This is a genomic window from Janthinobacterium glycogeni, assembly GCF_051380725.1.
Classification (GTDB): Bacteria; Pseudomonadota; Gammaproteobacteria; order Burkholderiales; family Burkholderiaceae_D; genus Janthinobacterium.
Genome location: NZ_JBNYXP010000001.1, coordinates 1136839 through 1194509 on the forward strand (window position 1 = coordinate 1136839; position 57671 = coordinate 1194509).

The window sequence follows — 57671 nt, forward strand, 5'->3', positions numbered from 1 at the left end:
TTCAGGCGCGCCTGTTCCTGCTCCTTGCCCGTGGCCCAGGCGATGAACTTGCCAGCCGCCTGGCGCGTGCATTCATCCCTGGCGCCCGTGGCGGAGATGGCCAGGCCGTGGCCATACGCGGCCGACGGCAGCGGCGATGGCGGGCGCACATAGCCGACCTTGTCGACCACCGAAGACTTTTTCGGATCTTCCATCCAGTCGGCGAACGGCGTCGATTCGATCATGAAGGCCACCTTGCCCGACCTGAATGCTTCGAGCGCATTGCTCCAGTCATAGGTGGCGCCGCCCGGCGGCGAATACTTGAACAGCTCGCGGTACAGGGTGGTGGCTTTCACGGCCTGCGGCGAATTGAAGGCCGGCACGCCATTGTTTTCCCACTTGCCGCCGGCGGCCAGCATGAACGGCGCCCAGCGCCACACATTCATGCCCGAGCCGCGCTGGCCCCGCGCCGCCCAGCCATACACGTTCGGCGGACTGTTGAGTTTTTTCACGGCGGCGACCAGTTCGTCGAGCGTCTTCGGCACGGCGATGCCGGCCTTTTCCAGCAGGTCGCGGCGGTAGAACAGGAAGTCGCTGCCGCCGATCAGGGGCGCGAAATACGCCACGCCCTTGTACGAGGCGACAGCGCGGCGGCCCGGCAGGAAGTCGTCGTAGTCGGCGTCCTTCGGCAGATATTTAAGCAGGGGGACGACCCAGCCGGCTGTGGCGAATTCGGCCACGTTGGCTTCGTCGATGTAATAGATCTGGTAGGAGCCGGCCTTGGTGGAGGCGTCGAGGCGGGCCTTGGAGCGGCGGTCGTTTTCGCCGAAATAGCTGATTTGTACCTTGGTGCCGTTTTTCTTTTCATACTCGGCCAGGGTCTTTTCCATCACGGTCAGGCCCAGGCTTTTTTGCGCCAGCACCTTGAGGACGGGCACCGAGCAGCTTTGCGCCGATGCCGCCGGCATCGATGCACAGGCGGCGGACATGACGCCGCCCCATGCAATAGCAGTAACGATTTTCATCACGAGTCTCCAATTTTTATAGTCCGGCGGTTTTCCACCGGTATGCCAACTATAAAAACAAAGACCGCGCGCCACCACTACAAAAACGGCCAGATTTTAAATACTATTTTGCAGTCTTTCGATCCGCATTGCCGATTCAATCCAGGCGAAAATCGCGGCGGTAGACATTCGTATCCTTGCCATCCGGCTGGCGGCGCGTAAAGCGCTCGAAGCGCAGCCCCAGCTTGTTGAGCAGATTGATCGAGGCCTGGTTTTGCAGCGAGGTGATGCCGTACAGGGTGGGCAGGCGCAGTACCTGCTGCGCATGCCGCACGATGGCGGCCGTCGCTTCCCAGGCATAGCCCTGGCCCCAGTAGGCGGGACGCATGGCGTAGCCGATATCGGGGCCGGGCAGGCTGTCGCGCCGCACCAGGCCGGCCATGCCCACCGGCGCGCCATCGCTGCGGCGTTCGACGATGTACAGCGAATAGCCATGCTCGCGGAACTGCGCCATCGGTCCCGATTCCAGCGCGGCGCGGGCCGCCTCCAGGGTGTGGATATTGCGCTGGCCGATGTTGGCGATCCACGACGGGTCGTTGACCAGCTCCATGTAGAAGGCCGCATCGTCCAGCGTGGCGGTGCGCAGACGCAGACGCGGCGTCTCGATGACGGTGACGGCGCCGCTCATGCCGGCCACTGCATCGGGTCGGTCAGCAGCTGGTACATCACGTAGGCGTCGACATAGCCGAGCTGCGCGTGGCGGTAGGCCAGCGGCAGGGTGGCAACCACCGCGAAGCCCAGTTTTTTCCACAGCGTGACGGCGGCCAGGTTGGTGCTGACGACAAAGTTGAACTGCATCGCCAGGTAGCCCGCGCGGCGCGCCTCTTCCATGCAGTGCACGCCCATCAGGCGGCCCACGCCCACGCCCTGCGCTGCGGGATCGACCATGAACGAGGCATTGGCCACGTGCGATCCATGGCCCGGCTGGTTCGCCACCAGCTTGTACATGCCCAGCAGGCGCTCGCTGCCCATCACGGCGACGAAGCTTTGCACGCCGGGACCGAACCAGTAGGCGTGGCACTCTTCGCGCGTGGTCTCGGCGGGGAAGGTATAGGTGTCGCCGCCGGCGACCAGGGTCTGGAAGATCGGCCACATGGCGTCGAAATCGGCTTCATTGGCCGGGCGGATATCAATTTCTTTCAAGGCGGTGCTCCCGATAACAAGTGATGGCCGATTGTATCAGCGCCCCAGGCGAAAGTTCACGCTGTCGGGCCGCCCCGGCAGATGCAGGCGCGATTGCGCGCGCGGCGCCTCGCTGACGACTTTCCCGCGGCGCAGCACCAGGCGCCGCGCCGCGCGCAGGCGCAGCGCTTCCACCGTGGAGCCGCAATCGAGGATCAGCAAGTCCGCATGGCAGCCGGGCGCGATGCCGTAGCCGTCCAGGCCCAGGATGCGCGCCGGCGTCTCGGTGACGGCCAGGAAGCAGTCGTGCATCGCCTGCTGGCCCGTCATCTGCGCCACGTGCAAACCCATGTGCGCCACTTCCAGCATGTCGCCCGAGCCGAGGCTGTACCACGGGTCCATCACGCAGTCGTGGCCAAAGGCGACGGGAATGCCGGCGGCCAGCATCTCGGGCACGCGCGTCATGCCGCGCCGCTTCGGATATGTATCGTGGCGCGCCTGCAGGGTGATGTTGATGAGAGGGTTGGCAATGGCCGCCACGCCCGCCTCGCGGATCAGGGGCAGCAGTTTGCTCACATAATAATTGTCCATCGAGTGCATGGAGGTCAGGTGCGAGCCCGTCACCCTGCCCTGCATGCCGAGGCGCTGGGCGTGGAAGGCCAGGGTTTCGATATGGCGCGACAGCGGGTCGTCCGATTCGTCGCAATGCATGTCGACCATCAGGCCACGCTCGCAGGCGAATTCGCACAGCAGGCGCACGGATTCCGCGCCGTCGGCCATGGTGCGCTCGAAATGCGGGATGCCGCCCACCACGTCGACGCCCATGGCGATCGCGCGCTTTAAATTATCGAAGGCGCCGGGACTGCGCAGGATGCCGTCCTGCGGAAAGGCCACCAGTTGCAAGTCCAGGTAAGGCGCGACCTGCCGCTTGACGTCGAGCAGCGCTTCGACGGCCAGCAGGCGCGGGTCGCAGATATCCACGTGCGAGCGGATCGCCAGCAGGCCGCGCGCCACGGCCCAGTCGCAATACTGCAGGGCGCGTTCGACCAGCGCGTCCTGCGTCAGTTGCGGTTTCAGCTCGCCCCACAGGGCGATGCCTTCGAGCAGGGTGCCGGAGGCGTTTACGCGCGGCAAGCCGTAGCTGAGCGTGGCGTCCATGTGGAAGTGGGCGTCGACGAAGGGCGGCGTGACGAGGTCGCCGGCGGCGTCGATCTCTTGCGCGCCCGTCACGGGCAAGGCGGGGCCGACGGCGGCGATGCGGCCGCCCTCGATGGCGATATCGATGGCGCGGCGCCCGTCGGGCAGGCTGGCATTGCGGATGACTAGGTCCATGCGGACACTCCTTCGGTTGACTACGGTATCGGGTGCTTCCAGTGCATTCTCATCTTCTTTGCTCAAGGATGCTGCAGTGCACGAATATTGTCACTGGCAAAAGCGTAGCCATAGATTTCATGACAACGCTTTGCGCGTGCGCAAACTTTCCGCAAATGTTTCCAGGCCCGTGAATACGCCAAGTGCGCGCCAGGCACGCAGCGCAAGCCCTTGAGAAAATAACTTTCAACTAACTCGAATCACCGCTAGAATATTCATATTGCGTTGCATCATAAAAAGTCTATGATCAGCTATTTAGCACGCTACCCACTTTACAAAACGCGGCCAACTCTGGTTTTCGGGATTTTGCAGAGCGTTTTGCCAGCATTTTAATCCGTACAAAGGAGTAAATATGTTTCCGCTTCCTGAACAATTTTCCAGCGCCGCCAAATCGCAACTGGAAAACCAGCTACAAATCTTCAGCCTTCTGACCAGCAAAGTCTTTGAAAGCGCCGAGAAAATCATCGCCCTGAACCTGAACGCCGGCAAGGCCGCCCTGTCGCACACGGCGGAAACGGCGCAGCAGCTGCTGGTCACGCAGGACCCGCGCGACTTCTTCAGCTACAGCACCAGCCAGGCGCAGCCGAATATCGAAAGCGTGCTGGCCTACAGCCGCCAGCTGTTCGGCATCGCCTCGAGCACCCAGGCAGAATTGCTGGCCTCGGCCAAGGCGCGCCTCGATGCGGCCGCGCCAGTCGCCGCCCCTGCTCCTGTCGCGGCCAAGCCCGCGCTGGCTGCCCCTGTCGCTGCGCCAGCGCCGGCAGCGGCACCTGCACCCGTCGTCGCCAAGCCGGCCGAAGTGGTCAAGCCTGCCGCCAAGGCGGCACCCGCCCCTGTCGCCGCCCCCGCAGCCAAGCCGCTAGCAGCGCCCGCCAAGGTTGCCGACAAGCCCGCCGACAAGCCCGCCGTGAAAGCGGCCGAAGCCAAACCGGCAGCCAAACTGGAAGCCAAGCCAGAGGCCAAGCCAGAAGCGGCCAAGCCCGCACCGGCGCCCGCCGCCGCGCCAGCGAAAGCCGCCGCACCAGCGCCAGCACCGGCCACACCGGCCGCGAAACCATTTCCTTCGAGCAAACCGGCCGCCAAGCCGGCCAGCGCCGCCGGCAAGACCGTGGCCAAGGCGGCCGTGAAGCACGCCCCTGCGCCAGCCGCCAAGCCGGCAGCCAAGGCCGCCCCCAAAGGCGTGCCATCGAAACAGCTCGACATGCTGGGCGGCGGCAAAGGCGGCGGCCGCAAGTAAGCCTCGCGCACCGCACCGACGCAGCAAAACAACGGGCTACGGCCCGTTTTTTGCGTGCCCGTCCACAGCGCGCTTTTCCGCCTTGTTGTATCCTACGCGTACTTTCCGTCCGCGTGCCCGTCCTTCCGCCCCGCGACACCCCATTACTCAAAACAAAAGGTAACCATGAGTTTATCGAGGCTCATCGCCGGCTTCGTGCGTCAGCATTGGCCGGCGTATGCCGCCGCCGCCGTCATGCTGACCGGCGTGGCAACACTGACCGTCTGGATTCCGCGCCGCGTGGGCGCCATCATCGACGCGCTGGCCGCGCACCGCATGACGGCTGCCGAACTGTGGCTTGAGCTGCTGACCCTGCTCGCCGTCGGCGTCGTCATCTACTTCCTGCGCGTGGGCTGGCGCATCACCTTGTTCAAGGCCGCCTACCAGCTGGGCGTGATGCTGCGCACGCGCTTCTACACGCGCATGTCGCAGCAGGGCGCGTCGTTCTACCAGAACCAGCGCACGGGCGACCTGATGGCGCTGGCGACGAACGACATCGACGCTATCGAAATGGCCGCCGGCGAAGCCATGCTGGCCGGCTTCGACGGCACCTTGACCTTGCTGATGGTGCTCGGCATCATGCTGCTGGGCGTGGACTGGCGCCTGGCCTGCATCGCCCTCTTGCCCTTCCCGCTGATGGGACTGGCCTTCTGGCGCATCTCCAGCCATATCCACACGGCGTCGACGGATTCCTTGCAACGCTTTTCCGCGCTGAACGACCATGTGCAGGAATCGCTGTCGGGCGTGCGCACCCTGCGCGCGCTGGGCCTGGAAGAGCGCAGCAGCGCCCAGTTCTCCACCCTGGCCGGCCACGCGGCCAACGCCAGCCTGACGGCGCAGCGCTGGGAAGCGGCGTACGAACCGGCCGTCGGCCTGACCCTGACGGCGGCCACGGCGCTGACCCTGGGCCTGGGCGGCTACCTCGTGTGGCAAGACCAGCTGACCATCGGCGCACTGACGAGCTTTTCCATGTACCTGGGCCAGCTGATCTGGCCCATGTTCGCCGCCGGCTGGGTACTGTCATTGATCGAACGGGGCCGCGCCGCCTGGCAACGCTTGCAGCCGATGCTCGACGCGCCGCTGGCCATCGACGACCATGGCAGCATCGCCACGCTGACGCCCGGCCCCCTGCAATTGCAGGACGTCGGCTTTGCGTATGCGGGCCAGACGGCGCCGGCGCTGTCTGGCATTTCGCTGCGCCTGCAGCCGGGCCAGACCCTGGGCCTGGTCGGCCCCACGGGCAGCGGCAAGTCGACCCTGCTGCGCGTGCTGCTGCGCCAGGTCACGCCGCAATCGGGCACGGCCACGTGGAATGGACACGCGCTGGACGCATATACGTTACACGCGCTGCGCGCGGCCATCAGCTGGGTGCCGCAGGAGTCATTTTTATTCTCCGCCACCATCGCCGACAATATCGCGCTGGCCCGCCCCGGCGCCACGCGCGAGGAAGTGGAGCGGGCGGCGCAGCTGGCCGACATCCACGCAGACATTTTGCAGTTCCCCGAAGGCTATGCCACCCACGTGGGCGAAAAGGGCATCACCCTGTCCGGCGGCCAGCGCCAGCGCGTGGCGATTGCCCGGGCTCTCTTGGCCGACAACGGCTTGCTGCTGCTCGACGATGCGCTGTCGGCCGTCGACACGGGCACGGAAACGCGCATCCTGCAGCACCTGGAGGAATTGCGCCGCAAACGCCCCGAGCGCTGCGCCATCATCGCCAGCCACCGCCTGAGCGCCGTCGTCAACGCGGACCTGATCCTCGTGCTGCGCGACGGCCACGTCACGGAAACGGGCAACCACGACGCGCTGATGCAGCGCGACGGCTGGTATGCCAGCCAGTGGCGCTATCAACAACTGGAGGCCAGCCTCGATGCCATCTAAGACCGACCACGCCACCACCGCCACGCCATCCGTGCGCCGCCAGGCCGCGCAAGCGATCGGCCTGCTGCGCCGCGCCGCCGCACCCGACCTGCGCCATTTGTACTGGGCCACGTTCTGGCTGATCCTCGCCGCCGCCCTCGAAGTGACGGGACCGATCCTGGGCAAGGCCCTGATCGACCAGCACCTGCTGCCGCGCCACCTGGACTGGACGCGCATGGCACTGCTGCTGGGCGGTTGCCTGCTGACGGGCTGGGTCGCTTCCGGCCTGCGCTATTTGCAGCTGGTGCGCCTGTCCGGCCTGGCCATGCGCTCGGTGCAGCGCCTGCGCGAAACCGTCTACCAGCACGTGCTGCGCCTGCCCATGTCCTTCTTTGACCGCGCCATCACGGGGCAACTGGTCAGCCGCGTCACCAACGACACGGAAGCGGTGAAATCGCTGTACGTGCAGGTGCTGTTCGTCATCCTCGACAGCTCCATCGTCCTGGTCGGCACCATGGCCGCCATGGCCTTCCTCGACTGGCGATTGATGCTGATCGTGCTGGCCCTGCTGCCGGCCGTGCTGGCGATCGTCTTCCTGTACCAGCGCTGGAGCGCGCCGGCCGTCACGCGCGCGCGCGCCCTGCGCAGCGAAATCAACGGCCAGATCGCCGAATCGATCGGCGGCATGAGCGTGCTGCAGGCGAATAACGCGGAGCAGCGCTTCGGCGCGCGCTTCACGGGCATCAACCAGGACCACTACACGGCGCGCATGCAGGAATTGCGCGCCAACGCCTGGCTGCTGCGCCCCGCGCTCGACATGCTCAACATCGTGCTGCTGGCCGTCGTCATCTTCAGCTTCGGCCGCCGTGAAATGGGCGCCGTGGAAGTGGGCGTGCTGTATGCGTTCATCAGCTACATCGCGCGCGTGATCGAACCGCTGATCCAGATCACGATGCAATTTAGCCAGCTGCAGCAATCGGTGGTGGCCACGGCGCGCGTCTCGGCCCTGCTGGACGAAGCGCAGGCGCTGGAACACGCACAGGGAAGGGAGACTTCGGCCCTGCGGCAGGCGGCAGCGCACGGCGGCCAGGCCGCCGTCGCCATCTCGCACCTGACCTTCGCCTACGCGGAAAACCAGCCCGTGCTGCACGACCTGTCGCTGACCATTCCGCAGGGCGCCTTCTTCGGCATCGTCGGCCACACGGGCAGCGGCAAGTCGACCCTGCTCTCCTTGCTGCTGCGCTTCTACCCCGTCACGCAGGGCAGCATCGCCATCAATGGCGTCGCCCTCGACAGCATCGACAACGAGCGCTTCCGCGCCGACGTGGGCCTGGTGCCGCAAGACCCCTTCCTGCTGGCCGCCTCGGCGCGCGAAAACATCGACATGGGCCGCGGCTACACGCAGCAGCAGATCGAGACGGCGGCGCGCGCCGCGCATGCGCACGACTTCATCGCGGCGCTGGAACACGGCTACGACACGCCGCTGGGCGAAGGCGGCTCGCGCCTGTCGTCGGGGCAGAAGCAGCTGATCGCGATTGCCCGCGCGCTGGCCGGCCAGCCGCGCATTTTGCTGCTGGACGAAGCGACGTCGCGCATCGACAGCCAGACAGAGCAGATCGTGCAGACGGCCCTCAACGAGCTGCGCGGCAAGGTCACCATCATCGCCATCGCCCACCGCCTGTCGACCATCCGCGAAGCCGACCGTATCATCGTGCTCAATCACGGCCGCATCACGGAAGCGGGACCGCACGAGGAACTGATGCAGATCGAAGGCGGCCTGTACCAGCGCCTCTACCTGCTGCAGCAACTGGCAACTTGATAGCCATGGGGCGCCGTTGCATGGCGCCACCTTTTTTCTGTACGGCATTAAAATTGCCGTACAGACCGGAGTATATTCATCTGGCGGGCAGCGCCAACAGCCCCAACCACACTTCCGGGGGATACCATGCGCAGCAAACTGTCGATCAGGAATATCTTTGCCGCCATTTTTCTACTTAGCCTGGCGCTCTCCATCGTCAGCCTGCTGGCCCTGTTCCGCGTGGCCACCAAACAGGCCGAAGCGAACCAGGTCACTGAAACGCGCTTCCAATCCTATCTGCTGGCCGATGAATTGCGGCAAAGCTCGGACGACCTGACCCGGCTGGCCCGCACCTACGTCGTCACGGGCGACGCCAGCTACGAGCAGCAATACATGGACATCCTCGACATCCGCAACGGCAAGAAGCCGCGCCCCGACCATTACGAGCGCATCTACTGGGACTTCGTGGCGGCGGGCATGCCCGTGCCGGCATCGACGGGCCCCAGCGTGCCACTGGCCGAGCTGATGCGCAAAGCCGGCTTCAGCGAGCAGGAATTTGCCAAACTGCAAGAGGCCCAGGCCAATTCCGACGGCCTGGTGAAGACCGAGGTGATCGCCATGAACGCCGTCAAGGGCTTGTTCGACGACGGCAGCGGTAACTTTACCAGGAAGGGTCCGCCCGACCTGGAAATGGCCCGCGCCATCATGCATGATGTTCAATACCACCGCAACAAGGGCAAGATCATGCAGCCGGTGAATGAATTTCTCACGCTGCTCGACCAGCGCACGAGCGCGGCCGTGCAGACGGCGACGGGCGGCACCATGGCGGCCTATTCCGTCACCGTCGGCGTGCTGCTGGTATCGGTCATGGTCTCGCTGCTGTGCCTGTTCCTCGTGTACCGCCACATCAAGCGCAGCCTGGACCAGGCGATCGCCACGGCGCAATTGATCGCCGGCGGCGACCTGAGCATCGATGCCGTCATCGAACGAGCCGATGAAATCGGCGTGCTGCTGCATGCGATGAACACCATCAACGCCAACCTGACGGGGCTGATCGGCGACATCCGCAGCGGCACCGGCGAAATGTCGGTGGCCACGCACGAAATCGCGCTGGGCAATGCGGACCTGTCCGCGCGCACGGAAGCGCAAGCCAGTTCCCTCGAAGAGACGGCCAGTTCGATGGAAACGCTGACGGCGACGGTGCGGCAAAACGCCAGCAACGCCGGCGAGGCGAACCAGCTGGCGGCGACCGCCTCGGCCGTCGCCGTGCAGGGCGGCGCCGTCGTCGCCCAGGTGGTCAGCACGATGGGCGCGATCAAGGAAAGTTCGAGCCAGATCGCCGACATCATCGGCGTCATCGACGGCATCGCCTTCCAGACCAACATCCTGGCCTTGAACGCGGCCGTCGAGGCGGCGCGGGCAGGCGAACAGGGGCGCGGCTTCGCCGTCGTCGCCGGCGAGGTGCGCAGCCTGGCACACCGCAGCGCTGCCGCCGCCCAGGAGATCAAGACCTTGATCGGCGCCTCCGTGGAACGGGTCGACGCCGGCAGCAAGCTCGTCGACGAGGCGGGGCGCACCATGGCGCTGGTGGTGGAATCGATCCAGAAGGTGGCCGCCATCATGAGTGAAATCACCAGCGCCAGCCACGAGCAAAGCGCGGGAATCAGCGAGGTCAACCAGGCGGTCACGCAGATGGACAACATCACGCAACAGAACGCCGCCCTGGTCGAGCAGGCGGCCGCCGCTGCCGAAAGCCTGCAGGAACAGGCGCAAGCCCTGATCGCGGCCGTCGCCATCTTCCGCCTGAAGGGCAGCGGGCCGGCCCCGGCCGCCCTGCCCCTGCGCTGACGCTCAGGCAAAGTGTGCACTTTCGCAAATTTCAGCGCACTGCATGATATTTCTGGATTGCAACAGAATATAATCTGTTACAGACAGGTGGTCATTGCGGGAGCGGGACGTTGGCAGGCAGACAGAGACGGGCATCATGGCGAAAGGCGCATTGGCTGCTGGTATTGGCCTGCTTGCTGCCGCCTGCCGCACGCGCCCAGGTCGGCGATCTTGAGCAGTATCTCGCCGCCGTGCGCGACGATGGCCGCTACGTGCCCGCGCGCGCGCTGCAGCGCCTGCAGGAAGTCGAAACGCAGGCGCGCAGCGCTCCCCTGCCCGTGCGCGCGGAATTCCTTACCCAACTGAGCAACGCCCGCATGCGCCTGGGGCAGAACGATATCGCCATGCAGCTGGCCGAGGAGCTGATCGCCTACGCCCGCATGAACAAGAGCGATGTGGCGCTGGCGAAAGGCATGCTCAACAAGGCCTACATCACGTTTGCCAGGAACGAAGGCCGCGCTTCGCATCTGCTGGCCTTCGAAGCGGAAAAGATCGCCAACCGCACGGATGACCTGCCCGTGCGCGTGCAAGCGACCATCAGCGCGGGCCAGTCGTGGGCCGAGGAAGGCAATTTCCCGTTTGCACTGGCCAAACTGCAGGCGGCCGTCGACCTGGCGCGCCAGAGCAAGTCCCCCTCCAGCCTGGCCGCCGCCCTGAATGCCCTCACCCTGCTGTACACGCAGATGCGCGAATACGACAAGGGCTTCGAGGTGCTCGACGAGTTGCTGACAGTCTCCGCGAGACTGGCGTCACCGGGGCGCATGGCGCAGGCAAAGAATACGGAATACGGGCTGGCGCTCGACGCGAAGCAGCCGCAGCGGGGCCAGCGCGCCCTGCTGGCGGCCCTGGCGCTGGAACGCCAGCTGGGCGCGCGCGGCATGGTCGCCGTGACCCTCGTCAACCTGTCGGACAGCTACCTGAAGGAAGGCGATTACGCACGCGCCTTGCGCTATGCAAATGAAGCGATCGCGGCGGCGCGCCTCGTCAACGATGAACAGGTGGAAGCGACGGCGCGGCTCAATATCGGCCAGGCGCTGATCGGCCAGGGACGGCTGCAGGAAGGCAAGCAAAGCGTGGCCACGGGCCTGGCCTACTATGAACGCACGGCCAACCAGCCGGAAATGCAGGCCGTGCTGCTGGAATACGGCATGGCGCTGGAAAAGGCCGGCGACATGCGCGGCGCCGTCGCCGCATACCACCGCGAGCGCGGCATTTCCAACCAGCTGTTCGAGAAGCAGCGGCAAAAGGCCGTGTATGAGCTGCAAGAAAAGTATGAGGCGGAAAAGAAACAGCGCCAGATCGAGCTGCTGAGCCGCGAAAATCAGCTCAAGAGCACCGAAATCGACAACCGCCGCCTGCAGCAGCGCGTGTGGTGGCTGCTGGCGCTGGTACTGGCCATGGCGTCCGCCATCGTCGGCTTGCTGTACCGCAAGGTGCGCCATGCGAACGTGCAGCTGAAGGTGAAAAACCAGGAACTCAAGCGCCAGAGTTCGCGCGACCCGCTGACGGCCCTGTACAACCGCCGCCATTTCCAGGAATTCATGCGCAGCCATGCGGGCAAGCCGCAGCCGGCCTATGCCGGCGGCGACGTCGTCGGCGCGCTGTTCCTGCTCGATGTCGACCATTTCAAGCACATCAACGACCGCTACGGCCATGCGGCGGGCGACCTGGTACTGACGACGATCGCCGAAACCCTGCACGACGTGTTGCGCGAAACGGACATGATCGTGCGCTGGGGCGGCGAGGAATTCCTTGCCTTCCTGCCGGCCGTCGCGCGCGACGGGCTCGACGAGATCGCGCGGCGCATCCTCAACGGCATGGCGGCGCAAAGCATCGACTACCAGGGACAGACCATCGAAGTGCAGGTGTCCGTGGGCTTTGCGCCCTATCCGCTGGCGCCGCTGGGACGGCCGCTCACGTGGGAACGCAGCGTCAACCTGATCGACATGGCGCTGTACTTGGCCAAGGCGCACGGACGCAACCGGGCGTATGGCTTGCGCGGTTTTCATCATGTGGAAAGAACGACCCTGGAAGCGGTGGAGCAAGACCTGGAACGCGCGTGGCGCGACGGCTTTGTCGATTTGAGCGTGGTGCTGGGGGGGACGGACGAGGCGGACAGGACGGAGACGGCTGGAACGGCGACGTTGACGCCAGACGGCCAAGCGAGCGATGGCGTCGCCGCAGCTGCCGTCACCTGACGGCAGCTGCGGGAACCGGACCGGCGTCAGCAGGTCCTGGCGCGGTGACTACGATGATTACTTGTGCGCGGCGTCCTGCATCTTTTCACCGGCTTTTTCCACTTTCTTGCCGACGGCATCGGCCGCTTCGCTCATTTTCTTGTCGGCGTCAGCGGCGACCTGGTCCATTTTGGCGCCCGTCTCGGAAGCGGCCTGGCTCACGGCGGCGTCAGCTTTGGTCGCTGCGGCCTTGATGTCGGCTTCAGCCTTGGCAGCGGCCGCATCGATCTTCTGGCCAGCTTGTTCCGCAGGACCTGCGGCAACATCGCTCTTCTTCTGGCAGGCAGCCAGTGCCACAACCATCATGCCGGCGGCGCACACGGTCATCCAATTTTTGCTTACTTTCATGGTATTCCCTTTCATTGTTATCAAAAGACACAGATCAGTTCGCAATATACACCTGCCTAAAATTTTCTAGCGTGCGCTAACGCACATAAAAACAGGCTTTTGTAGCGTAGTTGTAAGCAATGGTATCTTGATATTTTTGGCTCTGTCATCGGCAAGTAGGGGACATGCGGGAATCTTCCGTTGGCGGTGCTGTCTGACTCTGCATACCCACCACACAGGGAGCAGATCATGCAGCCAGCCAAATGGATCCGCTTTATCGCCCAGTTTACTCGCCTGAACCGGCGCCAGCGGCAGACAGGCATGGCCCTGCTGCGTGGCAACGCGCCACACGACGCGACCGTCGGGCTACTGGAGGGCGTGGCGCAGCCGCGCCTGGCCTGTCCCGCCTGCCACTCGCCCCACCTGCACCGGCATGGCCATGCGCGCGGCCTGCAGCACTACCGCTGCGTGCCTTGCGGGCGCACCTTCAATGCGCTCACCGGCACGCCGCTGGCTCGCCTGCGCCATAAATCGTTGTGACTCGATTATGCCGACTGCCTGCTCGACTCCCGGTCGGTACGCCAGGTGTATCCGCTCACCAGAAACCTTATTGAAAGCAACGCTGGGGGCATTCCCACATCTGACGGTGACATAGCCTATTTTTTCAATGTCTCGCTCAATGTGCGGCAGGGGCCGGCCGATAGCCATCCGTTAAGGTGCGCAGGAAGGCGATCACATCGGCGATCTCCGCCGCGTTCAGGGCGGGCGCCTGGCCCGGCTGGCGGTCGAACGGCGCGTCCACGTTCACGTTCGCTTCCATTCCCGGCGGCATATCGTTGTATTTTCGCACCTTGCCGTTCTTATCCTTTGGATACCATTTTTGCGGCGCCGTGTCGCGCTGCACGTAAAAACGCAGCACTTGTTCCAGGCTGGTAAAGCTGCCGTTGTGGAAAAACACCTTGCGCAGGGCCACATTGCGCAGGGACGGCGTCTTGAAGCTGCCGCAATATTCCTTGTGTTCCATCAAGTCGGTGCGGTCCGGGCCGCACAAGCCCATGTCGAAGAACGCCGGGTCCGCATTGGCCGGCAGTCTGCCATTGCGCGGCACGCCGATATTGATCAAGCCGTAATCGGTAAATTGGGGAAAGGCGCCGCCGGCACTGACCTGGCTGATATGGCAGGACGCGCAATTGCCCTTGCGCTCATCATTGAACAGGGCCAGGCCGCGCGCTTCCTGCGGACTCAAGCTGGCTTGCTTGCGCAGCACGGCGTCGTACTTGCTCGTGTACGGATAGAAATCTAGCGGGCTTTCCTGGAACACTTCCAGCGACATCAGCGCCCAGCGCAAGGCCTGACCCGGCTGCTCGAAGATATCGGCGCCATACGTCTGACGGAACTGTGCCGCCAGGGGGCCGGCCCGCAGCCTGGCGACGACGGCATCCCCGTCGCGGTTGCCCATCTCGCGCTTGGAGAGCAAGGGCGCCAGCGCCTGCTCGTGGCCCGACCTGGCGCGGCCATCCCAGTTGCGCCCGCCCGTGGGGCCCGCATCGACGCTGTCGTCGCCATCGTCGTCATGAAAATGTTCGGTGAAGGCAGGCGCCGTCTGCAGGTAGCGCAGCGAGGGCGCCGCGCGCGTGCCCGCATCCTTCAGTTCCGGGCCGCCCAGCTGCACCGCCAGCGCGTTGGGCGGACCGTACTCGTGTTCGGGACTGTGGCAGCTGGCGCATGACATCTTCCCCGACACGGACAGGCTGGGCTCGAAAAACATGGCGCGGCCCATGGCCGTCATCTGGGCCACGGAAGGCTGGCGTTGCAGGGTGGGCGCATAGGCGCCCGCCAGATAGGCGGGCTTGGCCGCGGCTTCTTTTTGCGCTGCCGGATGGCAGGCGGCCAGCAGGCAGGCGGCTACACAGGCAAGCAGCAGGGAGGGCATCGGTTTCATCATGGGCTGGCAGCGTAGCAACGGCATGTGACCGCTACGTGACAAGCCCCTGCAAAACGTAATGTATCAAGTCCGTACATTACGTCATGTAACAGGCGCTGACATGTCACGCAGCTGACATATTGCCTGCCTAGCATGCGACGTTTTCCACCCAGAAGGCATGAACATGAACTCGCACGCAAAAACCTCTTTACGGCCCCTGCCGTTGTTACTGTCGCTGGGCCTGGCCGCCTGCGGCAGCGACTATGCGATCACGCCCAGCACCACGGGCCAGGTGATCGGCAGCTACTATGAAAACGCCCAGGTATGCCTGGAAAGCGCCACCGCCAAACTGACATGCGACAGCGGCTCCGCCACCGTGCGCACTGCCGCCGACGGCAGCTACACGCTCGACGGCCAGGGCGCCGTGCTGGTAACCGTCGGCACGGACGCCATCCGCCATGAAGCCATCGGCGACGCCGGCAGCAAGGTGACGCAAAAACTGCTGCTGCGCGCTCCCGCCGGCCACAGCGCGTTTGTGAGCGCCCTGTCGACGGAACTGGCGCAAGTCATGGATGGCAACGGCGGCGACTTTGCGGCCGCCAGCGGCAAGCTGGCCGCGCGACTGGGCGTGTCGGAAGCGGGCCTGGCGTCCGACTTCAACAAGGCCAGCGGCGACGAGCTGGCGAAACTGAAGGCGGAAAACGCCAGCGTGACGGCCTTGATCGCCAGCGCCAGCGCGCAAGCGGCGCCGGCCGACGCGCTGGCCGCCCTGAACGGCGCCCTGGCGCTGAACAATATCCAGACCATCGTCGTCATCTATGCGGAAAACCGCGGTTTCGACAATCTGTACGGCCTCTTCCCGGGCGCGAACGGCGTGCCGGGCGTGAACCCCACATCGACTTCCGCCTACGTGCCGCAGAAAGACTATGACGGCAGCACCCTGCCCGTGCTGCCGCCCACCTGGGGCGGCATGACGGCGGCCGGCCAGAGCACCGTCATCACGCAGGCGCAATCGGCCAACCTGCCGAACAAGCCGTTCCAGATCGACGATGCCGGCAGCCCCCTGTACCTGCCGCAATCGGTGATCACGCGCGACCTCGTGCACCGCTTCTACAACAACCAGATGCAGATCAACGGCGGCGCCAACGACAAGTTCGCCGCCTATTCCGACGCGGGCGGCCTGTCCATGGGCTATTACGACGGCAGCAAGATGCAGCTGTGGGACATCGCCAAACAATATGCGCTGGCCGACAACCTGTTCATCGGCGCCTTCGGCGGCTCCTTCCTCACGCACCAGTACCTGATCTGCGCCTGCGCGCCCACCTATCCGAACGCCGACACCTCGGTGGCCAAGGGCTCGATCGCGAAGATCGACGTCGACGCCAACGGCAACTTCGTGCGCCTGACGCCGTCCGCCACGGCGCCGACCACGGTCCTGAACGGCGCGCCCGCCTACGCCAACGACGGCGCGCTGACGCCGGCCGACAGCACCGGCATGTTCTACGCCGTCAACACCATGCAGCCGCCGTTCCAGCCCAGCAGCAACGCCCCGGCATCGGCCGACAGCAGCAAGCTGTATGCGGACACGGGCAAGGCCAACACCCTGCCGCCGCAGACGCAGACGAACATCGGCGACCTGTTATCAGGCAAGAACATCGACTGGGCCTGGTATGCGGGCGCCTGGAAGGACACGACGGCCCTGGCCACGGCCAGCGCGCGCGCCGGCAGCTTCCCGAATCCGCCCAACTTCCAGTTCCACCACCAGCCCTTCAATTACTTTGCGAATATGGACCCGGTGAAAGCGCCCGCCTACCGCGCCGCCCACCTGCGCGACTTCGACAGCCAGTTCCTGGCCGACGCGGGCGCCGGCAAGCTGCCGCCCGTGACCTTCTACAAGCCGCAGGGCAATTTGAACCAGCACGCGGGCTACGCCAGCGTGGCCGACGGCGACGCGCACATTGCCAGCGTCATCGCCCAGCTGAAAAAGAGTCCGCAATGGAAAAACATGCTGGTCATCGTTACCTACGATGAAAACGGCGGCTTCTATGACCACGCCGCGCCGCCGAAGGGCGACCGCTGGGGCCCGGGCACGCGCGTGCCGGCCATCCTCGTCTCGCCGTACGTGAAAAAGGGTTTGGTTGATCATACGCAATACGACTCGGCTTCGATCCTGCGCGCCATCACGCACCGCTTTGGCCTGCCCGTGCTCGACGGCTTGAGCACGCGCGACAAGGCGCTGGTGGCCAATGGCGGCAGGCCGATGGGCGACTTCAGCGCGGCGCTGGCGCTGGTGCCGCAAGAGTAAGGCTGAGTAGCTGCGCCCGCCCCGCGTGGCCGCGGCGGGCGTTTTAGTTGTTGGCGCTACTGGCCGGGGGAGGCATCGAGCAGCGAGCGTTCCAGCAATTGCGACAAGGCCGTGCGCAGCGCCTGCGTGCGCGCCGCCAGTTCCGGCCGCTTGTAGCGCTCGGCGGCGATCAGGCTGTTTTCCAGGCAGACCCGGTCCCCCTTGGCCAGGCAGGCGTCGGCCAGGTCGAGCTGGGCGCTGGCTTGCGCCACTTTCACTTTGGCGTCGAGTTCCAGCGTGTCGGGATCGTCGCCCCAGCGCTTCACATAGGCGGCCAGGCGCGTGGCGGCCAGCTCCGGCTTGCCCGCATCGAGCGCCTGCTGGACGCCGCCTTGCAGCGCCGTCCACGCCTGCGCCCGCTGCTGTTGCCTGTCGCACGCGGCGGCGGACTTGCTGATGTTCGCTTGCAAGCGTTTGATCTGCGCGGCGGGCGCCTTGGCGCTTTTCAGCACGGCCAGCGCGCTGCGCGCCCCATCCAGGTCGCACTGCGCCGCCAATGCAGTGGCGATCTCGACCTGTTCCGCCACGCTGGCCGGCTTGTCGGCCGGCTTGTTATAAAACCAGATACCGGTCAGCACCACGGCCGCCGCAATCCACGTGCGCAAGCGCACGGGCGGGCGCGGCGGCGGCACCGAACCCTTGCTGGCCGGTTTCGCGGGCGGCGCCTTGATTGGCGCGGTGGCCGCTGGCGCGACGGGATTGGGGACGGAAGCGGGGGCGGGAGCGGCGGCAGGCTGGGGCGCGGGCGGCGGCGCAGGAACGGGCGGCGCGACCGGCACCGGCGGCGGCATGCGCGGCACCGGGGGCGGCGCCACTACCTTCTCCAGAACCGGCGCTTGCGCCGCCTGGCGCGCGCCGCAAAACGGGCAATGCGCCACGCGCAGCGGCAAGGTCCGGCCGCAGGCGGCGTTGATGCAAACGTCATTCACTGTTTCAAGCACATTCCAACCTTTTCCTGAAGTCATTCCACTGCGTTTTGCCGCAATAGTACCTTACGCGGGCAAGACAACGGTGCACCGGCCCCGTCTTCCCGTGCATTGATACCAATCAAAAAGCCTACACCGCCGGGGCCTAAGCTACAAGCACAGGCCAAGGACAAGGAGAACGCCATGCCAGCCCACCTGATCATCGAAGACGGCCAGCCCTGGTGGGACAGCGCCGATATCTGGGTCGTGCCCGGTAATGATCCGAATGGCCCGCCCGGCGCGCCCATCGCCGGCACCAGCAATTACCTGTGGGGCCGCGTGCATAACACGGGCAACAGCGCCTCGACCGGCGTGCGCGTGGACTTTTACTGGGCCGATCCTTCCGGCCAGATCGCCGTCGGCGCCGCCACGCAGATCGGTTCCGCGTTTGCCGACCTGCCGCCCGGCGCCACGCAGGAAGTGCTGTGCCTGGTGCCATGGGTTCCCGTCATCGTCAATGGCGGCCACGAATGCCTGCTGGCCGTGGCCCACGGGCCTGGCGACGTCAACCCGCTGCCCGACCCGCTGCCCAACGGTTTTCCCTTCCAGCCCAAGCAGCACGAGCAGATCGCCCAGCGCAACGTCAACGTGGTGCTGGCGGCGCGGCGCGCGCAATTGCTGGCCATCGCGGTGGCGGCCCTGCCCCGTGAAACGAAAAAAGTGGAACTGCAGATCGAGTATGGCGGCGAGCTGCCGGAGCACCTGCTGGCCACCCTGGGCCTCGAGCGCTGGCAGCCAGCCAGGGACGCTCGCCTGATAGCGGGCCTGGCGCGCACGCCCCACTGCAATGGCGACGCGCCCGGCGAGCAAAAGCTGGCGCTGGACGTGCCGCGCGGCCAGGCGCAGGCCGTGTATCTGAGCGTGCGCGCCGAAGCCTTGCCGCCACGCCAGTATGCGCTGCTGCGCGTGCTGGAAAGCCAGGAAGGCAAGCTACTGGGCGGCGTCACGTATGTCGTCACCGATCTGGAGAAAGAGCAAGCAGAGCAAGCGCAAGAACAGCAAAGCCCCGAGGAGCAAGCATCATGAGCGACACCCCCCTGCAGGTGCTGACGCGGCCGTTCGCGATCGAGCCCGTCACCAATATCATGCTGCCCGATGGCATCTTCGACAATGCCATCTATGGCTTGCGCATCGCCGCCCACGTCACCAATATGTCCGGCAGCGCCCTGAACAATGTCACCGTGTACCTGGAAAGCGTGGGCGACCCCGGCATCGTGCCCGTGGCGCGCACCTTTTTCTTTGCCAGCATTCCCGCCGGCGCGGCCATGCTGGTGATGTGGGATGCCGACTTCCAGCATGCGGCGCCCGGCAAGCGCCTCGTCAGCTTTGTCGCCAAGGCCGACGGCTACACGCCGCACCGTTCGATCCAGCACATCTTCGTCTCGCAGACGCGCTTCGACAGCGCCACCAACACCTACACGTGCACGGTCGAGGAAGGCACCCTGGAACTGTCCAAGCCGCAAGGCCACCTGCCGGGCAAGCGCTGGGGCAGCACGGGCACGGACGGGAAGGAGTGCCGCTGCCCGCCCGGCCTGGGCCCGATCGTGCCGACCGGCATGACCCTCGTCTGGACGCCGAATCCCGCCTACGCGGGCACGCATGTGGATCTGCCGTTTTCCGACCCGTGGTGGAAGGTTCTCGCCATCATCATCGCCATCATCGCCGCCCTGGTCGCCATCATTTCTGCCGCGCTCGGTTCCGGCAAGGCCAGCTTCAGTGTGGGCGGTCCGTTCGAGGAAACCGATCCCAGCGTCGACTGCTGCTCGCTGGAAGGGGCCGGCTCGGGCCAGCCCGAATTCACGGTGGCGGGCGTGGCCTCGGCCATCGCTTCGGGCGCCATCGCCGTCGCCTGCTCCGATATCGCCGACCCGTTCTGGCGTGGCCAGGAAGCAACACCACCGGCCGCCGGCGAACTGACGCTGGCCGAAAGAGTGGTGGCGCAATGGGTGTTGCCGGAAGCACCGAACGCGGGCTTGCCGTACACGGCCGACATCAGCTGGGAATATCAGCGATTCACCACGGGCGCCACCTACCAGCATGCCGTCACCGAAACGCAGGTCAACATCCATGTGGCGGGGCCCGTGGAAACGGATACGCCCACCGTCGTGCAAGCGTACGAACCGTTGTGGCTGCGCGCCAGTTTCAAGCGCGACAATGGCAATGTGTTCCGCGGCACGGAACTGTACGCGTTCGTGCTGTTCCAGGCGCCGCAGGGCCTGTATTTCGTGGAATCGCTGACCGATAACGGCCTGGGCTTCGACCCGGGCGCCAATGACGGCGTGTACGCGGGCAGCCTGGACTTGAAGCGGGCTTACCGCACCCTGCTGCGATATGATCAAACGGTCTACGGCACCTGGCGGGTCTTCGTCTTCGCCCAGGACGTCAACCTGACCAAGCCCGGCACGCCGCCCAACATCGCCGCCCAGCACATCGGCGGCATGTTCGTCGCCAGCGCCATCGAAATCACCTTCGACGACACCCTGCCCTGCCCGCTCAAGGCGCAGGCGAATATCGTCGTGGTGTGATGGGGATCGTGAGCGAGGTCAGGCGTAGGTCGCGTAGGTCGGATTAGCGGGGCCGCCGAGGCGGGGCAAAGCCGCGCGTAATCCGACAACATCGTTGGCTCCCGTATGCACACCAGGAGCGGCTGAGAAAATGCTCAGGGCTAGGCGCCGCCCCGAAGACAGTACTTCAGTACGGCGAGGGGCAGGCAACAACGCCCTGGGCGTTTTATCAACCGCTCTTATACCTTGACGCTTTCAGATTTTGCAATAACCGTGCGCGGAATAATATCCGTCGCCGGGCAAGACTCCATCGCATCCGAATACGCGAGCCAGCGCTGCAGGCTTTCCATGCGGCGGATGGTGATGCCCTTGCCATTGATATAGCCGATCTGCTCGAAATTGGCGGGACTGGTGGTCAGCTTCGACACGGTGGGCGCATTGTCGACCAGGCGGTCGTAGGCCTTGCGCGCCTTGTGCTCCCACTTGGCCAGCGCTGGGTCGTCAAAGCGGTTGCTCTCAAAATACACGGTAATGGTGCGGTCGTGGTTGGCAAAACCGACGATGGCCGCCCCTTTGCGTATGGTCAACAGGACATCTTCCTTGACGCCCGTGACGGGAACGAACACGGCAGCACGGCCATCCGTATCCGGCCGCTCCATGGGAATATCTTGTCCAATTATGCTCATCACATCACACTCTTAGTCTTCGCCTGTTGGCTTGTTGTCCCTGCTTCACTGGAAGCATGCCACCGTGCGCATGCGCGCCTTTGCCGCTGCGCCGGGCCGCTTCCAGGCTCGCTGCTATACCATTTATCAAATAATACATTGCCGTAAAGCACTGCACAAGATAATCAGGGACCCGGCAGACGCCTGTCCTCCGCCGGATGGGGAATGGTGTGCCCAGCAGCAATCACCTTATAATGCTGCGATTACTTCACGCCCCCCACCTTCGCACCATGACGCTTCCCGAGAATGACACCAGCCGGCTCGACGCCATCAGCGCCGCCGCCACCGAAGTGGCCGCGCAAAACGTGGCCGACCTGCTGGCCATGGCCATCCGCCACCGCCCGGACGAACCGTCCCTGATCGTCTGCGACAAGCGCAGCTGGCTCAACGTGGTACTGACGGAAGCGTATCGCCAGGCCTTGCCGGACGCCACCTTCATCGATTTCGACGAGGTCACGCCCGACGCCGTGCTGGCCGCGTTTGCCGAACTGCCGGCCGGCAGCCTCGTCGTGCTGATCCAGTCAACCAGCTTCCGCCTGGAAGCGTTCCGCATCCGCATCGAGCTGTTCAAGCGGGGCCTGAAAGTGATCGAGCACGTGCATCTGTCGCGCATGCCTGGCGTGCAGGGGCTGCACTACATCGCCTCGCTGGCCTACGATCCCGCCTACTACCGCGGCGTCGGCCATGCACTGAAAGCGCGCATCGACGGCGCCCGCCACGGCATGGTCGACAGCGGCGGCGAGCAACTGGTGTTTGCTTCCCCGTTCGAATCGGCCAAGCTCAATATCGGCGACTACAGCGGCATGAACAATATCGGCGGCCAGTTCCCCCTGGGCGAAGTATTCACGGAAGCGCAGGACCTGGAAACGGTGAACGGGCGCGTGCGCATCTTCGTCTTTGGCGATACGCACTTCATGGTCAACCGCCCCGACACGCCGATCACCCTGATCATCGACAAGGGCAGAGTCACGGGCACGGAAAACGCCACGCCGGAATTTTTGGCCATGCTCGAGATCATCCGCGCGCATGAAGGCGAAGTGTGGGTGCGCGAACTGGGTTTCGGCATGAACCGCGCCTTTTCGCGCGAACAGCTGGTCAACGACATCGGCACGTATGAGCGCATGTGCGGCATCCATCTGTCGCTGGGCGCCAAGCACGGCGTGTATGCAAAACCGCAATTCAAGCGCAAGGATGCGCGCTACCACGTCGACATCTTCGCCGTCACCGAAGCCGTCTACCTGGACGACGAGCGCGTGTATGCCGATGGCGCGTGGACAGTGGAACCCGTCGCGTTCAATTGACCGTCAGCTGAAAAATCCGGCCGCTGCCAGCTCGCGGTCCCACGGCGGCACGGGCTGGTATTCGGCCACCAGGAAATCGATCAGCGCGCGCACCTTGGGCGACGGCTGGCGGCTGGCCGGATACAGGGCGCTCAAGTGATTCAGGGGCAGGTCCCAGCCGGACAGCACGGGCAGCAGGCTGCCATCGAGCAGGTTGCGCCAGGCGAGAAACGTGGTGCTGTAGACGATGCCGAGCCCCCGCTGCGCCGCCTGGTGCAGCACCAGGCCATTATTGGCCGTAAAACCCGCCTGCACGCGCACGCTCACGTCCTCTTGCTTGTTGCCTTCCCCGCGCTGGAAATGCCAGTTCGTGCCATCGGTCAGGTGGCTGAAATGCAGGCACTGGTGCTGTAACAAGTCCTGCGGCGTCTGCGGCACGCCCCATTGCGCCAGGTAGGCGGGACTGGCGCACAGCACCGCGCGGCACGGCGCCAAAGGCCGCATGGCCAGCGCGCTGCTGTCCGGGATACCGCCCACGCGGATGGTCAAGTCAAAGCCGTGGCGTATCGGGTCGAGCAGCGCATCGTCGACAAACAGTTCGGCCCGTACCTGCGGGTGCAGCAAACTGAAACGGGCGACGGCGTCGGCCAGCCACGCGCTGCCGAAACTCGATGGCGCCTGAATGCGCAGCGGCCCGGCCAGCTCCGCACCCGCTCCCGCCTGCGCCACGTGCGCCACCATGCGCGCCGCTTCCTGCGCCTGGCTGACGGTGGCCATGCACGGCGCCAGATAGGCGCGGCCCGCGTCCGTCAAACTCACTTCGCGCGTGGAGCGGTGCAGCAGGCGCGCATGCAGACGCTCTTCCAGCTGCATGATGGTCTTGCTGACCATGGCGCGCGTCAGGCCCAGGCGCTGCCCGGCCAGCGTAAAGCTGCGCTGGCGCGCCACTTCGACAAAGATTTCCATCGCTTTTAGTTGATCCATGTCAAAGATTGTCTGCGCTTTGGCGACAATCTGTCAACCGCTGGGCGATTGTTTGCGCACTGTCCCCATCCTACAATGGCGCCTTCTACCAATCTCCGGAGCCGCCGCCATGCTGACGATCGAACAACAAGACCAATACCAACGCGACGGCTATATCATCCTGCCCGATTTCAAGGGCGCGGACGAGATCGCCGCCCTGCGCGCGCGCGCCGAACAGATTGTCAACGAATTCGATCCCGGCGTCAGCCAGTCGATCTTCACCACGCGCGACCAGGCGAAGAACACCAACGATTATTTTCTCGCCTCCGACAACACCATCCGCTGCTTCTTCGAAGAAGAGGCGTTCGGTGCAGACGGCCAGCTGAAGCAGGCGAAATCGCTGTCGATCAACAAGATCGGCCACGCCATGCACGACCTGGACCCCGTCTTCCGCGCTTTTTCGGCCGACCCGAAACTGGCCGAAGTCGCGCGCGACCTGGGCCTGGCGGATGCGCAGGTCTGGCAATCGATGTACATTTTCAAACAGCCCGGCATCGGCGGCGAAGTGCGCTGGCACCAGGACGCCACGTATTTCGAGACCACGCCCATCAGCGTGACCACCTTCTGGTTCGCGCTGGAAGACGCGACCCTGGACAACGGCTGCCTGTGGGCCGAACCGGGCGGCCACCGCGGCCCCCTGCGCGAGCGCTTCATCCGCAACGGCGACGCCGTGCGCGTGGAAAAACTCGACGCCATGCCCTGGCCCGACGACAGCACGGCCGTGCCGCTCGAAGTGAAGGCGGGCGCCCTCGTCTGCTTCCACGGCTTGCTGCCCCATTACAGCGCGCCGAACCGCTCGCCCGTCTCGCGCCACGCCTATACCTTGCACGCCACCGACGGCCGGACGGCATACGCGGCCCACAACTGGATACAGCGCGACGCGTCCTTCCCCGTGCGGGGCTTCGTCTGATGCGCATCGACGTCTTCGCCGCCCACTGGGGCAATAACGACCTGCCGCCCGAGGTCTTCATCGACAGGGTACTGACGGCCGGCTTCGACGGCATCGAGATGTCGCTGCCGCTGGACGCCGCCCTGCGCGAGGAGTGGACGGGGCGCATCGCCGATGCGGGCCTGGATCTGATCGCCGCGCAGTGGGAAACCGTGTTCCACGGCGATTTCGAGCTGCACCGCGCCGCCCTGGCCGAACTGCTGGAAAACGCCTGCCTGGCCCGCCCCGTGCTGGTCAACACGCACACGGGCAAAGATTTTTATACCCAGGCGCAGAACGCGGAATTGATCGACCTGGCCGCCGCCATCTCGGCAAAGCACGGCGTGCCCATCGTGCATGAAATCCACCGCAGCCGATTTTCCGGCCACCCGATGCTGCTGCTGCCGTATCTGCAGCAATTTCCGCAGTTGCCCTTGACGGCCGACCTGTCGCACTGGTGCTGTGCCTGCGAATCGCTGCTGGAAGACCAGCCGCAGACCCTGGCGCAGGTACTGCCGCTGGTGCGCCACGTGCATGCGCGCGTGGGCCATGCGCAGGGGCCGCAAGTGGCCGACTTCCGCGCGCCGGAAGCCAAGCCCGCGCTCGACGCCCACCTGGCCTGGTGGGACGCCATCGTCGCCCTGCGCCGCGCGGCCGGCGCCGAGCGCATGACGTTCACGCCGGAATTCGGCCCGGCGCCCTACACGCAAACGCTGCCATACACGCAGCAGCCCGTGAGCGACGCGTGGGAACAAAACGTCGCCATGCTGCAGCTGCTGCGCCAGCGCTATCCGGCCGGTTGAGGAAGCGGGAGAGGCGGCGCAAAATTGGCCTGCACGAAATCGATGAAGGCGCGCAGCGGCGCGGGCAGGTGGCGCCGGCCCGCATAGTATAAAAACGGGCCGGGAAAGGGCATCGCCCAGTCTTCCAGCACGGGCTGCAGCTGGCCCGCATCGATGTACGGCTGCAGCCACTCTTCAAACAGATACACCAGCCCATGGCCGGCGATGGCCATGCTGACCGCAAAGTCGGCCGCCGTCGGCGTGACGATCACGGGGCCGTCCGGCTCCACGCTCACTTTTTGCCCATCCCGTTCGAACTCCCACGGCGGAATCGCGCCACTGAGGAATTTCCCCAGCAGACAGGCGTGCCGCAACAGGTCGCGCGGATGCTCGGGCACGCCGCGCTGCGCCAGGTAGGAGGGCGCGCCCGCCACCGCGAAGCGCTGCGTGCGCGGGCCGATCGGGATGGCGATCATGTCCTGCTCCAGCCGCTCGCCATAGCGGATGCCGGCATCGCAGCCGCTGGCGACGACATCGACAAAATTATTGTCGACCACCAGTTCGACCCTGATCTGCGGATGGGCGCGCAGGAACTGGTCGACCATGGGCTGCAAAAAGAAGCGCGCCGCGTTGACGGGCACGTTCAGGCGCAAGGTGCCGCGCGGACTGTCGCGCAAGTCGTTCAGCACATCGAGCGCGCTGCTCACTTCCTCGAGCGCCGGGCGCAAGCGCGTCAGCAGCAGCGCGCCGGCCGCCGTCGGCGTCACGCTGCGCGTGGTGCGCTCCAGCAGGCGGATGCCCAGTTGCTGCTCCAGCCGGCGCAGCGCCTCGCTCAGCGCGGACGCCGACTGCTCGCTGGCGCGCGCGGCCTGGCGAAAACCCCGGTGCTCGGCCACCAGGGCAAAGGCGGACAGGTCGGCCATGGAAGGGTTGTCTGCATGCATGAGGAGAGCTTTCACGGGGCGAGATTGTGCGTAAATAAGTACAGCCTGTGCCGGATTGACCCGATTATCATACAGCGCAATCGCCCTTACGATGGCCGCTCCCGTCCCTTACCACTACACAGGAGCTCCCATGCACACGTATTCCCCCGCCAGCGACCGATTTATGCCCGCCCATTGCGACATCGCATTCAACCGCCTCGGCTATGGCGCGATGCAACTGGCCGGCCCGCACGTCTGGGGCCCGCCGAAGGACCGCGCCGCCGCCGTCGCCGTGCTGCGCGCAGCCATCGAACTGGGCGTCAACCATATCGATACGTCGGACTTTTACGGCCCCCACGTCACCAACCAGATCCTCCGCGAAGCGCTGCATCCATACCGCGACGGCGTGACCATCGTCACCAAGATCGGCTTCATGCGCGGCGCCGACCAGTCCTGGCTGCCGGCCGCATCGCCACAGCAACTGCGCGACGCCGTGCACGACAACCTGCGCAACCTGGGCCTCGACGTGCTCGACGTGGTCAACCTGCGCGCGCCGGGCCTGGACGGCCCGGACGGCTCGTCGCTTGCCGAGCCGCTGGCCGCGCTGGTGCAGCTGCAGCGGGAAGGCCTGGTGCGCCATATCGGCCTGTCCAATGTCGATGCGGGCCAGGTGGCCGAGGCACAGCGGCTCAGTCCCATCGTCTGCGTGCAGAACCACTACAACCTGGCGCACCGCGCGGACGATGCGCTGATCGACACCCTGGCCGCGCAAGGCATCGCCTATGTGCCCTTCTTCCCCCTGGGCGGCTTTTCGCCGCTGCAGTCCGATACCTTGAACCAGGTGGCAGCCGCCCTGCACGCCACGCCGATGCAGGTGGCGCTGGCCTGGCTACTGCAGCGCGCGCCGAACATGCTGGTGATACCAGGCACGTCGTCGGTGGCGCATCTGCGCGAGAATGTCGCCGCCGGCGCGCTCAGGCTCGACGCGCAGGCATTGGCGGCATTGAGGTCGCTTGCAACTAAGTAGCGCACTATATATACTGTGCCCATGGATACCACCTCCCCCAACCCCTTGCACCAGGTGCCGCGCCTGGACGGCCAGCTGTGCTTTGCGCTGTACTCGACCTCGCTTGCCATGAACAAGCTGTACCGCAAGCTGCTGCGCAAGCTTGGCCTGACTTATTCGCAGTATCTGGTGATGATGGTGTTGTGGGAGCGCGACGGCCTGACGGTGTCGGAAGTGGGCGAGCGCCTGTTCCTCGACTCGGCCACCCTGACGCCCTTGCTCAAGCGCATGGAGCAATCGGGCCTGCTGACGCGCACGCGCGCCGCCAGCGACGAGCGTCAGGTCATCATTTCCCTCACGCAGCAGGGCGACCAGCTGCGCCATCAAGCGGCCCTGCTGCCTGAAGCCATCCTGACGGCCAGCCACTGCAGCGTGGAACAGATTGTGGACATGAAACAACAACTGAACCAGTTGCGCGACAGCCTGATGAAAAGCGAGTAAAAGCGCTGCTTTCCCCAGCAAAATCAGGCAAAGCCCCCCCTGACCGCGCCCGGCAAAAAGCCGGTCCATCATCCGCCTTTCTTTCTTGCACATCGAAACAACGATGGCGCCACCCTGCGTATAGAATAGTTGCCACTATTTCCTTACAACAACGTCAAGGTGAGCATGCGCATACCGTTCGGCTTCACCCCGAATACCTACCGCACCGCCTCCGGCGCACAAGGTCACGCCTTCGCGCCTGGAACTGTTCAAGAGCGAAAAATCACCCAAGGAGAACCTGATGCGCGACTTTCATCCGCCGTTGAAAGGCAAGAGCAATGGCTCGGCCAAGGGCGACGAGGCATGAAGCGCTGGCGTGCGCTGGCGGCCGCCACGCTGGCCTGCGCCAGCATGGCCGCGGCCGCCCATAATTTCCACATGGGTATCGCCGACATCCGCTATAACGGGACCAGCGGCAGCACGGAAGTGGTCCACACCTACACGGGCCACGACGTCGAGGCGCTGCTGACGAATCTGTACCAGCGCCAGTTCGACCTGAGCCGGGAAGACAGCGAAGCGGCGCTGCGCCGCTATGTCGAGAAACAGTTTTACCTCGTGGGGCCGGATGGCAAGCGCCTGCGCCTGAACTGGGTCGGCATGAAGGTCAATGCCGACAACGTGGTGATTTTCCAGGAGATCGAAGGCACGCGCCTGGCCCCCGCCACGCGCATCCACAACCAGCTGCTGATCGATTTCCTGCCCAGCCAGCGCAACACCCTCAACGTGCAGGACAGCGGCGCCATCCAGACGCTGATGTTCGACCGCCAGAACACGGAACTGCCGATCCGCTAATCCCCGCCCCCCATGACGCCACGCTCCCTTTCGCTCCTCTTCGCGGCCCTGTTTTCCGCCACCGCCGCCCACGCCGACGACATTTTCCAGCGCGTGCTCGTCGACGGTTCGCGCCTGAACCAGCTGGGCGTGGCCGATTCGGCCAACGCGGGCAGCGTCACGCAACAGCAGCTCGACGCGCGCACCAGCTACCGGTCCGGCGAATTGCTCGAAGCCGTGCCGGGGCTGATCGTCAGCCAGCATAGCGGCGAGGGCAAGGCCAACCAGTTCTACCTGCGCGGCTTCAACCTCGATCACGGCACGGACTTGCGCACCACCGTCGACGAGATGCCCGTCAACCAGCGCAGCCATGGCCACGGACAAGGCTGGACGGACCTGAACTTTTTGATCCCCGAACTGGCCATGCGCCTCGATTACAGGAAGGGGCCGTATGCGGCGGCGCAAGGCGACTTTTCCTCGGCCGGAGCGGCGTCCGTCGTCTACGCGAATCGCCTGACGCAGGGCGTCGCCAGCGCCGGCATCGGACAAAACGGCTTTCGCCGCGCCCTGCTGGCCGACTCCGTCGATGCGGGCGACGGCAGCCTGCTGTACGCGCTCGAAGCGCAGCACAACGACGGCCCTTTCTCGCAGCCGGACCGCTACCGCAAGCGCAATGGCGTGCTGCGCTACAGCGAAGGCTATGCCAACAACGGTTTCAACGTCACGGCCATGACGTACGACGCCAGCTGGAACGCCACCGACCAGATTCCGCTGCGCGCCGTGCGGGACGGCAGCCTGGGCCGCTTCGACGCCATCGATGCCAGCGACGGCGGCAAGGCGCAGCGCTACAGCCTGTCGGGCGCCTGGCGCCAGACGACGGACGACGCGTCGTCCAGGGGCAGCGCGTACGTGATCGCCAACCGCCTGGCCCTGTTCTCGAACTTTACGTATGCGCTGGACGATCCGCTCAACGGCGACCAGTTCGCCCAGCCCGACCGCCGCGTGACGGCCGGCCTCGACGCCAGCCACACCTGGCACCGCCACACGGACAGGGGCAGCAGCGACACCACCATCGGCCTGCAACTGCAGAACGACAATATCCACAATGGCCTGTACACCACGCGCCAGCGGCAGATCGTGTCGACCACGCGGCAAGACCATATCGTCGAAACGAGCATCGGCGTGTATGGCGAAAACAGCACGCGCTGGTCGCGATCGCTGCGCACCGTGGCCGGCCTGCGCGCGGACGCCTACCGCTTTGACGTGCGCAGTGACCGGCCGGAAAATTCGGGCACGGCCAGCGACCATTTGTTCAGCCCCAGCCTGAGCGTGATCGCCGGGCCGTGGCGCGACACGGAAGCGTATCTCAACATCGGCAACGGTTTTCACAGCAACGACGCGCGCGGCACGACGATCACGCTCGACCCGAAGACGGGCGAGGCGGCAGACAAGGTCACGCCCCTGGTGCGCTCGCGCGGCCTGGAACTGGGCTTGCGCAGCGCCGCCATCGCCGGCCTGCAAACCTCGCTGTCGCTGTACCGCCTGGACTTCGATTCCGAGCTGCTGTTCATCGGCGACGCGGGCGCCACGGAGGCGGGCCGCCCCAGCCGCCGCTACGGCATCGAGTTTTCCAGCTACTACAAGGCGGCCGGCTGGCTGTCGCTGGACCTGGACCTCGCATATGCGCGCGCACGCTCGCGCGGCAGCGCCCCGGCGGGCGACTTCATCCCCGGCGCCATCGAGGGCGTGGCCCAGCTGGCCATGACGCTGACGCCGCCGGGACGGTGGTCGGGCTCCTTGCGCCTGCGTTACTTCGGCCCGCGCCCGCTGATCGAAGACAACAGCGTGCGCTCCGCCGCCAGCGTAGGCCTGAACGGGCGCATCGCCTACCAGGTCGACAAGACCTGGCGCGTGGAAATGGAAGGCTACAACCTGGCCAACCGGCGCGACTCGGCCATCGACTACTACTATGCCTCGCGCCTGCCCGGCGAGGCGCAGCCCGTCGACGACATCCACTTCCATCCGGTGGAGTCGCGCTCGCTGCGTCTGACCCTGGTAAAGAATTTTTAAGTAAACAAGAATAATTCCTGTCGCACTGCACAGGAAACGCCGCGAAGTCGTAGAATGCCAGGCTGGATAAACTGAGACAGGCCGCGTTCCGGCCCGCACCGCCATGAGCACTTCCGCACCGATCTTTACCGACCCGTCCCACGTCAAGGACGCCTTGCGCGATGACGGCTATGCCGTTCTGCGCCCGCAGGACGTGGCCGCGCTGGCCGGCTGCCCGCTGGACGCGCTGCGCGCGCTGGAACCAAGCTGGAATACCCTGGCGCTGGACAATTACCTGAAGGATGGCGGCCGCTATCGCCGCCGGCGCCATTCGTGCTTCGTGCAGGATGGCGAGCGCCTGACGCAGACGGCGCACCGTCCGCACTGGCAGCCGGTGGAATACAACGCCCTGCACGGCGGCATGCACCGCCTGTTCGAACCGGTCGAGCCGGCTATCGTCGCGCAAGCGGCCTGGCAGCAGCTGATCCGCGCACTGGGCGACGCCTGCTCGCAGGTCAAGGGCAGCCAGCCGTGGTTCATCGAGGCGCACCAGTTCCGCATCGATACGACCGATGGCATCGGCCGTCCCACGCCGGAAGGCGCGCACCGCGACGGCGTCGATTTCGTCGCCGTACTGCTGATCGGGCGCGAACAGGTCAAGGGCGGCGAGACGCGCATCTTCGAAGCGGATGGTCCCAATGGCAAACGCTTTACCCTGACCGAGCCATGGTCGCTGCTGCTGCTCGACGACGCTGCCGTGATCCACGAATCGACGCCGATCCAGCCCATCGGCGAACACGGCCACCGCGACACCCTCGTGCTGACCTATCGCGCAGGCCAGTTCCAGGGCGAAAACTGACAAGCGGCCACAGCATTCCCTGTGGGCAAAATAGTTACTTGGAAGTTACTTTTACAGACCTAAATCCGATATAGTCATACGATGTCGATATTGCGCGCTCACCGCGCCCAGCATCACCACACTGAAATCCTGGGAGAGGTCTGTGGACTCCAACAACCAAATCAAGCCTGACGAAATCGAGATCCTGATCGTCGAGGACAGCCCGACCCAGGCGGAGCGCTTGCGCCGCCTGATCCAGTCGCTGCACTATAACGCGCGCGTGGCGGCGAATGGCCAGCTGGCCCTGGCCGCCATCCGCGAGCGCAAGCCGCACCTGGTGCTGTCCGATATCGTCATGCCTGAAATGAATGGCTACGACCTGTGCCGCGCCATCAAGTCCGACCCGACCCTGCGCGACATCCCCGTGATCCTCGTCACCTCGCTCAACGACCCGAAGGACATCATCCGCGGCATCGAGTGCGGCGCCGACAATTTCATCCGCAAGCCCTACGCGGAAGACTATCTGCTCAACCGCATCAGCCACATGCTGATGAACCAGAAGCTGCGCAAGAACCAGAATGTGGAAATCGGCATCGCCCTGTACCTGGGCGACCAGAAGCATTTCATCAATGCGGAACGCCAGCAAATCCTCGACCTGCTGATCTCCACGTATGAACAGGCGGTGCAGGTCAACGGCGAACTGCAGGCGCGCGAGCGCCAGGTGATCGAGCTGAACATGCGCCTGGCGCACCATGCGGCCGAACTGGAAACCATCAACCGCGAAATCGCCCTGAAAAACCTGGAACTGGCCGAGGCGAGCCGCATGAAGTCCGCCTTCATCGCCAACATGTCGCATGAACTGCGCACACCGCTCAACGCCATCATCGGCTTCACGGGCGCGCTGCTGATGAAACTGCCCGGCCCCCTGACGTCGGACCAGGACAAGCAGCTGAACACCATCCGCGCCAGCGCGCGCCACCTGCTCTCGCTGATCAACGACATCCTCGACGTGGCCAAGATCGAGGCGGGCAAACTGACCCTGTCGATCGAACCCGTGCACTGCCAGGACCTGATGGCCGAAGTGGCCGACACCCTGCGCCCGCTGGCCCAGCAAAAGGGCCTGGCGCTGGAAATGGCGCTGGGAGAAGCGGGCCAGCCGCCCGTCATCATCGACACGGACCGCCGCGCGCTGACGCAAATCCTCATCAACCTGCTCAACAACGCCATCAAGTTCACGGAACAGGGCACAGTGCGCATCTGCCTGGCCCAGCGCGAGGAAGACGGCGTGCTGGTGACGGAAATGAGCATCGCCGACAGCGGCGCCGGCATCAAGGAAGAAGACCAGGCCAAGCTGTTCCAGGCCTTCTCGCAACTCGATTCCACCTCCACGCGCCATGTGGAAGGCGCGGGACTGGGCCTGTACCTGTGCCAGAACCTGGCCAACGCCATCGGCGGCGCCCTGTTCTTCAACAGCGACTACGGTTCCGGCAGCACGTTTACCCTGGCGCTGCGCAGCAAGCCCTGATCCCGGTGCGCCGCAACATAAAATATGGTTTTTTTGCCATGCAAAACGGGCCGATACCGTAGTTCTACGGTATTGCACTGCACCATTTTCAGCGCTATAGTGGAACTGTCTCCTCCAATTCGTTCCCTGAACATTGGATTCAGCCCGCGCCAGTTCGCGGGCTTTTTTTTTGCCCGCGTTTTACCGCATCTTCATCTTTCCTTAACTAAATCAAGCGATTTAGTTATATCAATCGTTTGAGATATATGATTAAATCTCCGACATGATTGAAAAAAACATTTCCCACACACCAAATGCCGACGACGGGCGCAAGCCCCGTTCCGATGGCGAACAGTCGCGCGAGCGGTTGCTGCTCAGCGCCATCCGCCTGTTTGCCGAACAAGGTTACGCCAAGACGTCCACGCGCGAACTGGCGCAGGCGGCCGGCACCAACGCGGCCGCCATCCGCTACTATTTTGGCGACAAGGCGGGCCTGTACCGCGCCGCCTTCTCCCATCAACTGTCGAATCCACAAGACAATATCGCCCTGTACGAACAACCGCATTTCACCCTGCGCCAAAGCCTGGAAGGCTTTTATGCGCAATTGCTCGCCCCCATGCAGCAGGGAGAAATCGCGCGCGACTGCATGCGCCTGTGGTGCCGCGAGATGCTCGAACCGACGGGCCTGTGGGCGCGCGAGGTCGACCAGAACATCCGTGCCGAACACGAGGCGCTCACGCGCGTGCTGGCACGCCACCTGGGCGCGCCCGACGACAGCGACGACATGCACCGGCTGGCGTTCTCCATCGCCTCGCTGGCCCTGCAGCACATGGTCGGCGCCGACGTGCTGCACACCTTGCGCCCGCAACTGATGGAAACGCCGCACGCCATCGATACCTGGCTGGCGTGCATGACCGACTACGCGCTGGCCATGGCCGACGTGGAGCGCCGGCGCCTGGCCCATCCTCCCTCTCCCCCTACCGCTCAACGACAAGCAGAAGGACCAGCATGACGACTATTCGATGCACCGTTCAACGCGCCCTGGCCGCCAGCATCGTGCTGGCGCTGGGCGGCTGCGCCCTGCAGGGGCCGCCCGCGGCGGTGGCCGCCAGTGCGCCCGCGCAGTGGCAGGCGCCGCTGCCGCATAACGGCAAGCTGACGGACCTGGCCAGCTGGTGGCAAGGCCAGGGCGACAGCCTGCTGGTGGAATTGATCGCCGACGCGCAGCAGGTCAGCCCGACCATCGCCGCCGCCGGCACGCGCATCGCGCAGGCGCGCGCGGACAGCATCGCCAGCGGCGCCGCGCTGGCGCCCAAGCTCGACGCGACGGGCAGCGTGGTGCGCACCAGCCAGCAATCGGCCCAGCCCGGCGGCACCACCTCGCAGGCCGCGCTGCAGGCGTCGTGGGAAATCGACGTCTTCGGCGCCAACCGCGCCACGCGCGATGCGGCGCAGGAGCGCTACGACAGCGCCCGCGCGCTCTGGCATGAGGCCCGCGTCTCGGTCGCCGCCGAAGTGGCAAACCAGTACTACGCCTTGCGCACCTGCCAGCAATTACAGGCCGTGTCCGAGCAGGATGCCGTCTCGCGCCGCGACTCGGCACGCCTGACGGAACTGAGCGCCGGCGCCGGCTTCCAGCCGCCCGCCAACGCCGCCCTGGCCCGCGCCAGCGCCGCCGAAGGCGCCAGCCGCGCCATCGAACAGCGGGCCGCCTGCGACGTGAACATCAAGGCCCTGGTAGCCCTGTCGGCCATGCCGGAAGCATCGCTGCGCCAGAAGCTGGCGGCCAGCCCGGCGGTCCTGCCCTCGCCCGTGGCGATTGCGCAACTGCCGGCGCAAACCCTGGGCCAGCGTCCCGACGTCTACAGCGCCGAACGCGAAGTGGCGGCCGCCAGCTTCGAGGTACGCGGCGCGCAGGCGCAGCGTTATCCCCGCCTGACCCTGGCCGGCGCCATCGGCAAGGGCAATATCCGCGCCGGCGGCACCAGCATCACGGCCAGCACATGGAGCATCGGCCCGCTGGCCGTCAGCCTGCCCATCTTCGACGGCGGCACCCGCCGCGCCCAGGTCGATGCGGCCACGGCGCGCTACGACGAGGCGGTGGTGAAATACCGCGCCGGCGTGCGCCAGGCCGTGCGTGAAGTGGAAGAGGCGCTGGTCAACCTGGCCAGCACGGACGAGCGCAGCGGCCACGCCAAAACGGCCCTGGAAGGCTACCGCGTGTCGTTTGTCGCCACCGAGGACCGCTACAAGAACGGCCTGGCCAGCCTGATCGAACTGGAAGACGCGCGCCGCACGCGCCTGGCCGCCGAAAACACGGTGGTCAACCTCGAGCGCGAACGCAGCGCCGCCTGGGTGGCGCTGTACCGCGCCGCCGGCGGCGGCTGGAACGGCAGCAGCGCCATCGCCAACAACGCACCTTGACGGATACGACAACATGAAAAAACTGACCTTGAAACCGATGGCGCTCGCGCTGGCAGCCCTGTGTGTGCTGCTGGGCGCCGGCGTTACCCTGTACTCCCCTTCCTCCACGGCGGCCGACGACGCCAAGGATAAAAACGCGGCGCAAAAGCCCGCCCTCACCGTCACCACGGCCAAGCCGCAGACGGCCAGCCTGCCCATCAAGCTGAAGGCCAACGGCAACGTCGCCGCCTGGCAGGAAGCGGTCATCGGCAGCGAGTCGAACGGCTTGCGCCTCACCGACGTGCGCGTGAATGTCGGCGACGTCGTGCGCGCCGGCCAGGTGCTGGCCGTGTTCTCGAACGACACGGTGAACGCCGACGTGGCGCAGGCCAGGGCCGCCGTGCTGGAAGCGGAAGCGAATGCGGCAGAAGCGGCCGCCAACGCGCAGCGCGCCCGCTCGCTGCAAAGCACAGGCGCCATCAGCGCGCAGCAGATCAGCCAGTATCTGACGGCAGAACAGACGGCCAACGCGCGCATCGCCTCAAGCAAGGCGCAGCTGGCGTCGCAGCAGCTGCGCCTGAAATACACGCAGGTGGTGGCGCCCGACAGCGGCATCATCTCTTCGCGCTCTGCCACCGTGGGCTCGGTGGTGGGCGCCGGCACGGAATTGTTCCGCATGATCCGCCAGGGCCGCCTCGAATGGCGCGCCGAAGTGACGGCCACCGAGCTGCTCAATTTGAAACCAGGAACCCTGGCGCAAGTGAAGGCAGCCAACGGCAGCGTCTTGACGGGCAAGGTGCGCATGATCGCCCCGACCGTCGACCCGCAGACGCGTTCGGCCCTCGTCTACGTGGACCTGCCGGCCAGCACCGGCAGCAACGCGCCGTTCAAGGCCGGCATGTACGCCAGCGGCGAATTCGAACTGGGCACCTCGGGCGCGCTGACGGTGCCGCAGCAGGCGATTGCCGTGCGCGATGGCTTCAGCTATGTCTTCCGCCTCAATCCCGACCAGCGGGTCAGCCAGATCAAGGTGCAGGCCGGACGGCGCCTGAGCGACCGCATCGAGATTTTGAGCGGCGTCACGGCCGACACGACGATTGTCGTCAGCGGCGCAGGCTTTCTCAATGACGGCGACCTGGTACGCAATGTAGCCACCCCGGTAGCCGCACCGGCTGCAGCCAAGCCGGCTGCGCCGGCCGCCGTGGCAGCGAAAAAGTAAGGCAAGCCATGAATTTTTCCTCCCTCTCGATCAAGAATCCGATCCCGGCCATCATGCTGTTCGCGCTGCTGACCCTGGCAGGCCTGCTGGCTTACAAGGCCAATCCGGTGCAGGATTTCCCCGACATCGAACTGCCCATCGTCACCGTCAGCGCGGTGTTGCCCGGCGCCGCGCCGGCCCAGCTGGAAACGGAAGTGGCGCGCAAGATCGAAGACTCCGTCGCCACTCTGCAAGGCGTGAAAAACATCTACACCAAGGTGCTCGATGGCGTCGTCACGGTGACCGTCGAATTCATCCTGGAAAAGCAGATCGCCGAAGCCGTCAACGATGTGCGCGACGCCGTCGCGCGGGTCAAGGCGGACATGCCGGCCGAGCTGCGCGACCCCACCGTCACCAAGGCGTCCACCGCAGGGCGCGTGGTGCTGACCTTTATCGCCACGGCAAAACCGGGCGTGGACAACCCGCTCGACTCTCCCGACCTGTCCTGGTTCGTCGACAACACGGTCGCCAAGCGCCTCCTGACGGTGCCCGGCGTGGGCGCCGTCACCCGCGTGGGCGGCGTCTACCGCGAGATCCAGGTGGAGCTCGACGAGGCGCGCATGGCCGCATTGAAGGTCTCGGCCCTCGACGTCTCGCGCCAGCTGCGCCTGGTGCAGCGCGAAGCGCCGGGCGGCAGGGGCGACATCAGCGGCGCCGAGCAATCGGTGCGCACCATCGCCACCGTCAAGACGGCCGATGAACTGTCGCGTGTGGAAGTGCCTTTGCCGGACGGCCGCCATGTGCGCCTGGACCAGGTGGCCACCGTGCGCGACACCATCGCCGAACCGCGCGCGCTGGCCGAGCAGGATGGCAAGACGGTGGTCGCCTTCGAGGTATTCCGTACCAAGGGCGCCAGCGAAGTGGCCGTCGCCAAGGGCGCGCGCGACGCCATCGCCGACCTGCAAAAGGAAAACCCGAATGTGGTGCTGCAGCAGTCGATCGACAATGCCTTCCCCGTCGAGGAAAACTTCGACGGTTCGATGGAACTGCTGTACGAAGGCGCGCTGCTGGCCGTGCTGGTGGTGTGGTGGTTCCTGCGCGACTGGCGCGCCACCCTGGTCGCCGCCGCCGCCCTGCCCCTGTCCGTGATGCCGGCCTTCCTCGGCATCTACTGGTTCGGCTACACGCTCAACACCGTCACCCTGCTGTCGCTGGCCCTGGTCGTCGGCGTGCTGGTCGACGACGCCATCGTGGAAATCGAAAACATCGAGCGCCATCTGCGCATGGGCAAGTCGCCGATGGAAGCGGCCATGGAAGCGGCCGACGAAATCGGCATGGCGGTGATCGCCACCACCTTCGCGCTGGTGGCCGTGTTCCTGCCGACGGCCTTCATGAGCGGCATTCCCGGCCTGTTCTTCAAGCAGTTCGGCTGGACGGCCGTGCTGGCCGTGCTTGCCTCGCTGGTGGTGGCGCGGCTGCTCACGCCGATGATGGCGGCCTACATATTAAAACCGCTGCCGCACAAGGAAGAACAGGACGGCTGGCTGATGACGCGCTATCTGCGCGTAATGCGCTGGTGTCTGAACCACCGCGGCATCACGGCCATCGCCGCGGCCCTGTTCTTTGTCGGCGCCATCGCGCTCGTGCCGCTGCTGCCGACCGGTTTCGTGCCGGCCGCCGACCGCGCGCAGACGCAGATCAACCTGGAACTGCCGCCCGGCTCGACCCTGGCCGAAACGCAGGCCGTGGCAGCCCTGGCGCGCGATGCGGCCATGCGCACACCAGGCATCCAGGGCGTCTTCAGTTCGATCGGCGGCGGCTCCAGCGGCGACGCCTTTGCCCCCGGCGCGGCAGCCGAGGCGCGCCGCGCCGTGCTGACCCTGACCACCGTGCACCGCACGGAGCGCAAGGAATCGATGGCGGACCTGGAAACGCAGCTGCGCCACAAGCTCGATACGATCCCCGGCGCGCGCTTCACGGTGGGGCCGCCCGACACGGGCGTCAAGATGCAGCTGGTGCTGCGCTCGGAAGATCCGGTGGCTTTGACGACGGCGGCGCAAAAGGTCGAGCGCGAACTGCGCGGCCTGAAAGGCATCGGCAACGTCAATTCCAGCGCCTCGCTGGTGCGTCCGGAAATCATCGTGCGCCCCGATTTCGCCAAGGCGGCCGACCTGGGCGTGACGGCGGCAGCCATCGGCGAGACCGTGCGCGTGGCCACGGCCGGCGACTACGACACGGACCTGACGAAAATGAACCTGCCCGAGCGGCAGGTGCCGATCCGCGTCAAGCTGCCCAACAGCGTGCGCGCCGACCTGGCCGCCATCGAGCGCCTGACCGTACCCGGCAAGAATGGCCCCGTGCGCCTGGCGAACGTGGCCACGGTGACGATGGAAAGCGGCCCGGCGCAGATCGACCGTTTGAACCGCAGCCGCAACGTGACCCTCGACGTGGAACTCGGTTCGCGCACGCTCGGCGAACTGAATGAAGAAGCGCGCGCGCTGCCGTCGATGAAGAATTTGCCGCCGTCCGTGAAGATCGCCGAACTGGGCGACGCGCAGGAAATGGCCTCGCTGTTCGCCAGCTTCGGCCTGGCCATGCTGATCGGCGTGCTGTGCATCTACTGCGTGCTGGTGCTGCTGTTCAAGGACTTCATGCAGCCGGTGACCATCCTGGCGGCGCTGCCGCTGTCGATCGGCGGCGCCTTCGTGGCGCTCCTGATCACCGGCAGCGCCCTGTCGATGCCGTCGATGATCGGCCTGATCATGCTGATGGGGATCGTCACCAAGAACTCGATCCTGCTGGTCGACTATGCGATCCTGGCGCGCCAGGCCGGCATGAACCGCTTCGACGCGCTGGTCGACGCCTGCCACAAACGCAGCCGCCCCATTCTGATGACGACGATTGCCATGGGTGCCGGCATGATGCCGCTGGCGCTGGGCTGGGGCGCCGACCCCAGCTTCCGTTCGCCGATGGCCATTACCGTCATCGGTGGCCTGATCACCTCGACCTTATTGAGCCTGCTGGTGGTGCCGGCCGTGTTCACCTATATCGACGACCTGGAGCACCTGCTCAAGCGCGGCATGGCGAAACTGCGCCGCCAGAAGGCGCCGCTGCGGCGCGATGACAGGGCGGCGCTGGAAAAATAAGCGCCGCCCTTGTTTGCAAAATCGCCCCCTGCGGGCAAGGAAGCGAGGGAGCGGCCGCCAGGCCGCGCTCCCTCGCTTTCATCTATCTGGCATACTGCGCCCATTCTCCATGACCGCAATCTGCCCTGCCTATGAATTACCGCACCCCGCTCGTCCTGCTGATGGCCTCCGCACTGCTCGGCGCCTGCTCGGACAAGACCGCCCCCGCCAGCGCCGACCTGGCAGCCGACGTGGCAGCCGACGTGGCAGCCGCCGTCCCCGCCGCTGCCGATGCGACGGCATCGGCCGAACACGTGCCGCCGCCGTCCGCCACCGCGCCCAGGACGGAAGCGATGAACACGCCGCAGGCGCGCGAGCGCGAAGCAGGCATGATGCGCGCCGTCTTCGGCAAGGCCTACCGCGACGACAGCGACGATGCGCTGGCCGACCTGCCCGATCCGGACAACCACGTCGACAAGCTCAGTTACGTGGTCAGCGCCGTCAGCCACAAGCTGCTGCCCGATGGCAGCGCCATCCTGGTGGCGAATGCGGAAACGGCCAACACGGAAGGCACGGCCGAATCGGCGCATGCCTCTCCGGGGCTGCTGAATGTCTTTTTCCTGGAGCCCAAGGGCACGCCGGAAGACGGCCAGTGGCAAGTCGTGAAACGCCTGGAAAACATCGCCGCCCTGGGCTCGTCGGGGCAGCTCGGCGAAGTCCACTGGGTCATGCTGGGCGCGAACAAGCCGGGACTGGCGATCCGCTACGGTTATACGGGCCAGGGCTACACCATCACGCAACTGGCCCTGTTTGAAATCGGCGACGGCAAGGTCACTTCACTCGATGGCGCCATCGACCTGTACTCGGACAATATGGGGGCCTGCGGTCCTGAAACGGACGAGTGCTGGATGGTCAAGGGGAATTGGCGCTTCGCGCCGGCGCGCAATGGCGCCGCCTACGATGACTTGCTGATCGACTTCAAGGGCGCCTCCGAAAAGATCAAGCCGGGCGTCAAGGTCAAGCCGGACGAAGACCCGCCGCGCATCGCCACGCCACTGAACGGCCACGCGCGCTATGGCTTCGATGGCAAGGGATACAAGCTGGTCGAGGGCAAGAATACGGTGCCTGGCGTGTAATGGGGTCAGCCCCGGGGTCAGCCCCGCCGGGTCGGACCCCGCGCTAGCCAGCTACCTGCGTGCCGCCTCCAGGCGCGCCAGCAGCGGCGCATACATCGAGCGCGTATGGCTGCTCCAGCGGGCCATGGCGCTGTCGATATCGAGCAGCAAGCGCTCCGACAGCACCTTGTCGCCCTGCTGCAGCGCCCAGATCGCGCACTCGGCGCGGCACTCGAAGCTGTTGTAGCGCGTCAGCGCATCGTCGAATTCCGCCTTCGCGTCCGTCTGTCGCCCGCTTTGCGCCAGCGCGCGCGCCGTCAGCAGGGACACCATCTCGGGCCGGAAATGGATATCCGTGCGGCGGATGAATTCCAGGTGCGTCAGCGCTTCGGCGCCGCGCGCGCATTCCAGATAGGCGCGTGCCGCGCCCAGGCGAATTTCCAGGTCCGATGAAAACGCCCCCCGCAGGCAGGCTTCGTACGTCGATGCCGCTTCCTGCGCATCGCCCGCCTCCAGCTGCGCGCTGGCCAGGCGCATCTGGTTTTGCGCCGTCGGCGTGTACTCGAAGGCCGCTTTCGCCTCGCGCAATTCGCGGTTCGGATCGAGCACCTGCACGGCCACCGAAGCGACCTTGCGCGCGCCTTGCGGCAGGCGCGAATTGGGCAGATAGATGGCGAAGAAATACACCACGCTGCCCAGCAACGGGAACATGAATAAAATGAGCAGCCAGTACAGCTGCTGTCCGTTGCGCACCACGTGGATCGCAAAAAATACCGCGATCAGGATGTGGATGCCTATGCCAAAAATCGTCATGCTGCGACCTCGTTCGTTCGTGACGGGAGCAGCTGGCACGGCGCCGCCGCTTTCCCTGGTCAGAATATTACACTGGCCGCGCCGTGCACACACGTCTATTGCGTCTGGGCCGACCAGCCGCCGCCCATGGCGCGGTACAGGTCGACCGAGGCGACGAGGATGCGCGTCTTCAGCTGCAGCAGCCCCACGTCGGCGCTGTACAGGGTGCGCTGGGCGTCGAGTTCTTCCAGGTACGAGGCATAGCCATTGCGGTAGCGGTTGTGCGCGATGCGCAGGGTGTCCGCCGCCGTGGCGCGGCGCGCGTCGTTTTCCACGGCCTGCTGCTGGAGGCGGTAGAGGGCGCCCAGGCTGTTTTCCGTTTCGGCGAAGGCGTTGCGCACCACGTTTTCATACGCGTACACGAGCTGGTCGCGCTGCGCGCCGGCCGCGTCCGTCTGCGCCTGCACGCGGCCGCCATCGAACAGGGGGCCGGCCGCCAGCGCCGTCAGGCGCCACAAGGCGGTCGGCGCATGCAGGAAATCCGTGAGCGTCGTGGCTTGCCCGCCGCCGACGGCCGTCAGCTTGAACGAGGGCAGCAGCTGGTCGCGCGTGGCGGCCAGGCTGGCGTTGGCAGCCGCCAGGTTGTGTTCCGCGCGCGCGATGTCGGGCCGCCGGCGCAACAGTTCGGACGGCAAGCCGGCCGGCACCCCAGGCGCCGCCAGCTCGGCCAGCGGCAAGCCGCGCGCGATGGGGCCGGGATTGCCGCCGACGAGGATGGCCAGCGCGTTTTCCTGTTCGAAGATCTGCCGCTGCAGCTGCGGCACCTGCTCGGCCGCCGCGTGGTATTCCGATTGCGCCTGCAGCCATTCCAGGCGCGAGCTGTAACCCACCTCGAACTGCTTGCGCGCCAGCTCGCGCGACTGTTCGCGCAGCTGCAAGGTCGATTGCGTCAGCGCCAGCTGCGCGTCGAGTCCCCGCAGATTCAGGTAAGCGGTCGCCACGCTGGCGGCGATCGACAGGGCCGCGGCATCGAGGCTGGCCTGCTCGGCGCGGTAGCTCTCGCCGGCCGCATCGCTCAGGCTCGCCAGCCGGCCCCACACGTCGATTTCATAGCTGGCCTGCAGTTCGGCCTGGAAGACATTCGTCACATACGGCTTGCCGCTGGACGCCAGGGTGCGCGTGCGCGACGGCGAACCGTCGAAGGCCAGATTGGGCGCGCGGTTCGCGTCGGCCTGCGCCAGGCGCGCGCGGTATTCCTGCACCCGGGCGCGCGCCACGCGCAAGTCGCCATTGCGCGCCAGCGCCTCGCCCACCAGGTCGCTCAAGACCGGATCGCCGAAGGCTTGCCACCACAGTTGCTCGACATGGGCACCCGTCGCCGCTGGTGCGCCGATGGCTTGCGCGCGCCAGCCGGACGGCAACTGCAGTGCCGATGCGGGCTGCGGCGGCGCGTTGGCGGCGCAGCCGGCCAGCGCCAGCGCACCGGCCATCAGCCATACGCGGCGCTTCATGGCTTGGCCTTCACGGCTGCTTTTTTCGGCGGCGGCGGGGGTGCGGGATTCTCCGCCGAATCGTTCAGCACGGCGGACGTGTCGACGCTGACCACCACCGACATGCCCGGCACGAGGCGGCGCGCATTCGCCTGGCCCGGATCGATGCGGATGCGCACGGGAATGCGCTGGGCGATTTTGAGGTAGTTGCCCGTCGCATTATCGGCCGGCAGCACGGAAAACTCGGACCCGGTGGCCGGCGAAATGCGCTCCACCTGGCCCGTCAGCACGGCGCCGTCGAGCGCGTCGACGTGGAAAGTGGCGCTCTGCCCTTCCTGCACGCCATTCATCTGCGTTTCCTTGAAATTGGCGATCACCCACATCTGGCGCGGCACCAGCGCCATCAGCTGCGCGCCCGAATTCACGTACGCGCCCTGGCGCACCGTCACCTGGCCCAGCTGGCCGTCGGAGGGCGCCACGATGCGCGTGTTATCGAGGTCGATCTTCGCCGCCTTGAGGGCCGCCTGCGCGTTCGCCACGGCCGCTTCCAGCGCCTGCTTGTTGACCACCACGCTATGCACGCTTTGCTGGGCGATGTCGAGATTGGCCCTGGCCTGCGCCAGTGCTGCCGCCATCTGCGCCTGCGTGGCGCGCGACTGGTCGTGTTCGCGCTGCGACAGCGAGCCGTCGGCCACCAGCTGGTCCACGCGATTGAGGTCGGCGCTGGCCTTGCGCGCCTGCGCTTCCGCGTTGGCCAGCGCTGCCTCGCTGACGGAAATGCCCGCCTGCGCGCTGGCCTTTTGCTGCGCCCAGTTCGACAGCGCCGCCTGCTGCGCCGCCAGCTGGGCTTGCGCCTGCTCGTAGCGCTGCTGGTAGATGCGGTCATCGATGCGCACCAGCAGCTGGCCCTCCTTGACGTCCATGAAGTCCTGCACCGTCACTTCCACCACATAGCCCGACAGCTGCGTGCCGATGATCGTCACCTGTCCCCGCACGGTGGCGTTTTCCGTCGTCACGATGGGACTGGTGAACGGCGGCAGACGCCACGCATACAGCACGATCAGCACGCCCACCAGGGCCACGGCGGCAAAGGCCAGCGCGGACAGCCACTGGTGGCGCCGGTCCGGCTGCGGCGGCGTGCCGCTGGCCGCTGGCGCAGGTGGCGCCGCGGGTGCGGGTGCGGGTGCAGGTGCGGGCGGTGGGGTGTTATTTTCTGTCATTGCTCGGTTCCGAATTGGTAATGGGGACGATGGCCATGGCCGTCTGCGCATCGCGCACGGGGCCGACCAGGCGGCGCGCACCGGTGGTGATGCGGGTCCAAAACTGGCTGACCAGCATCCAGATCAGGGTCGCGATGGCGACGCCGGCGATCATCAAGAAGACGTCGTTGTAGGCGAGGACATTGGCTTCGCGCGTGGCGACGGCGCCCAGGCGGGCCACGCCCTGGGCGCTGCGCAAGGCGGGGTCCGTCAGCACGCCGCCATAGCTTGCGGCGCCCGACTGCACCCGCGCGGCCACCTGCGGGTCGAGCATGGTGAGGTGCTCGACCAGATAGCTGGAATGGTATTTTTCGCGCGCCGTCTGGATGGTGCCGACGATGGCCGACCCGAGCAAGCCGCCCAGGTTCTGCGTCATGGTAAACATCACGGAAAAACTCACCAGGTTGCGCGGTTCGGCGATCACGGCGCCCATGCCGGCCACCATGGTGGGGCCGAGGAAATACGTGCCGCCAAAGGCCAGCAGGAACTGGCTGACATACATGTTGACGGGGCGCGTCTGGCTGGTGGCGTGCGCGTCGATCAGGGCGCCGGCCGCGATCAGCAGCAGCGCGAACATCAGCGAGCGGTTCAGGGTGGCCGGATTGATCGTCAGCGCGCTGACCACCAGGCCCGCCACGCTGCCCAGCAGGACCACGATGAACAGGTTCTGCATCTGGTCCGTGTTCAGGCCCAGCGCCTGCAAAAAGCCCACGGCGCCCGTCGATTCGGACAGCACGACGCGAAACAGCAGCACCGATAAAAACAGCTTGGCGATCTTGCCCGTGGTGAGCCAGCGCGTGTTGAGCAGCGGGCGCGCGCGGTTATGCTCGATGGCCAGCGAGGCGGCGATCAGCACGATGGAAGCCGCCAGGCACACGCCCACCCACTCGGACTCCATCCACCACGCCGTGCGCCCCTGCGCCAGCACGGCGCACAGCAGGGCCACGCCGGGCGCGAACAGAATAAAGGTGAGGAAATCGAGCGGTTCGAACGTCTGCACGCGGTCGCCGGGCGGCAGCTTCAGGGCCAGCACGCAGCCCAGCGCCAGCAGAGCCAGTCCCAGCTCGAACAGGTACAGGCCGTGCCATTCGCCGATCTGCAGCAGTTCGGACGTGAAGATGCGCGCCAGCGGCAGCGCCAGCTGGGCAAAGCCCAGGCCCAGCACCACGCCTTTCAGACGGTGCCGCGCGGGAAACGCCTGCAAGGTGTAGTACAGCCCCAGCACACCCAGCGCGCCGCCCACCATGCCATGCGCGGCGCGCACGGCGATCGCCGACGGCAAGGTATTGGCGTACAAGTGGGCGAACGTCACGAGCGCATACAGCACCAGGAACGCTTCCGTAAACAGGCGCAGGCCGAACTGCTGGCGGAACTTCACCAGCAGCAGATTCATGGACACGATGGTCATCACGTAGGCGGCCGGCAGCCACTGCATCTGGTAGGCATAGGCGGCCAGCGAACCTTGCAGGTTCAGCAAATTGGCCGTCACCAGGCCGTTCCCGAGCCCCCCCGTCAGCGCGACGATCAGGCCGACGATGAAATACGCGACACGCTTGGGCGTCGAATGTTCGGGCATCGATGGCGACCCGGGCAAGGTCGGACGTTCGCCCGGCCCCCAGGTGCGAGGTGTGTACTTGTCCATGCGGTAATCGCGATCCGGTTTGCTGAAGCCGTTCTTTGCTGCAGTTATAAAAATAGTTGCAAATGAACAGTTCTAATCAGCAGCATATCATCGCAGGACGTTTTTCTTGTTTACATTGTTGCGCACTGTTGCGCACGGTTACGTCAGCGGGGCAAGCCAGGCCTGCCCCGCTGACGCTCAAGCGGGCATCACACGCGGGGCGGATCCGTTTCGCGCGCAAACGCCCGGTGCGCGGCCAGCGCCTTTTTAAAGGCCGCCACGCCTTTCACCACGTCACCCGCCGGCACGACGATGATGGCGGGGTCCGGTTTGCCGTCGGGCAGGGTCACCGGCACGCCGGCCTTGTCCAGCAAGCCCTTGCCCGCGCCGATGGCCAGCATCGGCTTGCAGTGGCGATATTGCAGGCGCAGGAAGTCGAGCGCGTTGGCGTCGCCGCCCAGCTGCTGCACGGCGCCCTGGCCATCGGGCAGCACGACGGCGTCGAACAGCACGGACGGTCCCGTCTCGAGCGAGATTTCCACGTCGAGCGGCACGCCGCCGCTGGTGTCGACTTTCCCCAGATGGCTGCCCACCAGGCGCGGCACGGCGCCCTCGGCCAGCAGCGAAGCATAGATATTGCGCACCTGCGCGCCGTCACTGCCCGGCCCCACGAGGATGGCCACGCGCAGCGTATGGATGCCCGTCTTGCCGGGGCGGAAAAAGAGCGATAGGGCCGGCGACGGCGGATACGCAGGGATCGGCAGCATGGACACGGGCGGCATCACGGGCGGCAGCGCCAGGCCCAGCGCATCGGCCAGACGCTGCGCCAGGATCTCGTCGACATTGCGCAGCATGGCGACGATGCGCTTGCGGATGGCCACCGTCTGCACCTTGCTCAGTTCAAAGCGGAAGGCATGCACGATATGGTCTTGCTCGACCGGCGTCTGGCTGATCCAGAACAAACGCGCCTGGCCGAAGTGCTCGGCGAATTTCTCCGGCTTGCCGCGCACCTTGTCGCCTTCGGTTGACGCTGGAAAGCTGTTGAAACCCTTCGCGCCCGCCTGGAACGGGCAGCCGCCCGCCAGCGAATTGGGTTCGTAAGCGACCCGGCCCCTGTTGATGGCCTGCCGGTGGATGCCGTCGCGCTGGTTGTTGTGCAGCGGCGCCAGCGGGGAGTTGATGGGGATTTCATGGAAGTTGGCGCCGCCCAGGCGCGTGAGCTGCGTATCGACATACGAGTGGATACGCCCCTGCAGCAGCGGGTCGTTGGAAAAATCGATGCCGGGCACGATGTGCGCCGTGCAGAACGCCACCTGCTCCGTCTCCGCAAAAAAATTGTCGGGATTGCGGTTCAAGACCATCTTGCCGACGGGGACAAGCGGCACCAGTTCTTCGGGGATCAGCTTGGTGGGGTCGAGCACGTCGAAGGGGAACGCTTCGGCCTGCGCTTCCGTGAAGACCTGGAAAGACAGCTCGTATTCGGGATACTCGCCGCACTCGATGGCTTCCCACAGGTCGCGCCGGTGGAAATCGGAGTCGGCGCCGCTGATCTTGACGGCTTCGTCCCACACGAGCGAATGCGTGCCGGCCATCGGCGACCAGTGGAATTTGCAGAACACGGACTGTCCCTTGGCATTCACGAGACGGAAAGTATGCACGCCGAAGCCCTGCATCATGCGGAAACTGCGCGGGATGGCGCGGTCGGACATGGCCCACATCAGCATGTGCGTGATTTCCGGCGACAGCGAAGCGAAGTCCCAGAAGGTGTCGTGCGCGCTGGCCGCCTGCGGCATGCCATTGTGCGGCTCGGGCTTGACAGCGTGCACCAGGTCAGGGAACTTCATCGCATCCTGGATGAAGAAGACGGGGATGTTGTTGCCGACCAGGTCCCAGTTGCCCTCGTCCGTATAAAACTTCACGGCAAAGCCGCGCACGTCGCGCGCCGTGTCGGTCGAGCCGCGCTCGCCGGCCACCGTGGAAAAGCGCACGAAGACGGGCGTGCGCTTGCCCGCCTTGGCGAACGGCGCGGCGCGCGTCAGCTTGCTTTGTTCCTTGTAGCATTCGAAATAGCCGTGGGCGGCGGAGCCGCGCGCATGCACGACGCGCTCGGGAATGCGCTCATGGTCGAAATGCGTGAGCTTTTCACGCAGGATGAAATCTTCCATCAGGGTGGGGCCGCGCAAGCCCGCCTTCAGCGAGTTCTGGTTGTCGCCCACGGGCACACCCTGGTTGGTGGTCAACACGCAGCCGCTGTCGTCGCTGCGGGCGCCATCGAGCGAGGCGTTGCGCGCATTCTCGCCCAGCGCGGGCTGGCCATCGCCCGTCTTCGGCGACGGTAGCGTTTCGCCCGTGGTGCTGGCCGTGGCCAGCGGTTCGCCGGCTGCCACATGCACGCCTTCGATCGGCGTGCGCGCCGCCTCGCCATACTGGCCATCTTCCTTGGGATTGTCGGCCATGGCGGCGGACAGCTGCTGGCTGGCGGCCGTCTTTTGCAGCAGCGCGCGGGTCACGTCATTGTCCGCGCCCAGGCTGTGCGGCGCATTGCTGTCGGATGGGCCGGACATGCTGCTCAATACGGAACCGGCACCGTCCGTGGACGGCGTTTTCTTGGTGGTAGCCATTACATCTCCTGTGAGTAGTCTGCCCCGGGAAGTAACGCTACAACTCCCTCATTCAGCGCACGAACAGGGCAATCAAAATAATGATGGGAATAGGTATGCCAATCAACCACAACAAAATGGAGCGCATCATCACTCTCCTTTACTGCCTGCTACTAGCTACTACCTTGTGCGCATGGGCGCTGCGTCCTCCGCCATGACGGCGAAGGGAACAACGCCCACGACAAATACTTTCAGGAAGGCGTAAAACTTATTTACGCGAACCCAGCAATTTCGACAGGCCATAGCCGGCCGCTGCGGCAATCAGCAGGGACATGGCCGGGCGCTCGCGCACGTAATCGCGGCCCGTCTCGCCGGCGCGCTGGCAGGCGACGCCCAGTTCCTTGCCGCGCGCCATCAGGCGTTCCGATGCCTTGCTGACGGTGTCGCTGACTTGCTCGATGCGCTGGCCCACCTGGTCCACGCTGTCATGCGCGCGCGTGGCGACCTTGTCGGCCAGAGGCTGTGCCTGGCTAGCCACCTTGTCGATGGTGCGGTGCAAATCCTGGCGGGTATCCTGGGCGGTGCCGTTGATCTCGGAGCTGGTTTTTTCAATCGCGTTCATGATGGTTTCCTTCAAAGGTGAATAAATCAACCATGCTCGATGCCGTGACCGAATCATGATTCTCCTCGCTTCTGGGAATGTAGAAGCGGCTAAACGCTGCCGGGCTGAGCCATATCAAACTTTGGATCAGCAGCAAGCTGTTGGCACTACCTTAACCGCGCCCGCCGCGCGCCACCGTGCGCTGCCACACCTTGAAGCACAGACTTAAATTCCTGATGGAAATAACAATCCCCGCCAGCCGGGTGGCGCGGGCGGGGATCATGTGAGTTAGCCGCGCAACCGCGCATCGAGCGAATAGCGTCCCGCACCACCGATGGCGATGGTGCCGAAGACGATGATCAGCAGCCAGCCGAACTGGCCGTCGGCGATGCTCCAGTCCGGATGCACGAGCAGCATCGACACGCCCAGCAGGAACAGCAGTGGCAGGCAGGCCAAGCGCGTCAGCAGGCCGGCGGCGACCAGCAGCGGGCAGAGGATTTCCGCGAACAGGGCGCAGTACAGGGTGACGGCGCGGCCCAGGCGCAGCGGGTCGTCGATGTGCGCCAGTTCCTCGGAAAAATGCAGCAGCTTGGGCAAGCCGTGCACGTGCAGCACCAGCAGCGCGCCCGCCACGCGCGCAAACAGCAGGCCGGCATCGGGTAAAAAGGGGCCGGCCAGCGCCGCCATCCAGTTTTTCTTCATGTTCGCTCCATTGAAAAGCCAGGCGGCGCGGCGCGCCGCCGCCAGCCATCATAGGCAGGCGGCAGAACCGGCGCGACTGGTCTTTTGGCAGAGGCGCCGGCGCGCGCGAAGGCCTAGACTGGCCGGTGCCATCACTGGTCCAGGCCGCAAGCGGCCCCTCCCCCATCCCCGAAGGAAAGCATCATGTCGAAGAAAATCGAAGCCGAAGAAGTCAACTCCCGCCGCAAGCTGCTCGTCAGCGTCGCCGGCGTCGCCGCCGGCGCGGGCCTCTTGGCCGCCGGCGGCGCCAGCGCCGCCGCCAAGCCTGCCACCGCTGCCGCCGCGCCGGGCAAGCTCACCGTCAACAGCATCACCGTCAAGGACGGCACCGTCATCCATTTCAAGGACTGGGGCACGGGCACGCCCGTCGTCTTCAGCCACGGCTGGCCATTGCAGGGCGACGCCTGGGAAGACCAGATGATGTTCCTAGCCAGCCACGGCTACCGCGTGATCGCGCATGACCGCCGCGGCCACGGCCTGTCGAGCCAGCCATGGCAGGGCAATGACATGGATACCTACGCTGACGACCTGGCCACCCTGCTCGACGCGCTCGACATCAAGGGCGCGACCCTGGTCGGCCATTCGACGGGCGGCGGCGAAGTGGCGCGCTACATCGGCCGCCATGGCGAAAAGCGCGTGGCCAAGGCCGTGCTGGTGGGCGCCGTGCCGCCGCAGATGGTCAAGTCGGACACCAATCCGGGCGGCTTGCCGATGTCCGTCTTCGACGGCATCCGCACCGGCGTGCTGGCCGACCGCTCGCAATTCTTCAAGGACCTGACCGTGCCGTTCTTCGGCGCCAACCGTCCCGGCAACAAGGTGTCGCAAGGCATGCGCGACACATTCTGGCTGCAGGGCATGCAGTGCGGCATCAAGAACGCCTACGATTGCATCAAGCAGTTTTCCGAGACGGACTTCACGGCCGACCTGAAGAAAATCTCCGTGCCGACCCTGGTGGTGCATGGCGGCGACGACCAGATCGTGCCGATCGACGCTTCCGGCAAGGCCGCGGCCAAGCTCATCAAGAACGCCAAGCTGATCATCTATGAAGGTGCGCCGCACGGCTTGCCGGCCACCCACAAGGACCGCCTGAACGAAGACTTGCTGGCCTTTATCAAGTCCTGATCTGCTCTTCGCTCCCGCGCCGCCGGTCCGCCCGGCGGTGTTTACCGCCCCTGCCTTGCAAAAAAACCGTCCGCCTCCCCCATTCGTATAAGTGCCCTGGCAACAATGCCATGCATACTTGTTGCAATGCGGCATACGCCGCGACAGCGACAGGAGCACGGCGATGGCCAGCATGCATTATTTCCCTCAGCAGCAAGACCCCGCCCTGGCGCAGGCGCAGCGCATGGGCGGCATGGGCGAATTTGCCGCATCGGTCGCGCACGAGGTGCGCCAGCCGCTGGCGGCCATCGCGCTCAATGCCGATGCCGCCTTGCGCTGGCTCGACCACGATCCGCCCCGCCTCGATGAAGCGCGCGCGGCGCTGGCCCTGGTCGCCAGCGCCGGCAGCCATGCCAGCGCCGTGCTGCGCAGCGTGCATGGCCTGGCCTGCCATGCGCCGGGCAGCCATGCTCAGTTTGTCGCCAACGACGCCGTGCAGGAGCTGCTGCCGCTGCTGCGCGCGCCACTGCAGCGCCACGCCATCGACCTGCAAACGCGGCTGGCGCCGGGCCGCCCGCTGCTGGAGGCCGATCCGGTGCAATTCCGGCAAGTCCTCCTGAACCTGCTGATGAATGCCATCGAGGCCCTGCAGGGCACCTGCGGCCGGCCGCGCACGGTGCTGCTGTCCTCGCGCCTGGAGGGGGGCGTGCAGCATTTCCGCGTCGCCGACAATGGCGCCGGCATCGCGCCGCAGGCGGCCGGGCGCCTGTACCACGCCCTGTATTCCAGCAAGCCGGACGGCATGGGCATGGGCCTGGCCATCTGCCGCCGCATCCTCGACGCGCACGGCGGCCGTCTGTGGCATGCGCCCGGCGCGCCGCACGGCACAGTCTTCCACTTCACCCTGCCAGCACCATGAATACCACCATGCACACGCCCCGCGACGACGACGCGCCGCCTGTCTCGCTGCTGATCGCCGACGACCACCCGCTGATCCTGGCCGGCCTGACCTCGCTGATCGCCTCGCTGCCGGGCTTGCGCCTGCTGGGCCAGGCCGGCACGGGCCGCGCCGCCGTGGAGCTGTACCGGCAGCTGCGGCCCGACGTGGTGCTGATGGATTTGAACATGCCGGAAATGCATGGCGTCGAGGCGATCGAGCGCATCTGCGCGGACGACGCGCAAGCGAAGATCGTCATCCTCACCACCTACCAGGGCGAGGACAGCGTGCACCGTGCCCTGCGCGCCGGCGCGCGCGGCTACCTGCTGAAGGATTCCGGCTTCCTGCAACTGACGCAGTGCATCGGCCAGGTGGCCGCCGGCAGGCACTACCTGCCGCCGGAACTGGCGGCGCAGCAGGCCGGACGCATCGAGGCGAACCGCCTGTCGAAACGCGAACACGACATCCTGCTGCACCTGTCAGCGGGCATGAGCAACAAGATGATCGCGCGCAGCGCCGGCATCGAGGTGGGCACCGTCAAATTTCACGTGAATAATATTTTGACCAAGCTCAACGTCTCAAGCCGCACCGAGGCGGCCACGGTGGCCGCCCGGCGCGGCTTGCTGGGAGCGTTCTAGCTGCCGGGAATATCAGGCGGCGCCGTCATCCTTCTGCTGCGGCGCGGCCTTGGCCAGCGTTGGCTTCGCTTCCACGCCGCTGATCTTCGGCACGCATTCGCTGCGCAGCCACGACACCGTGATGGCTTCGCCCGCCATCAGGCGCTTGACGCTGGGGACGATCTGTTCGCCGATCAGCATGCCCAGCAAGCCGATCAGGGCTATCGCGGGCGGCGCCGGCGAGCGCACCTGCAAGACGGCGTAGATGATGCCGACCAGCAAGCCCACGGCCAGCGAAATCACATATAACTTCATGGCGCATTCCTTTCGATGAAAAAAAACGCCGCGCGCGGTCAGGCGCGCGGCGCATGGCACAGCCGCGCGAGGTTTACTTGGCCGGCACCGGCGCCAGGGTGGCGTGTTCGCCATGGATGCGCTGCGGCGCCTTGTGCACCATCGTGTAGGCGTAGTCGACGCCCATGCCGTAGGCGCCCGAATGTTCGCGCACGATGGCCATGACGGCGTCATAGCTTGCCTTGTGGGCCCAGTCGCGCTGCCATTCCAGCAGCACCTGCTGCCACGTCACGGGCACCACGCCGGCCTGGATCATGCGCTGCATGGCGTAGTCGTGCGCTTCCTTCGAAGTGCCGCCCGAGGCGTCGGCCACCATGTAGATCTCGTAATCGCCTTCGAGCATCGCGCACAGGGCGAAGCTGTTGTTGCACACTTCCGTCCACAGGCCCGAGACGACGACTTTTTTCTTGCCGTTGGCGGCCAGCGCATCGCGCACCTTCTGGTCATCCCACGAATTCATCGAGCTGCGCTCGAGGATATCCTTGCCGGGGAAAACGTCGAGCAGTTCCGGATAGGTGTGGCCGGAGAAGCTTTCCGTTTCGACGGTGGTGATGATGGTGGGGATGTTGAACACCTTGGCGGCCTTGGCCAGGCCCACGGTATTGTTTTTCAGCGCTTGGCGGTCCATCGACTGCACGCCGAAGGCCATTTGCGGCTGCTGGTCGATGAAGATGATCTGGCAATTGTCGGGGGTAAGGACTTCCAGTTTCGGATTGGTCATGATGTCATCCATGAAGAAAGGGTTGAGTGGGTACTGCCGTGCATCGTATGCCTGGCGGCGCGCCCGCGCCACTATCTAAATATAGGTTCCCCCGGGCAATCCCCCCCTGCAGGGTGGCGAGCGCTGCGGTAAAATACCTTTTGCTCACCCTGTTCCGACGACTCTTGATCGATCACTCCTCTTTGCCAGGCAACATCATGCGCAGCGATACGGCACCGATACGCGTCCTCATCGCCGACGACCATCAATTGCTGCTCGACGGCATCGCGGCCCTGCTGCGCGCCTTTCCCGGCGTGGCGCTGGTGGGCCAGGCCACCGATGGCCAGCAGGCGGTGCAGCAATTTGACGCGCTGCAGCCCGATGTCACGCTGATGGATTTGCAGATGCCGCACATGAGCGGCCTGGACGCCATCGGCGCCATCCGCGCGCGCCATCCGCAGGCGCGCATCATCGTGCTGACCACTTACAAGGGCGACACGCAGGTGCTGCGCGCCATCCGCGCGGGCGCCTGCGGCTATGTGCTGAAAAGCGCGCTGCGCCACGAATTGCTGGCGGCGATACAGAACGTGCACGCGGGGCGGCGCCACATCACGCCCGAGATCGAGGCGGAGCTGGCCCTGTATGCCTGCAGCGACGTGCTGTCGAACCGCGAACTGGACGTGCTCAAGCAGGTCGCGCAAGGCAATTCCAACCGCGAAACGGGCGCCCTGCTGCAGATCAAGGAAGAAACCGTCAAGGCGCACATGAGCACCATCCTGGCCAAGCTGGGCGCCAGGGACCGCACCCACGCCGTCACCATCGCGCTACGGCGCGGCATCCTCGACGCCTGAGCGGCGCCAGCGCTGCCACCAGCGGCGCAGCGGGCCGTGCTCCGCCGGCCAGGCGCGGCGCGCCGGCACCCGCAGGCGCCACTGCGTGCCGCCCCCGTCGCGCCCGTCCACCGACAGGCGCGCACCGAGCCTGGCGGCGCGCTCGCGCATGCCGGGCATGCCCCAGTGTCCGGGAATCTGTCCGTTCGCCGCCACCACCGGCGGCAAGCCCTGGCCATCGTCGCGCACGGCCAGTTCGATGCCGCCGCGCGCATAGCACACCGTCACCTCGACCACCTGTGCACGCGCATGCTGGAAGGCATTGCGCAGCGCTTCGCTGGCGATGCGGTAGATTTCATGCGCGGCGCGCGCATGCAGCGGGCGCGCCTCGCCTTCCTGCGCATAGCGGAACACGATGCCGTGCTGCGCCGCCAGCCGCTCGCCTTCGCGTTGCAGGATGGCGCTCCAGCGCGCGCCGGCATCGTCGCCGGCGCGCAAGTCGTGCACATGGTCGCGCCCCTCGCCCAGCATGCGGTCGGCGTCGTCGAGCGCGCGCAGCATGGCGGCGCGCGCGGGATCATCCTCGGCGATGGCCATGCTGGCATTGTGAAAGTGCAGGATCATCGCCTGCGTGCCCTGCAGCAGGGTATCGTGCAGCTCGCGCGCGATGCGTTCGCGCTCGGCCTGCTGCGCCTCCATCCGCACCCGCAGGCGCGCGGCGTGCTGGCGCAGCCGCCAGCGGCAGGCGCCGTACGCGGCGGCCAGCAGCAGCGCCGCGCACAGGCTGCGGAACCACCAGGTCTGGTGGAAGGCGGGCTGCACGCGGAACGGCAGTTGCGCCACCGCGCTGGCCACGCCGTCGCCATTGGCCGCGATGACTTCGAAGCGGTAGCTGCCCGGACCCAGGCCCGTGTACTGCGCCAGGCGCCGGCCGCCCGCCTGCTGCCACTGCGTATCGTAGCCGTCGAGCCGGTAGCGGAACTGCAAACGCTCCGGCGTGCCCAGACTGGCGGCGTTGTAATGGAATTGCACGTCGCGCGTGCCGGCCGCCAGCTGCAGGCCGGCGCTTGCGGGCGAATCGACGCGGCGGCCGTCTGCCAGCAGCGCGCCGATTTCCACGCGTGGCGCCGGCAAGGGAGCAAGCGCCTGGCGTGGATCGATCCAGAACGTCGCGCTCTGGCGCGAAAACCAGATCTTGCCATCGTCCGCTTCGGCCACCGAGCGGTTGTGCAGCATGCCGATGCTGCCGTTCAAGCCATCGACGGCGTCGTACGAGGTGGCGCGCATGGCATGGGCGGCGTCGCGCAGCGCCAGGTCCACTTCCTCGGCGGGAACGTGCGCGGCGCCGCTGCCGTGATTGAGCCACAGGCTGCCGTCGCGCGCGCGCAGCAGGCCCACCACGCCCTCGGTGGCGCTGGCCGGCTCGCTGCGCAGGGTGACGAAGCGGCCGCCGCGCCACAGCGCCACGCCACGCTGCCCGCCCGCCCACACCTGCCCATGGTATTCGATCAGCATGGGAATCTTGCCCAGGTCCAGGCCCTGCGCGGGACCGAAGGTGTGCAGCCGCCCCCGTTCCAGCATGGCGACGCTGCCATCGGCATACGATAGCCACAGGCGCCCGGCCGCGTCGGCCAGCAGCGCCAGCGGCACTTTCGCGCCGCCATCGGGCAGCAGCGGTTCGCGCCGCCAGGCCCCGTCGCGGTACTGGAAAACGCCGGCGCCGCTGAACACGCCCCAGATGCTGCCATCGGGCGCGAGCACGCCGGCGCGCATGCGCTTGACCGCGGCCGCGCCGGATGGATAGGCGATCGTGCGCAGTACGCGCCCATCCTCGCCGGCCAGCTGCTGCAGGCCGGCGCGGGCCGCCACCCACAGGCCGCCCGGCACTTCCAGGATGGCGCTGATGGGGCCCAGGCGCGGCGCGCGCAGCACCGTGCCGTCGGCCCGCGCCAGCAGCAGCGGCCCCAGGACGTCATCGCGCGACAGCCACATCGCGCCTGCCGGCCCGGCCAGCATTTCCTGGGTACGGAACACTTCGGCCACGCCGGGCGTGGCACGCGTGCGCAGGACCACAGGCGCGGCCTGGCGGAAACGGTCCAGGCCGCCGTACGTGGCAACCCATACATTGCCTTCATTGTCGTCGCACATGGAGCCGATGAGGACATTGCTCAAGCCATCGCGCGGCAGGAACGATTCCGTGTCGCTGCTGATGCCCAGCTGCCCCGGCGCCAGCGCGCCGCCGCTGCGCGTGCGGTGCAAGCCGTACTGGCTGTCGAACCACAAGGTGCCGGCGCGATCGACCAGCATGCTGCCGCTGGTGCCGCTGGTATCGCGGTAAATCCACCGATGATCGAGCTGCTCGTAGCGTTCCAGCGACTCGATGATGCGGATGCCGCGCATCTCCAGCAAATAAATACGGCCGTCGGGTCCCTGCTGCGGCGGCGCGCGCAGGTCAAGCCGGCCGATGGGCGGCGCGAAGCGCGACTGCGTCGCCTGCCACATGAACAGGCCGTTCTCACTGAACACGGCGATGCGGCCATCGCGGTCGGCAAACACGGCGGACGCCTTTTGCGCCGTGTAGCCCTGCGCCGGTCCCATCGCCTGCCAGCGCCGGCCATCGAAGCGCGAGATGCCGGACACGCCGGCCGCCCACACGGCGCCGTCGCCGCCGATGGCAAAGCCCCAGATGGCGCCCGCCTGCACGCCCTGCGGCTCGGCGTAATTGCGCACCACGCCATCCTTGACGTGGCTGATGCCGCCCACTTGCCAGCCTATCCACATGCCGCCGTCGGCGGCGCGCTTGAGCGCCAGCGCCACCGTGTCGGGAAAGCTGCCCTGGCGCGCGCGCACGGGTTCGAAGCGCAAGCCGTCGAAACGGCGCACGCCCGCATGCGTGCCCAGCCACAGGAAACCGTCATGGCCCTGTGTCATGACGATGATATCGTCGGGCGCGCCGTCGCTGGCCGTCCAGCGCGTGTGCTGCAGCTGATGGATGCCACGTGCGGCATCGATGGCCAGCCCGCAAGGACTGGCCAGCATGAACATCAGCCACAGCAGGAAGGCGCGCATGGCGGCTGTCAGGACACTGGCACGGCGGTCCGTCCGCTACGCTGCTCCACCACGATCAGGCCGCCCAGCAGCACCAGCGGCACGGCCAGCGCCG

47 protein-coding genes and 1 pseudogene (2 of these 48 only partly in view) are annotated in these 57671 nt (G+C 66.0%); 27 read left to right on the forward strand and 21 right to left on the reverse strand.

Translation table 11 applies throughout. From position 1 onward, the window contains the following. From ACQ4W4_RS05230 to ACQ4W4_RS05245, 4 genes are all read right to left on the reverse strand, one after another. Positions 1-968 carry the 5' portion of an ABC transporter substrate-binding protein gene (locus ACQ4W4_RS05230; protein ID WP_436541125.1) on the reverse strand. Its footprint begins 277 nt before the window's first position, so 968 of the gene's 1245 nt are visible here — the first part of the coding sequence; the start codon lies at positions 966-968; the stop codon falls past the left edge of the window. A gap of 172 nt (positions 969-1140) precedes the next feature. Continuing rightward, a complete protein-coding gene (locus ACQ4W4_RS05235; protein ID WP_436541041.1) occupies positions 1141-1671 on the reverse strand; it encodes a GNAT family N-acetyltransferase in 531 nt (176 codons plus the stop codon). Continuing rightward, positions 1668-2186, reverse strand: coding sequence for a GNAT family N-acetyltransferase (locus ACQ4W4_RS05240; RefSeq protein WP_436541042.1), 519 nt, complete (start codon positions 2184-2186; stop codon positions 1668-1670). The genes ACQ4W4_RS05235 and ACQ4W4_RS05240 overlap by 4 nt, the downstream gene beginning before the upstream one ends. A 36-nt stretch (positions 2187-2222) precedes the next feature. Then, a complete protein-coding gene (locus tag ACQ4W4_RS05245; protein WP_436541043.1) occupies positions 2223-3497 on the reverse strand; it encodes an amidohydrolase family protein in 1275 nt (424 codons plus the stop codon). A gap of 391 nt (positions 3498-3888) precedes the next feature. Here ACQ4W4_RS05245 and ACQ4W4_RS05250 point away from each other — a divergent pair, with 391 nt between their 5' ends. The 5 genes from ACQ4W4_RS05250 (at position 3889) to ACQ4W4_RS05270 (ending at position 12552) form a co-directional block, all read left to right on the forward strand. After that, positions 3889-4773 (forward strand): phasin family protein, encoded by an 885-nt coding sequence (locus tag ACQ4W4_RS05250; RefSeq protein WP_436541044.1) that lies wholly within the window; start codon positions 3889-3891, stop codon positions 4771-4773. A gap of 165 nt (positions 4774-4938) precedes the next feature. After that, positions 4939-6690: an ABC transporter ATP-binding protein gene (locus tag ACQ4W4_RS05255; RefSeq protein ID WP_436541045.1), complete on the forward strand. Its 1752-nt coding sequence runs from the start codon at positions 4939-4941 to the stop codon at positions 6688-6690. Beyond that, entirely contained in the window at positions 6680-8488 is a 1809-nt protein-coding gene (locus ACQ4W4_RS05260; protein WP_436541046.1) for an ABC transporter ATP-binding protein, read from the forward strand. The genes ACQ4W4_RS05255 and ACQ4W4_RS05260 overlap by 11 nt, the downstream gene beginning before the upstream one ends. Positions 8489-8614: 126 nt before the next feature. Continuing rightward, positions 8615-10315, forward strand: coding sequence for a methyl-accepting chemotaxis protein (locus ACQ4W4_RS05265; RefSeq protein ID WP_436541047.1), 1701 nt, complete (start codon positions 8615-8617; stop codon positions 10313-10315). A 383-nt stretch (positions 10316-10698) separates the two neighbouring features. Further along, positions 10699-12552 carry a sensor domain-containing diguanylate cyclase gene (locus ACQ4W4_RS05270; RefSeq protein WP_436541126.1) on the forward strand — a complete coding sequence of 618 codons (1854 nt, stop codon included), beginning with the start codon at positions 10699-10701 and terminating at the stop codon, positions 12550-12552. A gap of 57 nt (positions 12553-12609) precedes the next feature. Here the strand turns inward: ACQ4W4_RS05270 and ACQ4W4_RS05275 are convergent, their stop codons facing one another. Further along, a complete protein-coding gene (locus ACQ4W4_RS05275) occupies positions 12610-12939 on the reverse strand; it encodes a hypothetical protein (RefSeq protein WP_086138952.1) in 330 nt (109 codons plus the stop codon). A 228-nt stretch (positions 12940-13167) separates the two neighbouring features. On the opposite strand from ACQ4W4_RS05275, the pseudogene ACQ4W4_RS05280 reads away from it, so the two are divergent. Continuing rightward, positions 13168-13449, forward strand: a pseudogene (locus tag ACQ4W4_RS05280) (transposase); the annotation flags it as partial. Positions 13450-13594: 145 nt separating this feature from the next. Here ACQ4W4_RS05280 and ACQ4W4_RS05285 read toward each other — a convergent pair. Next, positions 13595-14860: a cytochrome-c peroxidase gene (locus ACQ4W4_RS05285; RefSeq protein ID WP_436541127.1), complete on the reverse strand. Its 1266-nt coding sequence runs from the start codon at positions 14858-14860 to the stop codon at positions 13595-13597. A 166-nt stretch (positions 14861-15026) separates the two neighbouring features. On the opposite strand from ACQ4W4_RS05285, the gene acpA reads away from it, so the two are divergent. Next, positions 15027-17147 carry an acid phosphatase gene (acpA, locus tag ACQ4W4_RS05290; RefSeq protein WP_436541048.1) on the forward strand — a complete coding sequence of 707 codons (2121 nt, stop codon included), beginning with the start codon at positions 15027-15029 and terminating at the stop codon, positions 17145-17147. Between the two features lie 56 nt (positions 17148-17203). Here acpA and ACQ4W4_RS05295 read toward each other — a convergent pair whose 3' ends face one another. Beyond that, positions 17204-18127 (reverse strand): hypothetical protein, encoded by a 924-nt coding sequence (locus ACQ4W4_RS05295; protein WP_436541049.1) that lies wholly within the window; start codon positions 18125-18127, stop codon positions 17204-17206. 168 nt (positions 18128-18295) lie between these two features. Between ACQ4W4_RS05295 and ACQ4W4_RS05300 the strand changes: the two genes are divergently transcribed. Together ACQ4W4_RS05300 and ACQ4W4_RS05305 are read left to right on the forward strand one after the other, a co-directional pair. Next, positions 18296-19177, forward strand: coding sequence for a hypothetical protein (locus tag ACQ4W4_RS05300; protein WP_436541050.1), 882 nt, complete (start codon positions 18296-18298; stop codon positions 19175-19177). After that, complete coding sequence (locus ACQ4W4_RS05305) at positions 19174-20676, forward strand: hypothetical protein (protein ID WP_436541051.1); 1503 nt, start codon at positions 19174-19176, stop codon at positions 20674-20676. Before ACQ4W4_RS05300 ends, ACQ4W4_RS05305 begins: the two co-directional genes overlap by 4 nt. 218 nt (positions 20677-20894) lie before the next feature. On the opposite strand, the gene ACQ4W4_RS05310 is transcribed toward ACQ4W4_RS05305, so the two are convergent. Then, entirely contained in the window at positions 20895-21314 is a 420-nt protein-coding gene (locus ACQ4W4_RS05310) for a hypothetical protein (protein ID WP_436541052.1), read from the reverse strand. A gap of 296 nt (positions 21315-21610) precedes the next feature. On the opposite strand from ACQ4W4_RS05310, the gene ACQ4W4_RS05315 reads away from it, so the two are divergent. Beyond that, a complete protein-coding gene (locus ACQ4W4_RS05315) occupies positions 21611-22681 on the forward strand; it encodes a M29 family metallopeptidase (protein ID WP_436541053.1) in 1071 nt (356 codons plus the stop codon). A gap of 3 nt (positions 22682-22684) precedes the next feature. On the opposite strand, the gene ACQ4W4_RS05320 is transcribed toward ACQ4W4_RS05315, so the two are convergent. After that, a complete protein-coding gene (locus ACQ4W4_RS05320; RefSeq protein ID WP_436541054.1) occupies positions 22685-23644 on the reverse strand; it encodes a LysR family transcriptional regulator in 960 nt (319 codons plus the stop codon). Positions 23645-23753: 109 nt separating this feature from the next. Between ACQ4W4_RS05320 and ACQ4W4_RS05325 the strand changes: the two genes are divergently transcribed. Next, positions 23754-24593: a phytanoyl-CoA dioxygenase family protein gene (locus tag ACQ4W4_RS05325; RefSeq protein WP_436541055.1), complete on the forward strand. Its 840-nt coding sequence runs from the start codon at positions 23754-23756 to the stop codon at positions 24591-24593. Next, a complete protein-coding gene (locus ACQ4W4_RS05330; protein WP_436541056.1) occupies positions 24593-25414 on the forward strand; it encodes a sugar phosphate isomerase/epimerase family protein in 822 nt (273 codons plus the stop codon). The genes ACQ4W4_RS05325 and ACQ4W4_RS05330 overlap by 1 nt, the downstream gene beginning before the upstream one ends. Here the strand turns inward: ACQ4W4_RS05330 and ACQ4W4_RS05335 are convergent. After that, the gene (locus tag ACQ4W4_RS05335; RefSeq protein WP_436541057.1) at positions 25399-26337 is read right to left on the reverse strand and encodes a LysR family transcriptional regulator; all 939 of its coding nucleotides are present in this window, start codon (positions 26335-26337) and stop codon (positions 25399-25401) included. The genes ACQ4W4_RS05330 and ACQ4W4_RS05335 overlap by 16 nt on opposite strands. A 163-nt stretch (positions 26338-26500) precedes the next feature. On the opposite strand from ACQ4W4_RS05335, the gene ACQ4W4_RS05340 reads away from it, so the two are divergent. The 11 genes from ACQ4W4_RS05340 to ACQ4W4_RS05390 all read left to right on the forward strand — a co-directional run bounded on the left by ACQ4W4_RS05340 (position 26501) and on the right by ACQ4W4_RS05390 (position 40886). Beyond that, the gene (locus ACQ4W4_RS05340) at positions 26501-27343 is read left to right on the forward strand and encodes an oxidoreductase (protein WP_436541128.1); all 843 of its coding nucleotides are present in this window, start codon (positions 26501-26503) and stop codon (positions 27341-27343) included. A 21-nt stretch (positions 27344-27364) separates the two neighbouring features. Continuing rightward, complete coding sequence (locus ACQ4W4_RS05345) at positions 27365-27823, forward strand: MarR family winged helix-turn-helix transcriptional regulator (RefSeq protein WP_436541058.1); 459 nt, start codon at positions 27365-27367, stop codon at positions 27821-27823. A gap of 342 nt (positions 27824-28165) precedes the next feature. Continuing rightward, the gene (locus ACQ4W4_RS05350) at positions 28166-28654 is read left to right on the forward strand and encodes a DUF6702 family protein (protein WP_436541059.1); all 489 of its coding nucleotides are present in this window, start codon (positions 28166-28168) and stop codon (positions 28652-28654) included. Between the two features lie 12 nt (positions 28655-28666). Continuing rightward, entirely contained in the window at positions 28667-30703 is a 2037-nt protein-coding gene (locus tag ACQ4W4_RS05355) for a TonB-dependent receptor (protein WP_436541060.1), read from the forward strand. A 103-nt stretch (positions 30704-30806) separates the two neighbouring features. After that, entirely contained in the window at positions 30807-31541 is a 735-nt protein-coding gene (locus ACQ4W4_RS05360) for a 2OG-Fe dioxygenase family protein (protein ID WP_436541061.1), read from the forward strand. Positions 31542-31683: 142 nt separating this feature from the next. Further along, the gene (locus ACQ4W4_RS05365) at positions 31684-33045 is read left to right on the forward strand and encodes a hybrid sensor histidine kinase/response regulator (RefSeq protein WP_436541062.1); all 1362 of its coding nucleotides are present in this window, start codon (positions 31684-31686) and stop codon (positions 33043-33045) included. A gap of 262 nt (positions 33046-33307) precedes the next feature. After that, positions 33308-34036: a CerR family C-terminal domain-containing protein gene (locus ACQ4W4_RS05370; RefSeq protein WP_436541063.1), complete on the forward strand. Its 729-nt coding sequence runs from the start codon at positions 33308-33310 to the stop codon at positions 34034-34036. Next, a complete protein-coding gene (locus ACQ4W4_RS05375) occupies positions 34033-35448 on the forward strand; it encodes an efflux transporter outer membrane subunit (protein WP_436541064.1) in 1416 nt (471 codons plus the stop codon). Before ACQ4W4_RS05370 ends, ACQ4W4_RS05375 begins: the two co-directional genes overlap by 4 nt. Positions 35449-35461: 13 nt before the next feature. Further along, entirely contained in the window at positions 35462-36646 is a 1185-nt protein-coding gene (locus tag ACQ4W4_RS05380) for an efflux RND transporter periplasmic adaptor subunit (protein WP_436541065.1), read from the forward strand. An 8-nt stretch (positions 36647-36654) separates the two neighbouring features. Continuing rightward, a complete protein-coding gene (locus tag ACQ4W4_RS05385) occupies positions 36655-39771 on the forward strand; it encodes an efflux RND transporter permease subunit (RefSeq protein ID WP_436541066.1) in 3117 nt (1038 codons plus the stop codon). Positions 39772-39902: 131 nt separating this feature from the next. After that, a complete protein-coding gene (locus ACQ4W4_RS05390) occupies positions 39903-40886 on the forward strand; it encodes a hypothetical protein (protein WP_436541067.1) in 984 nt (327 codons plus the stop codon). Positions 40887-40937: 51 nt separating this feature from the next. Here ACQ4W4_RS05390 and ACQ4W4_RS05395 read toward each other — a convergent pair whose 3' ends face one another. From ACQ4W4_RS05395 to ACQ4W4_RS05425, 7 genes are all read right to left on the reverse strand, one after another. Continuing rightward, positions 40938-41678, reverse strand: a complete 741-nt coding sequence (locus tag ACQ4W4_RS05395) for a hypothetical protein (protein WP_436541068.1) — start codon at positions 41676-41678, stop codon at positions 40938-40940. Between the two features lie 95 nt (positions 41679-41773). Beyond that, the gene (locus ACQ4W4_RS05400) at positions 41774-43168 is read right to left on the reverse strand and encodes an efflux transporter outer membrane subunit (RefSeq protein ID WP_436541069.1); all 1395 of its coding nucleotides are present in this window, start codon (positions 43166-43168) and stop codon (positions 41774-41776) included. Further along, complete coding sequence (locus ACQ4W4_RS05405; RefSeq protein ID WP_436541070.1) at positions 43165-44367, reverse strand: HlyD family secretion protein; 1203 nt, start codon at positions 44365-44367, stop codon at positions 43165-43167. The genes ACQ4W4_RS05400 and ACQ4W4_RS05405 overlap by 4 nt, the downstream gene beginning before the upstream one ends. Beyond that, on the reverse strand, positions 44354-46048 hold the full coding sequence (locus tag ACQ4W4_RS05410) for an MFS transporter (RefSeq protein ID WP_436541071.1): 1695 nt from the start codon (positions 46046-46048) through the stop codon (positions 44354-44356). The genes ACQ4W4_RS05405 and ACQ4W4_RS05410 overlap by 14 nt, the downstream gene beginning before the upstream one ends. 188 nt (positions 46049-46236) lie before the next feature. Further along, a complete protein-coding gene (locus ACQ4W4_RS05415) occupies positions 46237-48648 on the reverse strand; it encodes a catalase (RefSeq protein WP_436541072.1) in 2412 nt (803 codons plus the stop codon). A 247-nt stretch (positions 48649-48895) separates the two neighbouring features. Beyond that, positions 48896-49249: an ElaB/YgaM/YqjD family protein gene (locus ACQ4W4_RS05420; RefSeq protein ID WP_436541073.1), complete on the reverse strand. Its 354-nt coding sequence runs from the start codon at positions 49247-49249 to the stop codon at positions 48896-48898. A 267-nt stretch (positions 49250-49516) separates the two neighbouring features. Continuing rightward, positions 49517-49930, reverse strand: coding sequence for a DoxX family protein (locus ACQ4W4_RS05425; protein WP_436541074.1), 414 nt, complete (start codon positions 49928-49930; stop codon positions 49517-49519). Between the two features lie 183 nt (positions 49931-50113). Here ACQ4W4_RS05425 and ACQ4W4_RS05430 point away from each other — a divergent pair, with 183 nt between their 5' ends. The 3 genes from ACQ4W4_RS05430 to ACQ4W4_RS05440 all read left to right on the forward strand — a co-directional run bounded on the left by ACQ4W4_RS05430 (position 50114) and on the right by ACQ4W4_RS05440 (position 52645). Next, positions 50114-51091, forward strand: coding sequence for an alpha/beta fold hydrolase (locus ACQ4W4_RS05430; RefSeq protein WP_436541075.1), 978 nt, complete (start codon positions 50114-50116; stop codon positions 51089-51091). A gap of 163 nt (positions 51092-51254) precedes the next feature. Next, on the forward strand, positions 51255-51989 hold the full coding sequence (locus ACQ4W4_RS05435; RefSeq protein ID WP_436541076.1) for a sensor histidine kinase: 735 nt from the start codon (positions 51255-51257) through the stop codon (positions 51987-51989). A gap of 8 nt (positions 51990-51997) precedes the next feature. Beyond that, positions 51998-52645: a response regulator gene (locus ACQ4W4_RS05440; RefSeq protein ID WP_436541077.1), complete on the forward strand. Its 648-nt coding sequence runs from the start codon at positions 51998-52000 to the stop codon at positions 52643-52645. 12 nt (positions 52646-52657) lie between these two features. On the opposite strand, the gene ACQ4W4_RS05445 is transcribed toward ACQ4W4_RS05440, so the two are convergent. Together ACQ4W4_RS05445 and ACQ4W4_RS05450 are read right to left on the reverse strand one after the other, a co-directional pair. Next, positions 52658-52939, reverse strand: a complete 282-nt coding sequence (locus tag ACQ4W4_RS05445; RefSeq protein ID WP_436541078.1) for a XapX domain-containing protein — start codon at positions 52937-52939, stop codon at positions 52658-52660. A gap of 73 nt (positions 52940-53012) precedes the next feature. Beyond that, a complete protein-coding gene (locus tag ACQ4W4_RS05450; RefSeq protein WP_436541079.1) occupies positions 53013-53699 on the reverse strand; it encodes a hydrolase in 687 nt (228 codons plus the stop codon). Between the two features lie 197 nt (positions 53700-53896). Between ACQ4W4_RS05450 and ACQ4W4_RS05455 the strand changes: the two genes are divergently transcribed. Then, positions 53897-54529 carry a response regulator gene (locus ACQ4W4_RS05455; protein ID WP_436541080.1) on the forward strand — a complete coding sequence of 211 codons (633 nt, stop codon included), beginning with the start codon at positions 53897-53899 and terminating at the stop codon, positions 54527-54529. Here the strand turns inward: ACQ4W4_RS05455 and ACQ4W4_RS05460 are convergent. Then, on the reverse strand, positions 54503-57577 hold the full coding sequence (locus ACQ4W4_RS05460; protein WP_436541081.1) for a sensor histidine kinase: 3075 nt from the start codon (positions 57575-57577) through the stop codon (positions 54503-54505). The two genes, ACQ4W4_RS05455 and ACQ4W4_RS05460, sit on opposite strands and share 27 nt — an antisense overlap. Before the next feature lie 8 nt (positions 57578-57585). After that, positions 57586-57671, reverse strand: the 3' end of a protein-coding gene (locus ACQ4W4_RS05465) for a YoaK family protein (protein WP_070287929.1). 613 nt of this gene lie beyond the right edge of the window; only the last 86 of its 699 coding nucleotides appear in the window; the start codon falls outside the window, past its right edge; it ends in the stop codon at positions 57586-57588.

Bases quoted from the DNA above. Each gene is read 5' to 3' on its own strand.
- ACQ4W4_RS05235 (WP_436541041.1), bottom strand. From the start codon at position 1,671: ATGAGCGGCGCCGTCACCGTCATCGAGACGCCGCGTCTGCGTCTGCGC.
- ACQ4W4_RS05245 (WP_436541043.1), bottom strand. From the start codon at position 3,497: ATGGACCTAGTCATCCGCAATGCCAGCCTGCCCGACGGGCGCCGCGCC.
- ACQ4W4_RS05250 (WP_436541044.1), top strand. From the start codon at position 3,889: ATGTTTCCGCTTCCTGAACAATTTTCCAGCGCCGCCAAATCGCAACTG.
- ACQ4W4_RS05255 (WP_436541045.1), top strand. From the start codon at position 4,939: ATGAGTTTATCGAGGCTCATCGCCGGCTTCGTGCGTCAGCATTGGCCG.
- ACQ4W4_RS05260 (WP_436541046.1), top strand. From the start codon at position 6,680: ATGCCATCTAAGACCGACCACGCCACCACCGCCACGCCATCCGTGCGC.
- ACQ4W4_RS05265 (WP_436541047.1), top strand. From the start codon at position 8,615: ATGCGCAGCAAACTGTCGATCAGGAATATCTTTGCCGCCATTTTTCTA.
- ACQ4W4_RS05270 (WP_436541126.1), top strand. From the start codon at position 10,699: ATGCAGCTGGCCGAGGAGCTGATCGCCTACGCCCGCATGAACAAGAGC.
- ACQ4W4_RS05275 (WP_086138952.1), bottom strand. From the start codon at position 12,939: ATGAAAGTAAGCAAAAATTGGATGACCGTGTGCGCCGCCGGCATGATG.
- ACQ4W4_RS05285 (WP_436541127.1), bottom strand. From the start codon at position 14,860: ATGAAACCGATGCCCTCCCTGCTGCTTGCCTGTGTAGCCGCCTGCCTG.
- acpA (WP_436541048.1), top strand. From the start codon at position 15,027: ATGAACTCGCACGCAAAAACCTCTTTACGGCCCCTGCCGTTGTTACTG.
- ACQ4W4_RS05300 (WP_436541050.1), top strand. From the start codon at position 18,296: ATGCCAGCCCACCTGATCATCGAAGACGGCCAGCCCTGGTGGGACAGC.
- ACQ4W4_RS05305 (WP_436541051.1), top strand. From the start codon at position 19,174: ATGAGCGACACCCCCCTGCAGGTGCTGACGCGGCCGTTCGCGATCGAG.
- ACQ4W4_RS05310 (WP_436541052.1), bottom strand. From the start codon at position 21,314: ATGGAGCGGCCGGATACGGATGGCCGTGCTGCCGTGTTCGTTCCCGTC.
- ACQ4W4_RS05315 (WP_436541053.1), top strand. From the start codon at position 21,611: ATGACGCTTCCCGAGAATGACACCAGCCGGCTCGACGCCATCAGCGCC.
- ACQ4W4_RS05320 (WP_436541054.1), bottom strand. From the start codon at position 23,644: ATGGATCAACTAAAAGCGATGGAAATCTTTGTCGAAGTGGCGCGCCAG.
- ACQ4W4_RS05325 (WP_436541055.1), top strand. From the start codon at position 23,754: ATGCTGACGATCGAACAACAAGACCAATACCAACGCGACGGCTATATC.
- ACQ4W4_RS05330 (WP_436541056.1), top strand. From the start codon at position 24,593: ATGCGCATCGACGTCTTCGCCGCCCACTGGGGCAATAACGACCTGCCG.
- ACQ4W4_RS05335 (WP_436541057.1), bottom strand. From the start codon at position 26,337: ATGCATGCAGACAACCCTTCCATGGCCGACCTGTCCGCCTTTGCCCTG.
- ACQ4W4_RS05340 (WP_436541128.1), top strand. From the start codon at position 26,501: ATGCCCGCCCATTGCGACATCGCATTCAACCGCCTCGGCTATGGCGCG.
- ACQ4W4_RS05345 (WP_436541058.1), top strand. From the start codon at position 27,365: ATGGATACCACCTCCCCCAACCCCTTGCACCAGGTGCCGCGCCTGGAC.
- ACQ4W4_RS05350 (WP_436541059.1), top strand. From the start codon at position 28,166: ATGAAGCGCTGGCGTGCGCTGGCGGCCGCCACGCTGGCCTGCGCCAGC.
- ACQ4W4_RS05355 (WP_436541060.1), top strand. From the start codon at position 28,667: ATGACGCCACGCTCCCTTTCGCTCCTCTTCGCGGCCCTGTTTTCCGCC.
- ACQ4W4_RS05360 (WP_436541061.1), top strand. From the start codon at position 30,807: ATGAGCACTTCCGCACCGATCTTTACCGACCCGTCCCACGTCAAGGAC.
- ACQ4W4_RS05370 (WP_436541063.1), top strand. From the start codon at position 33,308: ATGATTGAAAAAAACATTTCCCACACACCAAATGCCGACGACGGGCGC.
- ACQ4W4_RS05375 (WP_436541064.1), top strand. From the start codon at position 34,033: ATGACGACTATTCGATGCACCGTTCAACGCGCCCTGGCCGCCAGCATC.
- ACQ4W4_RS05380 (WP_436541065.1), top strand. From the start codon at position 35,462: ATGAAAAAACTGACCTTGAAACCGATGGCGCTCGCGCTGGCAGCCCTG.
- ACQ4W4_RS05385 (WP_436541066.1), top strand. From the start codon at position 36,655: ATGAATTTTTCCTCCCTCTCGATCAAGAATCCGATCCCGGCCATCATG.
- ACQ4W4_RS05390 (WP_436541067.1), top strand. From the start codon at position 39,903: ATGAATTACCGCACCCCGCTCGTCCTGCTGATGGCCTCCGCACTGCTC.
- ACQ4W4_RS05395 (WP_436541068.1), bottom strand. From the start codon at position 41,678: ATGACGATTTTTGGCATAGGCATCCACATCCTGATCGCGGTATTTTTT.
- ACQ4W4_RS05400 (WP_436541069.1), bottom strand. From the start codon at position 43,168: ATGAAGCGCCGCGTATGGCTGATGGCCGGTGCGCTGGCGCTGGCCGGC.
- ACQ4W4_RS05405 (WP_436541070.1), bottom strand. From the start codon at position 44,367: ATGACAGAAAATAACACCCCACCGCCCGCACCTGCACCCGCACCCGCA.
- ACQ4W4_RS05410 (WP_436541071.1), bottom strand. From the start codon at position 46,048: ATGGACAAGTACACACCTCGCACCTGGGGGCCGGGCGAACGTCCGACC.
- ACQ4W4_RS05415 (WP_436541072.1), bottom strand. From the start codon at position 48,648: ATGGCTACCACCAAGAAAACGCCGTCCACGGACGGTGCCGGTTCCGTA.
- ACQ4W4_RS05420 (WP_436541073.1), bottom strand. From the start codon at position 49,249: ATGAACGCGATTGAAAAAACCAGCTCCGAGATCAACGGCACCGCCCAG.
- ACQ4W4_RS05425 (WP_436541074.1), bottom strand. From the start codon at position 49,930: ATGAAGAAAAACTGGATGGCGGCGCTGGCCGGCCCCTTTTTACCCGAT.
- ACQ4W4_RS05430 (WP_436541075.1), top strand. From the start codon at position 50,114: ATGTCGAAGAAAATCGAAGCCGAAGAAGTCAACTCCCGCCGCAAGCTG.
- ACQ4W4_RS05435 (WP_436541076.1), top strand. From the start codon at position 51,255: ATGGCCAGCATGCATTATTTCCCTCAGCAGCAAGACCCCGCCCTGGCG.
- ACQ4W4_RS05440 (WP_436541077.1), top strand. From the start codon at position 51,998: ATGCACACGCCCCGCGACGACGACGCGCCGCCTGTCTCGCTGCTGATC.
- ACQ4W4_RS05445 (WP_436541078.1), bottom strand. From the start codon at position 52,939: ATGAAGTTATATGTGATTTCGCTGGCCGTGGGCTTGCTGGTCGGCATC.
- ACQ4W4_RS05450 (WP_436541079.1), bottom strand. From the start codon at position 53,699: ATGACCAATCCGAAACTGGAAGTCCTTACCCCCGACAATTGCCAGATC.
- ACQ4W4_RS05455 (WP_436541080.1), top strand. From the start codon at position 53,897: ATGCGCAGCGATACGGCACCGATACGCGTCCTCATCGCCGACGACCAT.
- ACQ4W4_RS05460 (WP_436541081.1), bottom strand. From the start codon at position 57,577: ATGCGCGCCTTCCTGCTGTGGCTGATGTTCATGCTGGCCAGTCCTTGC.